At 68.7% G+C, this 47,267-nt stretch carries 52 protein-coding genes and 1 tRNA gene; 28 read left to right on the forward strand and 25 right to left on the reverse strand.

Translation table 11 applies throughout. The annotated features are described in order from the left end of the window. Positions 1-523: 523 nt before the first annotated feature. The 4 genes from VF106_RS16290 to VF106_RS16305 all read right to left on the reverse strand — a co-directional run bounded on the left by VF106_RS16290 (position 524) and on the right by VF106_RS16305 (position 2,767). Positions 524-1,000 carry a hypothetical protein gene (locus VF106_RS16290; protein WP_330840560.1) on the reverse strand — a complete coding sequence of 159 codons (477 nt, stop codon included), beginning with the start codon at positions 998-1,000 and terminating at the stop codon, positions 524-526. Further along, complete coding sequence (locus tag VF106_RS16295) at positions 997-1,764, reverse strand: 2-keto-4-pentenoate hydratase (RefSeq protein ID WP_330840561.1); 768 nt, start codon at positions 1,762-1,764, stop codon at positions 997-999. The genes VF106_RS16290 and VF106_RS16295 overlap by 4 nt, the downstream gene beginning before the upstream one ends. A 68-nt stretch (positions 1,765-1,832) precedes the next feature. Beyond that, positions 1,833-2,267, reverse strand: a complete 435-nt coding sequence (locus VF106_RS16300) for an RpiB/LacA/LacB family sugar-phosphate isomerase (protein ID WP_330840562.1) — start codon at positions 2,265-2,267, stop codon at positions 1,833-1,835. Positions 2,268-2,278: 11 nt separating this feature from the next. Next, a complete protein-coding gene (locus VF106_RS16305) occupies positions 2,279-2,767 on the reverse strand; it encodes a GNAT family N-acetyltransferase (RefSeq protein ID WP_330840563.1) in 489 nt (162 codons plus the stop codon). Positions 2,768-2,855: 88 nt separating this feature from the next. Here VF106_RS16305 and VF106_RS16310 point away from each other — a divergent pair, with 88 nt between their 5' ends. Next, positions 2,856-3,236: a subtilase-type protease inhibitor gene (locus VF106_RS16310; RefSeq protein ID WP_330840564.1), complete on the forward strand. Its 381-nt coding sequence runs from the start codon at positions 2,856-2,858 to the stop codon at positions 3,234-3,236. Between the two features lie 11 nt (positions 3,237-3,247). Here VF106_RS16310 and VF106_RS16315 read toward each other — a convergent pair whose 3' ends face one another. Next, positions 3,248-3,745, reverse strand: coding sequence for a metallophosphoesterase family protein (locus VF106_RS16315; protein WP_330840565.1), 498 nt, complete (start codon positions 3,743-3,745; stop codon positions 3,248-3,250). 8 nt (positions 3,746-3,753) lie between these two features. Beyond that, positions 3,754-5,028 (reverse strand): cytochrome P450, encoded by a 1,275-nt coding sequence (locus VF106_RS16320; protein ID WP_330840566.1) that lies wholly within the window; start codon positions 5,026-5,028, stop codon positions 3,754-3,756. A 237-nt stretch (positions 5,029-5,265) separates the two neighbouring features. Between VF106_RS16320 and VF106_RS16325 the strand changes: the two genes are divergently transcribed. Beyond that, a complete protein-coding gene (locus tag VF106_RS16325; protein WP_330840567.1) occupies positions 5,266-6,084 on the forward strand; it encodes a class I SAM-dependent methyltransferase in 819 nt (272 codons plus the stop codon). A 52-nt stretch (positions 6,085-6,136) separates the two neighbouring features. Here the strand turns inward: VF106_RS16325 and VF106_RS16330 are convergent, their stop codons facing one another. From VF106_RS16330 to VF106_RS16350, 5 genes are all read right to left on the reverse strand, one after another. Further along, positions 6,137-7,327: an RNA polymerase sigma factor gene (locus VF106_RS16330; RefSeq protein ID WP_330840568.1), complete on the reverse strand. Its 1,191-nt coding sequence runs from the start codon at positions 7,325-7,327 to the stop codon at positions 6,137-6,139. After that, the gene (locus VF106_RS16335; protein WP_330840569.1) at positions 7,324-7,692 is read right to left on the reverse strand and encodes a YciI family protein; all 369 of its coding nucleotides are present in this window, start codon (positions 7,690-7,692) and stop codon (positions 7,324-7,326) included. The genes VF106_RS16330 and VF106_RS16335 overlap by 4 nt, the downstream gene beginning before the upstream one ends. 158 nt (positions 7,693-7,850) lie before the next feature. Beyond that, the gene (locus tag VF106_RS16340; RefSeq protein WP_330840570.1) at positions 7,851-8,519 is read right to left on the reverse strand and encodes a peptidoglycan-binding protein; all 669 of its coding nucleotides are present in this window, start codon (positions 8,517-8,519) and stop codon (positions 7,851-7,853) included. Positions 8,520-8,669: 150 nt separating this feature from the next. Beyond that, positions 8,670-8,742: transfer RNA gene (locus tag VF106_RS16345), tRNA-Thr, on the reverse strand. Positions 8,743-8,777: 35 nt separating this feature from the next. Continuing rightward, a complete protein-coding gene (locus tag VF106_RS16350; RefSeq protein WP_330840608.1) occupies positions 8,778-10,115 on the reverse strand; it encodes a threonine/serine exporter family protein in 1,338 nt (445 codons plus the stop codon). An 85-nt stretch (positions 10,116-10,200) separates the two neighbouring features. Between VF106_RS16350 and VF106_RS16355 the strand changes: the two genes are divergently transcribed. The 6 genes from VF106_RS16355 to VF106_RS16380 all read left to right on the forward strand — a co-directional run bounded on the left by VF106_RS16355 (position 10,201) and on the right by VF106_RS16380 (position 16,972). Next, complete coding sequence (locus VF106_RS16355; RefSeq protein ID WP_330840571.1) at positions 10,201-10,614, forward strand: OsmC family protein; 414 nt, start codon at positions 10,201-10,203, stop codon at positions 10,612-10,614. Between the two features lie 56 nt (positions 10,615-10,670). Further along, positions 10,671-11,033, forward strand: coding sequence for a hypothetical protein (locus VF106_RS16360; RefSeq protein ID WP_330840572.1), 363 nt, complete (start codon positions 10,671-10,673; stop codon positions 11,031-11,033). Between the two features lie 96 nt (positions 11,034-11,129). Continuing rightward, a complete protein-coding gene (locus VF106_RS16365) occupies positions 11,130-12,578 on the forward strand; it encodes an alpha,alpha-trehalose-phosphate synthase (UDP-forming) (RefSeq protein ID WP_330840573.1) in 1,449 nt (482 codons plus the stop codon). A gap of 118 nt (positions 12,579-12,696) precedes the next feature. Next, positions 12,697-15,225 carry a trehalose-phosphatase gene (otsB, locus tag VF106_RS16370; RefSeq protein WP_330840574.1) on the forward strand — a complete coding sequence of 843 codons (2,529 nt, stop codon included), beginning with the start codon at positions 12,697-12,699 and terminating at the stop codon, positions 15,223-15,225. Positions 15,226-15,309: 84 nt separating this feature from the next. Beyond that, a complete protein-coding gene (locus VF106_RS16375; RefSeq protein WP_330840575.1) occupies positions 15,310-15,900 on the forward strand; it encodes an RNA polymerase sigma factor in 591 nt (196 codons plus the stop codon). Beyond that, entirely contained in the window at positions 15,893-16,972 is a 1,080-nt protein-coding gene (locus VF106_RS16380) for a CU044_5270 family protein (protein ID WP_330840576.1), read from the forward strand. Before VF106_RS16375 ends, VF106_RS16380 begins: the two co-directional genes overlap by 8 nt. On the opposite strand, the gene radA is transcribed toward VF106_RS16380, so the two are convergent. Continuing rightward, positions 16,956-18,338, reverse strand: a complete 1,383-nt coding sequence (gene radA, locus VF106_RS16385; protein ID WP_330840577.1) for a DNA repair protein RadA — start codon at positions 18,336-18,338, stop codon at positions 16,956-16,958. The two genes, VF106_RS16380 and radA, sit on opposite strands and share 17 nt — an antisense overlap. 55 nt (positions 18,339-18,393) lie before the next feature. Next, a complete protein-coding gene (locus VF106_RS16390) occupies positions 18,394-19,095 on the reverse strand; it encodes a copper chaperone PCu(A)C (protein ID WP_330840578.1) in 702 nt (233 codons plus the stop codon). A 286-nt stretch (positions 19,096-19,381) separates the two neighbouring features. On the opposite strand from VF106_RS16390, the gene VF106_RS16395 reads away from it, so the two are divergent. From VF106_RS16395 to VF106_RS16425, 7 genes are all read left to right on the forward strand, one after another. Then, entirely contained in the window at positions 19,382-19,873 is a 492-nt protein-coding gene (locus VF106_RS16395; protein ID WP_075129788.1) for a CarD family transcriptional regulator, read from the forward strand. Between the two features lie 103 nt (positions 19,874-19,976). Then, positions 19,977-20,549, forward strand: a complete 573-nt coding sequence (locus tag VF106_RS16400; RefSeq protein WP_414638984.1) for an IspD/TarI family cytidylyltransferase — start codon at positions 19,977-19,979, stop codon at positions 20,547-20,549. Further along, positions 20,546-21,022, forward strand: a complete 477-nt coding sequence (gene ispF, locus VF106_RS16405; RefSeq protein ID WP_330840580.1) for a 2-C-methyl-D-erythritol 2,4-cyclodiphosphate synthase — start codon at positions 20,546-20,548, stop codon at positions 21,020-21,022. Before VF106_RS16400 ends, ispF begins: the two co-directional genes overlap by 4 nt. Positions 21,023-21,061: 39 nt before the next feature. Then, complete coding sequence (gene cysS, locus VF106_RS16410) at positions 21,062-22,447, forward strand: cysteine--tRNA ligase (RefSeq protein WP_330840581.1); 1,386 nt, start codon at positions 21,062-21,064, stop codon at positions 22,445-22,447. 4 nt (positions 22,448-22,451) lie between these two features. After that, the gene (gene rlmB / locus VF106_RS16415; protein WP_330840582.1) at positions 22,452-23,414 is read left to right on the forward strand and encodes a 23S rRNA (guanosine(2251)-2'-O)-methyltransferase RlmB; all 963 of its coding nucleotides are present in this window, start codon (positions 22,452-22,454) and stop codon (positions 23,412-23,414) included. A gap of 30 nt (positions 23,415-23,444) precedes the next feature. Further along, positions 23,445-24,878, forward strand: coding sequence for an MBOAT family O-acyltransferase (locus VF106_RS16420; RefSeq protein WP_330840583.1), 1,434 nt, complete (start codon positions 23,445-23,447; stop codon positions 24,876-24,878). Positions 24,879-24,992: 114 nt separating this feature from the next. Continuing rightward, complete coding sequence (locus VF106_RS16425) at positions 24,993-26,372, forward strand: tetratricopeptide repeat protein (protein ID WP_330840584.1); 1,380 nt, start codon at positions 24,993-24,995, stop codon at positions 26,370-26,372. On the opposite strand, the gene VF106_RS16430 is transcribed toward VF106_RS16425, so the two are convergent. Continuing rightward, on the reverse strand, positions 26,350-26,829 hold the full coding sequence (locus tag VF106_RS16430) for a GNAT family N-acetyltransferase (protein ID WP_330840585.1): 480 nt from the start codon (positions 26,827-26,829) through the stop codon (positions 26,350-26,352). The genes VF106_RS16425 and VF106_RS16430 overlap by 23 nt on opposite strands. Positions 26,830-26,908: 79 nt before the next feature. Continuing rightward, complete coding sequence (locus VF106_RS16435) at positions 26,909-27,217, reverse strand: type II toxin-antitoxin system TacA family antitoxin (RefSeq protein ID WP_330840586.1); 309 nt, start codon at positions 27,215-27,217, stop codon at positions 26,909-26,911. A 234-nt stretch (positions 27,218-27,451) separates the two neighbouring features. On the opposite strand from VF106_RS16435, the gene VF106_RS16440 reads away from it, so the two are divergent. After that, entirely contained in the window at positions 27,452-28,027 is a 576-nt protein-coding gene (locus VF106_RS16440) for an AAA family ATPase (protein ID WP_330840587.1), read from the forward strand. A 1-nt stretch (position 28,028) separates the two neighbouring features. Here the strand turns inward: VF106_RS16440 and VF106_RS16445 are convergent, their stop codons facing one another. The 5 genes from VF106_RS16445 to VF106_RS16465 all read right to left on the reverse strand — a co-directional run bounded on the left by VF106_RS16445 (position 28,029) and on the right by VF106_RS16465 (position 32,030). Continuing rightward, positions 28,029-29,222: a DUF445 domain-containing protein gene (locus VF106_RS16445; RefSeq protein WP_330840588.1), complete on the reverse strand. Its 1,194-nt coding sequence runs from the start codon at positions 29,220-29,222 to the stop codon at positions 28,029-28,031. Further along, entirely contained in the window at positions 29,219-29,398 is a 180-nt protein-coding gene (locus VF106_RS50890; RefSeq protein ID WP_414638985.1) for a hypothetical protein, read from the reverse strand. The genes VF106_RS16445 and VF106_RS50890 overlap by 4 nt, the downstream gene beginning before the upstream one ends. A 65-nt stretch (positions 29,399-29,463) precedes the next feature. After that, entirely contained in the window at positions 29,464-30,348 is an 885-nt protein-coding gene (locus VF106_RS16455; protein ID WP_330840589.1) for a metal ABC transporter permease, read from the reverse strand. Continuing rightward, entirely contained in the window at positions 30,349-31,146 is a 798-nt protein-coding gene (locus tag VF106_RS16460; RefSeq protein ID WP_330840590.1) for a metal ABC transporter ATP-binding protein, read from the reverse strand. Between the two features lie 11 nt (positions 31,147-31,157). Beyond that, positions 31,158-32,030 (reverse strand): metal ABC transporter solute-binding protein, Zn/Mn family, encoded by an 873-nt coding sequence (locus VF106_RS16465; protein ID WP_330840591.1) that lies wholly within the window; start codon positions 32,028-32,030, stop codon positions 31,158-31,160. Positions 32,031-32,221: 191 nt separating this feature from the next. Here VF106_RS16465 and VF106_RS16470 point away from each other — a divergent pair, with 191 nt between their 5' ends. Continuing rightward, positions 32,222-33,322 carry a LacI family DNA-binding transcriptional regulator gene (locus VF106_RS16470; RefSeq protein WP_330840592.1) on the forward strand — a complete coding sequence of 367 codons (1,101 nt, stop codon included), beginning with the start codon at positions 32,222-32,224 and terminating at the stop codon, positions 33,320-33,322. 5 nt (positions 33,323-33,327) lie between these two features. Here VF106_RS16470 and VF106_RS16475 read toward each other — a convergent pair whose 3' ends face one another. Next, positions 33,328-34,020: a hypothetical protein gene (locus VF106_RS16475; protein WP_330840593.1), complete on the reverse strand. Its 693-nt coding sequence runs from the start codon at positions 34,018-34,020 to the stop codon at positions 33,328-33,330. A 185-nt stretch (positions 34,021-34,205) separates the two neighbouring features. Here VF106_RS16475 and VF106_RS16480 point away from each other — a divergent pair, with 185 nt between their 5' ends. Further along, entirely contained in the window at positions 34,206-34,703 is a 498-nt protein-coding gene (locus tag VF106_RS16480) for a beta-class carbonic anhydrase (RefSeq protein ID WP_330840594.1), read from the forward strand. Positions 34,704-34,747: 44 nt separating this feature from the next. Here the strand turns inward: VF106_RS16480 and VF106_RS16485 are convergent, their stop codons facing one another. Then, a complete protein-coding gene (locus VF106_RS16485; RefSeq protein WP_330840595.1) occupies positions 34,748-35,701 on the reverse strand; it encodes a helix-turn-helix domain-containing protein in 954 nt (317 codons plus the stop codon). A gap of 126 nt (positions 35,702-35,827) precedes the next feature. Here VF106_RS16485 and VF106_RS16490 point away from each other — a divergent pair, with 126 nt between their 5' ends. The 5 genes from VF106_RS16490 to VF106_RS16510 all read left to right on the forward strand — a co-directional run bounded on the left by VF106_RS16490 (position 35,828) and on the right by VF106_RS16510 (position 40,465). Continuing rightward, positions 35,828-36,766, forward strand: a complete 939-nt coding sequence (locus tag VF106_RS16490; RefSeq protein WP_330840596.1) for an alpha/beta hydrolase — start codon at positions 35,828-35,830, stop codon at positions 36,764-36,766. A 676-nt stretch (positions 36,767-37,442) separates the two neighbouring features. Continuing rightward, complete coding sequence (locus VF106_RS16495; protein WP_330840597.1) at positions 37,443-38,318, forward strand: HhH-GPD family protein; 876 nt, start codon at positions 37,443-37,445, stop codon at positions 38,316-38,318. A 111-nt stretch (positions 38,319-38,429) separates the two neighbouring features. Beyond that, complete coding sequence (locus VF106_RS16500) at positions 38,430-39,458, forward strand: peptidoglycan recognition protein family protein (protein WP_330840598.1); 1,029 nt, start codon at positions 38,430-38,432, stop codon at positions 39,456-39,458. Positions 39,459-39,477: 19 nt separating this feature from the next. Then, a complete protein-coding gene (locus tag VF106_RS16505; RefSeq protein WP_330840599.1) occupies positions 39,478-39,993 on the forward strand; it encodes a 2'-5' RNA ligase family protein in 516 nt (171 codons plus the stop codon). 115 nt (positions 39,994-40,108) lie between these two features. Then, positions 40,109-40,465 carry a hypothetical protein gene (locus VF106_RS16510; protein ID WP_330840600.1) on the forward strand — a complete coding sequence of 119 codons (357 nt, stop codon included), beginning with the start codon at positions 40,109-40,111 and terminating at the stop codon, positions 40,463-40,465. Here the strand turns inward: VF106_RS16510 and VF106_RS16515 are convergent. Continuing rightward, a complete protein-coding gene (locus VF106_RS16515) occupies positions 40,462-41,247 on the reverse strand; it encodes an alpha/beta fold hydrolase (RefSeq protein WP_330840601.1) in 786 nt (261 codons plus the stop codon). The two genes, VF106_RS16510 and VF106_RS16515, sit on opposite strands and share 4 nt — an antisense overlap. A gap of 15 nt (positions 41,248-41,262) precedes the next feature. Here VF106_RS16515 and VF106_RS16520 point away from each other — a divergent pair, with 15 nt between their 5' ends. The 3 genes from VF106_RS16520 to VF106_RS16530 are packed head-to-tail and all read left to right on the forward strand — an operon-like array spanning position 41,263 to position 45,268. Further along, the gene (locus tag VF106_RS16520; RefSeq protein ID WP_330840602.1) at positions 41,263-42,750 is read left to right on the forward strand and encodes a M1 family metallopeptidase; all 1,488 of its coding nucleotides are present in this window, start codon (positions 41,263-41,265) and stop codon (positions 42,748-42,750) included. Further along, positions 42,747-44,195 carry a P-loop NTPase fold protein gene (locus VF106_RS16525; protein WP_330840603.1) on the forward strand — a complete coding sequence of 483 codons (1,449 nt, stop codon included), beginning with the start codon at positions 42,747-42,749 and terminating at the stop codon, positions 44,193-44,195. Before VF106_RS16520 ends, VF106_RS16525 begins: the two co-directional genes overlap by 4 nt. Continuing rightward, positions 44,192-45,268, forward strand: a complete 1,077-nt coding sequence (locus VF106_RS16530; RefSeq protein WP_330840604.1) for a P-loop NTPase fold protein — start codon at positions 44,192-44,194, stop codon at positions 45,266-45,268. Before VF106_RS16525 ends, VF106_RS16530 begins: the two co-directional genes overlap by 4 nt. A gap of 3 nt (positions 45,269-45,271) precedes the next feature. On the opposite strand, the gene VF106_RS16535 is transcribed toward VF106_RS16530, so the two are convergent. Both VF106_RS16535 and VF106_RS16540 read right to left on the reverse strand, forming a co-directional pair. Continuing rightward, the gene (locus VF106_RS16535; RefSeq protein ID WP_330840605.1) at positions 45,272-46,297 is read right to left on the reverse strand and encodes an endonuclease/exonuclease/phosphatase family protein; all 1,026 of its coding nucleotides are present in this window, start codon (positions 46,295-46,297) and stop codon (positions 45,272-45,274) included. After that, entirely contained in the window at positions 46,290-46,499 is a 210-nt protein-coding gene (locus VF106_RS16540) for a hypothetical protein (protein WP_330840606.1), read from the reverse strand. Before VF106_RS16540 ends, VF106_RS16535 begins: the two co-directional genes overlap by 8 nt. Positions 46,500-46,570: 71 nt before the next feature. On the opposite strand from VF106_RS16540, the gene VF106_RS16545 reads away from it, so the two are divergent. Further along, positions 46,571-47,101: an isochorismatase family protein gene (locus VF106_RS16545; RefSeq protein ID WP_330840607.1), complete on the forward strand. Its 531-nt coding sequence runs from the start codon at positions 46,571-46,573 to the stop codon at positions 47,099-47,101. A 44-nt stretch (positions 47,102-47,145) separates the two neighbouring features. Then, positions 47,146-47,267 (forward strand): helix-turn-helix domain-containing protein (locus tag VF106_RS16550; RefSeq protein WP_330840609.1); only part of this gene is annotated, 122 nt, incomplete at its 3' end.

The raw sequence follows: 47,267 nt of genomic DNA on the forward strand, positions 1-47,267 counted from the left end.
CGTGGTGCAGGGCTTCGCCAAAGTCTTGTTTCTCCGGCGAGTGATCTTGGTTGCGCCGCCCGGCGGTGGCCGATGTATCGAGGGTGCCCTTGAGGACGTTGACCGTCCTGAGAGTGCCCTTCAGGACATCCGGGAACCGACCCTGGCCGAGACGGTGCGCAGAAGGGGCCTTGCTCACGCTGGGCGTTAGGAAGGACGTCATCCTCGTACTCGGCTCCGCCCGCCCTGACGCGCCGCGAGAACCGCCGAGCAACACCCCTGCGGTGCTCGTCCCGAAGGGCGGGTTCGGGACAGCCTCATATCCGAACAAGCCGTTCATGATCAACGCCAACACAGATGGTTGCGTAGGCATCCCCCACCCAATACCCGGGGGGGCCACTCCGAGGCCATCGTACCAAGCGACACAGACAAAAGCCCTGGTCGCGGGGGCCTGTGGACAACTTTCGGTGGCGAGTGCGAGCGAATGGGACACTCGTGCACCTGAGACCGAGGGCCTTCAGGGCAGCGAGGAAACCATCGGACCCTAGCCGGAGAGCGGGGCTCCTGCCGGTGCCGTTTCCACCGCGGCTTCCACCGTGCCGATGCGGGCCACGCTTGCCACGAGCACGTCGCCCGCGTTGGTTTCCGCGACCGAGGCCAGTGGGGCGGCCACCACGATCTCTCCTGGGCGGAGCGGGTCGCCGGACGCGGCCAGTTCGTGTGCCAGAGCAGCGATCGAGGCCGCCGGGTGGCCGAGGCTTGCCGCACCAGCCGCGGTTGCCGCCACCTCGCCGCCCCGTTCGAGGACGACGCCCACGAGGCGCAGGTCGGTGGCCGGCAGTGGGACCGGGCTGCCGATCACGTGCCGGTCACCGGCCACCAGGGCCGGGCACACCGCCGTGGTCGCGGCCAGCACGTCCCACACTGTCGGGCCGCGCACCTCCGCGCCCAGGACGAACGCGATGGTCGCGGCCGCCGGGCCGGCCGGCAGTGTGCCGATGTTCAGGCGTGCCGCGCTCATTCGACCACCCGCACAGTCACCGCTCCCAACTCGTCGAACTCCGCGCGGAACACGTCGCCGGGCGTCATGGGGACGGCCGCGTGCAGTGCGCCGGTCATGATCAGGTGGCCGGGTTCCAGTGTGACACCCAGCTCGCCCAACGTGTTCGCCAGCCACGCCACCACCAGCAACGGATCACCGAGGGCGGCCGCGCCGGCGCCGGTGTCCACGATGGAACCGTTGCGGGTCAGGACCATGCCGACCATCTTCGGATCCACATCGGACAGTGGGACCAGCCTGCCCGAGGTCGCGACCGAGCCGTTCGAGGCCAGGTCCGCGACCGTGTCGGCCAGGCCGATTCGCCAGTCCTCGATGCGGGAGTCCACGATCTCGACCGCCGCCGCCACGCCTGCGACAGCGCGGGCGGCGTCCAGCAGGCTCACGCCCGGGCCGCGTAGGGGCTCGCTCAGCACGAAGCCGATCTCCGCCTCGAGCTTCGGCTGGATGAAGCGGCTCGCCGGGACCGCCGCGCCGGACGGGTACACCGTGGACTCCAGCACCGGGCCGTAGTCCGGGGAGTCCATGCCGATCAGCCGCTGCATGGGCTTGGACGTGAGACCGACCTTGTAGCCCACGATCCGGTCGCCGTCGGCCAGCAGCAGCTTCACCAGCTCCTGCTGGATCGCGTAGCCCTCCTCGGCGCCGAGGCCTGCGCCGAACGGCGGGATCGGGACGCGCGTGCGGCGCGCCTCGTACAGGGCCCTGGCCGTGACCTGCGGATCCATCTCACCTTCCCGGGTCGGGCGAGCAGTGATCACCCCATCGTTGTCGGCGCGCTCGCCGGGGGCAATGCTCAGATCTCGTCGACGTGGGTGATGTTCGCCCTGTCCGCCGGGTCGTCGCTTGGTTCACCGGCGAACCAGCCGTCCAGGATCTCGGTCAGCAGCGGGGCGCTGGTCAGGCGAAGCGACAGGGCCAGCACGTTCGCGTCGTTCCAACGGCGGGCGCCGCGGGCCGTCTCGGCGTCGGCACACAACGCCGCCCGCACGCCCGGCACCTTGTTCGCCGCGATCGACGCGCCCGTGCCCGTCCAACAGCAGACAATGGCCTGGTCTGCCTGGCCGTCCGCCACCGCGCGGGCGGCCGCCTCGCTCGCCCACGCCCAGTCGGGGCGTTCCTCGGGGTTGAGCGCACCGTGCAGCACCGGCTCGTGGCCGCGCGTGCGCAGCTCGTCCACGACGGCCTCTGCGACCCCCACCAACTCGTCAGCGGCGACAGCGATCCTCATACCGAATGAGGCTAGAGGGGGCGGAACATGATGTGCAGGCCCACGTAGCCCTTCGTCGCGTGGTTGAACCCCTCCGGCAGCGTGGCCACGATCTCGAAGCCCAGTGACTGCCAGAGCTTCACCGCCTGCGTGTTCGTCTCGACGACGGCGTTGAACTGCATGGCGCGGAAGCCGTCCGCCCGGGCCTGGTCGAGCACGTACTCGCCGAGTGCCCTGCCCACACCCTTGCCGCTGTGTTGCGGCGCGACCATGAAGCTCGCGTTGGCGATGTGCGCGGCGGGGCCGCGGTGGTTCGGGCCCATCTTCGCCGTGCCGAGAACCGTGTCGCCGTCGACCGCGACGAGTGTGCGGTTCGGTAGGGCCTCGGCCATCCAGATGGCGCGGGCCGACTCCTCCGTCTCGTCCCTCGCCCAGGTGTAGGTCTCCCCCGCACGCACGATGTCCCGCAGGAACGGCCAGATCTGTGGCCAGTCACTGGGGACGGCGTCCCTGATCTCCATGACTCGCAGGGTAGTCGGGGGTGACACGATCGGGCGTTACCGACGAGTTGGCTTCACTGCCACGGTTGAGCGGGTCCACTGTGGAGACATGATGTTCACCCGGCTCAGCGGGGTGCTGCTGGCCGTCGCGCTCCCATTCGCGGTAACCGGTGTGGCCAGCGCGCGCCCAGACACCGCGCTGACGCTCACGGTCGTCTCGTCCGAAGGGTGGGCGGCAGCCGTCCAGCTCTTCTGCGACCCACCCCGCGGCCCCCATCCGAACGCACGGCGTGCCTGCGCGGAAATCCATCTGGCACAAGGGGATTTCGATTCGCTGCCCGGTTCGCGGCCGATGATCTGCACCATGCAGTACGTCCCCGTGGTCGCGACCGCGGAGGGCACCTGGCGGGGCGTGCCCGTCGACTGGGAACGCGAGTTCGGCAACCCCTGCACGATGCGTAACGAGACCGGCAGGGTCTTCGCCTTCTGACCTCCCGACGGTCAGGTGACGGGGATGATCCGTGCGTCCAGGAGCTGACCGTCCTCGATGTCCAGTTCGCCGATCGTGCCGTGTGGCTGGCGGCGACGGTCCGTCGGAGAGCCGGGGTTGAAGATCCGGAGACCGGCGCCCGTGACGTCCATGGGGATGTGCGAGTGGCCGAACACGACCAGATCGACATCCGGGAAGCGCCTGCGCATGCGCGCCGGCCGGCCGTCGGCCTGACCGCTGTCGTGGATCATGCCGATCTTGAGCCCGGCCAGGTCCAGTTCGAGCATCTCCGGAGCACCCCACGCCACGACGTCCGGCCCGTCGTTGTTGCCCGCGACGACGTGGACCGGGGCGAACTCCGCCAGCTCGTCCAGCACACTCGGCACACAGACGTCACCGGCGTGCAGGATCACGTCGGCGTCCCTGAGGTGCTCCGCCACCGCCGGAGGACACGCCTTCCACCTGCGGGGCGCATGCGTGTCGGACAGCACGACGACTCTCAGTTTCACGAGACGCTCTAGTCCAGGAGGACCGGCAGGTCTTCCAGGCCGTAGACGATGGAGACCTTTCGGTAGGTGAGTTCCTCGGCCGGGGTTGCCAGTCGCATCTTCGGGAAGCGGCGGAGCAGGGCCGGGTAGGCCGCTCGGAGTTCCATGCGAGCCAGTTCGGCGCCGATACAGCGGTGTACGCCGTAGCCGAAGGCCAGATGGGACGTCGGGGTTCGGTGCGGGTCCACCTTTTCCAGGCCGGGACCGAGGACCGGGTCGCGGTCGGCGCCGGACAAGGAGACGATCACCACGTCGCCCTTGTTGATCCGCACGCCGCCGACCTCGGTGTCCTCGCGGGCGAACCGCGGGAAGGCGACCTGTACGACCGTGAGGTAGCGCAGGACCTCCTCCACGAAGCCGTGGACTGCGGAGTCGTCGTCGTGGATCAGCTTGAAGGTGTCCTCGTCCTGCAGCAGCACCAGCGCGCCGAGTGCCAGCATGCTGGCTGTCGTCTCGAAACCGCCGGTCAGGACTCCGTCTGCCAGGCCGGCCAGTTCCTGGTCGCTGACGTCGTCGCCGTGTTCCTTGATGATCATGCCGAGCAGGCCGTCGCCCGGTTCGGCACGTTGCTGCTTGACCACCTGGGTCAGGTAGGCCAGGGACTCCGAGATGGCGCCGAACGATGCCGTAGCGCCGCTGAACAGGTCGAAGCGGGCCATCGCCAGGCGCTGGAAGTCGTCGCGGTCGTCGTACGGGACGCCGAGCAGCTCGCAGATCACCAGGCTCGGGATCGGCAGACCGAAGTGTTTGACCAGGTCGACGGGGCCGTCGACCGCGGCCATCTCGTCGAGTTGCTGTTCGATGATCGCCTTGATGCCGGGCGTCAGTCGGGACAGCCTGCGCATCGTGAACTCGGGTGTCAGCAGCTTGCGCAGCTTGGTGTGCTCCGGCGGGTCCGCGAAACCGAGACCGCCGGGGCTGTGGCTGGCGGACGCACCGTGCTCGCCGACCAGGTTCGCGAAGTCGTTGCTGTAGCCCTTGACGTCACCGAGGACGGTCTTGGCTTCCTCGTACCCCGTGACGAGCCACACGTTCACCGCGAACGGGATGGGGAGCTTGCTGACCGGCGCCTGTTCGCGCAGCTCGCCGAGCTCCGGGATCGGGTCGAGACCGTCCCTCTTGAGCGGCATCAGTGCCTTGTCCGGCAGCAACGCCATCCTCGAAAGGTCGAACCCCTTCTTCGACGCACGGTTCAGGTACCAGCGTGCTGCCCAGGTCATGATCCTCGAACGCATGCTCACCATGACCGAACCCCCTTACTTGATTCGCGTCGCGAGAGTAGCCGCCCGCATCGCGGTGTGACCGGTACGGCCCCCACTGGTAAAGAGACCGTCACCTTGGGTTTTGGGTTGCTTGCCCACCGGTTTGACGCCATCGGCGACCGGTGTGAGAGGCAGCCCACTGTGAGCACGAGGAGTTGCGACGTCGTCACGTGTACTCTTTTCACAAGATTATGAAATTTGTGACGAACGGAGATGGTGATGGCCGGGGTCCGCTTCACCGAGGACCAGTCCACGAACCTCGCCACCCTTTACGGGCGTGCGATCGACGCCAGGGCCGAGCATCCCGTGCTCGGTGACCCGACCGCGGAGGACGCGGTCGCGCGAATCGACTACGACTTCACCAAGTTCAAGGTCAGAAAGGCGCACGCGTTCGGGATCGCCGCCCGGGGCAAGGTGTTCGACGCCGTGGTTCGGGACTTCATCGCGGCACACGAGGAGTGCACGGTCGTGCATCTCGGGGCCGGGATGGACGGTCGGGTGTTCCGAGTCGACCCACCCGCGACCGTTCGGTGGTTCGACATCGACTTTCCCGAGGTCATCGACCTGCGTCGGCAGGTATATCCCGAGCGGGCCAACACGACCATGATCGGTGCGTCCGTGACGGATCCCAGCTGGCTCGAGGACGTGCCCCGCGGCCGACCGGCGATCGTCGTCGCGGAAGGCCTCACCATGTACCTCGATCCCACCGACGGTCGCGAGCTCTTTCGCCGTGTCGTCGCGCACTTCTCGTCCGGAGAGGTGTTCTTCGACGCGTACAGCAAGCTCGGCGTCCGGTCACAGAAGACGAACGCGATCGTCCGGCGGGCGAAGGCCACCCTGCGCTGGGGGATCGACGACCCGACCGAGCTGGCGGAGGTCGGCTTGACGCCCGTGTCATGCCAGACCGCCGAGGCCTTCGTGCCGAAGGAGGACTGGCCGCGACTACCCGCGTTCCAGCGGACGGTCTACCGCGCGATGCTGCGGGTGCCGGTCCTGCGGAACATGGGGAAGTTGCTGCGGTACAGGTTCGGGTCATGAACACGACGGTATGCCCACGAAGCTGACGGCGGTATGCGGGAAACCTCAGGTTTTACCCTGAGGTTTTCCGCAGTAGGTACTCCCGCTCCGGCAGGCTGAACGTCCGCTTCGCCGCCCTTCGGTAGTGCTCCCTGGCCTGCTCGTGCTCGCCGGCCAGGTCCAGGAGGTGCGCGCGAACCGCGTCCAGCCGGTAGTGCCCCGCGATCCGCTTGTCCCCGTTCAGCGACCCCAGCAGTTCGAGGCCCGCCTTCGGCCCGTGGACCATGGCGGTGGCGATCGCGCGGTTCAGGGTCACCATCGGGTTCGGGGCCATGCGGTCCAGCAGCTTGTACAGGACCAGGATCTGCGGCCAGTCCGTCTGCTCCGTGCTCGGCGCCTCGTCGTGGATGGCGGCGATCGCGGCCTGCAGCTGGTACGGCCCCGGAGGGGACACCGCGAGAGCGTGGCTGACCAGCGCCACGCCTTCCTCGATCCGGCCACGGTCCCAACGCGAGCGGTCCTGTTCGGCGAGCGGCACCAGCGCACCGTCCGATGTGGTGCGGGTGGCCCGGCGGGCATCGGTGAGCAGCATCAACGCGAGCAGGCCGGTGACCTCGCCGTCGTCAGGACGCAGTGCGTGGACCTCGCGGGTCAGGCGGATCGCCTCCGCGGTCAGCTCGACCCGCTGCAGGTCGGGGCCCGAGGTGGTGTTGTAGCCCTCGTTGAAGATCAGGTACAGCACGTGCAGCACGGCCGGCAGCCGCTCCGGGCCGTCGGGGAAGCCGAGCCCCTTGATCTTCTGCTTCCCTCGGCTGATCCGTTGGGCCATCGTGGACTCCGGCACCAGGAACGCGTTCGCGATCTCCGCCGTGGTCAGGCCGCCGACGGCCCGCAGCGTCAGCGCGACCTGTGACGGTTCGGACAGCTCCGGGTGGCAGCACAGGAACAGCAGCTTCAGCGTGTCGTCGACGTGCCTGCTCAGGTCCTCGTCTGGCGACGGCTCGGTCGCCACCGTCAGCTCGCGCTGGCGGCGGGCCGCCTCGCTGCGCCACTGGTCGGTCAGCCGGCGGCCCGCGACGGTGACCAGCCAGCCCGCGGGTTCGTTCGGCACGCCCTGTTCCGGCCACTGGACCGACGCCGCGAGGAGCGCCTCCTGGACGGCGTCCTCGCAGGCGTCGAACTGCCCGTGCCGGCGGACGAGCGTGCCGAGGACCCGCGGCGCCAGCCGGCGCAGCAGGTCCTCGATCTCGCTAGCTCCGCTCACAGATCGGCGCCCGCCGAGAACATCACTGGACGGATCTCGATGGACAGGCCCTTGATCTTGGCGTCCGGGATGAGCTTGGCGAGCTCGACCGCCCGCTCCTGGCTCTCGCAGTCGATCAGGTAGAAGCCGCCCATGAACTCCTTGGCCTCGAGGAACGGGCCATCGGTCACGGCCGGGGCACCGCCGGTGCCGCGGACGACCTTCGTGTTGGCCGGGTCGGCGAGTGCCTGTGTGAGGATGAACTCGCCGGAGTCCTGAATGGACTTCATGAAGTCCCCGTGCCCGTTCCCGACCTCGTTGCGCTCCTCCTCGGTGAGCGCGTCGAGAACGGCGGGGTTGACCTGCATGATCAGGAGGTACTTCATGGTGTTGCTCCTCGTGTCGAGCACCCGTCCGGGCGCGGTTCGACAGGGAGTCGGAGCCGCCGGACGGGTTCTCGACATCTGCCGGCAAGAAATCTAGGCGAACATGCGACGGGTCTGGGAGGGCGCGTGCTCTCCCAGACCCGTTCGTGGTGTGTCGCTCAGCAGCCCCAGTTGCCGGAGACCGCGATGACCGTGTCCATCGCACGGACCGTCTTCGGGCCGACAATTCCGCTGGCCTTGATTCCGGCACGCTTCTGGAAATCGCGCACGATCTTCTGCAGTTCCGGGCCATAGACGTCGCCGGAATTCGTTGGCATCTCGGTCAGGTACGGGTGAATTCGGAAGAGCATGTGGGTGAGCATGGAAACCTTCATCTCGTTTCGCTCACCAGGCCGCAGGGAGAAGACCTCGATCGAGCCAGGGGCCCCGCCCGTGCTCGACGGTGGCTTCGTTGCGACGAGCGCGTGCCAGGTCTTCGGGCCGACGATGCCGCTGTCCTTGATGTGGTTCTTGCGCTGGAAGTCCTTGACCGCACGCAGCGTCTCGCTCGCGTAGGTGCCGGTCCCCCGCAGGTAGGTGTAGCCCTCCGTGCGCAGCGCGAGCTGGAGCGCGAGCACGTGCTTGCCCTTGTCGCCGTGTCTGACCTGCGGCAGGCTGGCGGCGAGCGCGGCGGAGGGGGTCTGTGCGTCGTACGCGCACGCGACGGCGGTCTCCGGTGCCGCGAAGTTGACGGCGACGGTCATTCCGCCGGTGAAAATCGCGAGCACGGCAGCAGAAAGCAAAAGCTTCTTCATGGTTTTTCTATCTCCCCAGTTTAAGATCCGCACCGGATCCTTTCGACAGAAGAGACGGGCACCGATGGACCAGGTTGGTCACGAGCCAGTAACGAAAATCGGGGGAATGGGGAGCGGTTCGCCAAAGATTGGCGCGAACACGAGAGGCGAGCGCTCTCCGCGAGCACTCGCCTCCGATGCGTGAGCCGGCAAGGGGACTCGAACCCCAAACCTGCTGTTTACAAGACAGCTGCTCTGCCAATTGAGCTATGCCGGCATGCCCCGCAGGGCCGACCTCATCCTAGAGCACGGTCACTCGAGGCGACGCCGAGTCGGTCGCAGGGGGCCGGCCAGGCGTGGGCCGGACAGGCGGCGCTCCAGGCGGCCGAGGCCGTGGCGGACCGGTTGTGCCAGGTACTCGCCCAGCACCACGCCTGCGGCGAGGGCCAGCGCGACTGACGTGGCCACCATCAGTGTCGACAGTCCCGTGTACCTGCGTTCCACGGCCAGTTCGAACAGCGCGCGGTAAATGGTCAGGCCCGGCAGCAGCGGCACCATCCCGCACACCGCGATGACCAGGGGCGGGATGGCGAGCCTGCGGGAGATCACCCCGCCGGCGAAGCCGATCACGGTCGCCGCCACCGCCGAGGCCGTTGTCTGTCCGATGCCGGCCAGTACGAGCGCGCTGAACCCGGCCGCGCCGACGCCGCCCGCGATGCCGGCCACCACCACGGACCGGGGTGTCGCGTAGCTCGCCAGTGCGAAGCACGCCGCCGCAGCCGCGCCAGCAGCCGTTTGCAGCGGTAATCGCAGCAGTGACGAGGACAGTTGGACGGCCGGCACCGACGGCAGGCCGAGCTTGACCCCGATGTTCAGTGCCAGGACCACGCCCGCGATGAGGCCCGCGGTCATCAGCGACACCTCGACGATGCGGCCCGCCGCCGTGACGTTGTAGCCGGTGATGGCGTCCTGGACGAGCGACACGAACGACAGGCCGGACAGCAGCACGGTGATCGCGGCCGCCACCATGGTCGTCGGTGTGATCGACGATGGCAGGACGCCCGATCCGACGATCGCCACCGCGCAGCCCGTGGCCAGCGCGCCGCCGACAGCCTGTTGGAAGAAGAACGGCAGTGCTCTGCGGTTGAGCAGCCGGCCGACCCGGTCGATGAGTGCGGTGATCAACGCCGCGGACACCGCGACCAGTGCGTCGCCCCCGATGAGGACGGCGACCGCCGCGGCCATGCCGGCGTAGGCGAGGGTGGCGAACCAGCGCGGGTACGGGTGCGGCGCGTTCGTGATCCGGTCCAGTTCGGCGTGCGCGTCGTGTGCGGTGACCCGGTTCCGGGTGATGGTCCGGACCAGACGCTCCACCAGCGCAAGGCGGGTGTAGTCGAGACCGCGCGAGCGGACCACCCGCACGGCGGTCACGGGCGGCAGGTCGACACCGCGCTGGCAGGTGACCGTGATCGAGGTGAAGATCACATCCACCTCGCAGTGCGGCATGCCGTAGGCGCCGGCGACCGCGATGATCGTGGCGGTCACGTCGGAGGCGCCGGCGCCGGAGGCCATCTGGACCTCGCCGATCCGCAACGCGAGGTCGAGGACGAAGTGGACGGTCGACTCCGCCGGCAGCGCCGGCCCCTGCATTCCTTGCGTCGGCGGGTCGAGACGCTCCCACCGTTCCCGTTTGCGCCACACGGACCCGAAGCTAACCCGGGGCTACCGTGGCGGCATGACGGACTCCTCGAGGTCGGTGAAGATCGACCGCGTGTCGGCTGGCAGGTACGTGGTGAGCAACGAGCGGGGTGGCACGCTGCCGGTCGGCGGTGACGACTTCACCCCGGTCGAACTGCTCCTCGCCGCGATCGGCACCTGCACGGCCATCGACACGGACACGGTGACCAGCAGGCGCGCCGAGCCGACCGGGTTCACGATCACGGTGAGCGGCGACAAGGTGTCGGACAAGGAAAACGGAAACCGGATGACGAACCTGTCGGTGACCTTCGACGTGACGTTCCCCGAGGGCCCGGCCGGCGACGAGGCACGGACGCTGCTGCCGAGGACCGTGAAGCTCTCCCATGACCGGCTGTGCACGGTGAGTCGCACAGTGGAGCTGGGAACGCCGGTAAATACAACTATCGCGTGAAACTGCGTGTGAAACTTCGTTCCGGCGGGTGACGCGCGTGCTTAGCGTTAGCGCTTATGACCGGCACGAAGGTGCTCAAACCACTGGCGGCCTCGTTCGCCCTCACGAAGTCGGCGGGCGGGCTGACCGTGTACTGGAGCGGCGAGTGGCGCGACAGGCACGGGCTGTCTCCGGTCTTCGTGAACCTGCTCGCGCCACGGCTCGCCTCGCGCGCCGTGGCGCGGTTCGAGTTCAAGCACCGCAACGAGAACGGCTACGAGACCACCCGCTCCGAGGTGATCGCCAGCACGGCCGGGTACGAGCCGGCCACGCACGTGGAAATCGAGACCGCCCGCCCGCTGTGGGCGGTCCGGGTGATCTTCCGCCGGGACGACGCACCCGGCTGGTGCACCAAGTGGATCTACAATCCGTACTTCTGACGTAATGCGTGTGTTACCACGCACTTCTCGTCACCCATGCCCGCAAGTTGTTGACTAGTCTCAGAAGCCGACTCGTATCGAGGAGGCACGCTCGGCGTGAGCACCGAGATCAGCAACAGCGGCGGGGCAGACTTCATCGTGGTGGCCAACCGGCTACCGGTCGATCTGGAGCGGCTGCCCGACGGCACGGAGCGCTGGAAGCACAGCCCCGGCGGGCTCGTCAGCGCGCTCGCACCGTTCCTCCAACGCAACAGCGGCGCGTGGGTCGGCTGGCCCGGCGTCGCCGACGTCGAGGTGGACAAGTTCGCCGAGGACGGCATCTGGTTACACCCGGTCAGCCTGACCGCCGACGAGGTCCGGCTCTACTACGAGGGTTTCTCCAACGGCACGCTCTGGCCGCTCTACCACGACGTCGTCGCGCCGCCGGTGTTCGACCGCGCATGGTGGAACTCGTACGTCAAGGTCAACAAGCGGTTCGCCGACGCGGTCGCCACGATCGCGGCCGACGGTGCGGTCGTGTGGGTGCAGGACTACCAGCTGCAACTAGTGCCGGCGATGCTCCGGGAGCAGCGCCCCGACCTGCGCATCGGTTTCTTCCTCCACATCCCGTTCCCGCCGACCGAGCTGTTCATGCAGCTGCCGTGGCGCGCGGAGATCATCCGCGGGCTGCTCGGCGCGGACCTCGTCGGCTTCCACCGGCCCGGCGGCGCGCAGAACTACCTGTGGCTGGCGCGCCGGCTGATCGGTCTCGAGCCGAGCCGCGGCGCGGTCGGCGTCCGGACCAGGCCGGGTGTGGTGCAGGTCGGCGACCGCAGTGTCCGGGTCGGCGCGTTCCCCATCTCGATCGAAGCCAGTGGTCTGGACAGCATGGCCCGCAGCCGGGAGGTCACCCAGCGGGCCAGGCAGATCCGTGCCGACCTCGGCAACCCACGCAAGATCATCCTGGGCGTCGACCGGCTGGACTACACCAAGGGCATCGACGTCCGCCTGTACGCGCTGCAGGAGCTGCTGACGGAGGGCCGGATCGACCCGACCGAGGTCGTGATGGTGCAGCTCGCCACGCCGAGCCGCGAACGGGTCGAGCACTACCAGCGGATGCGGGCCGACATCGAGCAGGTCGTGAGCCGCATCAACGGCGAGTTCGGCCGGGTCGGCCACCCCGTCGTCCATTATCTGCACCAGTCGGTCGACCGGAAGGAACTCTCCGCGTTCTTCTCGGCCGCGGACGTCATGCTCGTCACACCGGTCCGGGACGGCATGAACCTCGTCTGCAAGGAGTACGTGGCATGCCGGCACGATCTCGGTGGCGCACTGGTCCTGTCCGAGTTCGCGGGCGCGGCCGCGGAGCTGACCAGCGCGTTCCTGGTCAACCCGCACGACCTCGACGGCGTCAAGAACGCCATGCAGGCCGCTCTGGAGGTGGATCCCGCCGAGGGCAGGCGACGGATGCGTGCGCTTCGCCGCCAGGTGCTCACACACGATGTCGATCGTTGGGCCAGGTCCTTCCTGGACGCCCTGCAGCCCCAAGCGGAGCAAGTGACCTGAGAAGGCCACGCGGACTCCAGCTCCTTCACGGACGCTACAGTTCGGCTCTGCCACGGTGTGCCAGCCTTGGAAAGCCGCACACAACCCCGCTGCCAGAGAGTCGAAGACGACCGTGACCATGACCGCTGAGGCGCTGCCCGCTGAGCTGCGCAGGGCCATCGTCCAGATCGCGCGCACCCCGCGTCTCCTGGTTGCCTGCGACTACGACGGCACGCTCGCGCCGATCGTAGAGAACCCGGACCAGGCTCGCCCGATGACCGAGTCGGTCGGGGCGCTGCGTTCACTTGCCGCACTGCACGAGACCACCACCGCCGTGATCTCCGGGCGCGCCCTGCGCGACCTGGCGACCCTGTCCCGGTTGCCCGCCGAGGTGCACCTGGTCGGGAGCCACGGCTCGGAGTTCGACATCGGCTTCGTGCACGCCCTGGACGCGCAGGCCCGAGATCTGCACCGCCGTCTGGAGTCGGCGCTGGAGGAGATCACCTCGGACACCGTCGGTGTCCAGCTGGAGATCAAACCGGCCAGCATCGCCGTCCACACCCGCCGAGCCGAACCCGACGTCGCGGAACGCGTCAACGACGCCGTCCGCTCGGGGCCCTGCACCTGGGATGGGGTGCAGGTCACCGAGGGCAAGGCGGTCATCGAGCTGGCCGTGGTGCAGACCGACAAGGGGCACGCGCTCGACACGCTGCGCCACAACGTCGGCGCGACCGCCGCGGTGTTCATCGGCGACGACGTCACCGACGAGAAGGCCTTCGCCCGCCTGTCCGGCCCGGACCTGGGGGTCAAGGTCGGCGACGGCGAGACCCTCGCGGGCTTCCGCGTCGCCGAACCCGTCCAGGTCGGCATGGTGCTGGCGTTCCTGCTGGAGGAGCGCCGCAACTGGCTGTACGGCGAGCAGGCCCCGCCGATCGAGCGGTTAACCATGCTGGCGAGCGAACGGTCGGTCGCGCTGCTGACCCCGGACGCCCGCCTGACCTGGCTCTGCCACCCCGAGCCGGACTCGGCCGCCGTCTTCGCCGACCTGCTCGGCGGCCCGTCCGCCGGGAACTTCTCGATCACGCCGGAACGCGGTGGTCTGCCGCTCGGGCAGCGCTACCTGCCGGGCACCATGACCGTCGAGACGCGCTGGTCGGGCCTGCTGGTCACCGACTACCTCGACCACTACAGCACCCAGCACCGCACCGACCTGGTCCGGGTGATCTCGGGCACCGCGCCCGCCGTGGTCGAGTTCGCGCCGCGCCCGGAGTTCGCGCAGGTCCAGGTCCGCCTGGTGGCGTCGGCGGAAGGGCTGCGGGTGCACGGCACCTCCGACCCGGTGACGTTGCGTGCCCCCGGCGTCGAGTGGGAGATCACCTCCGACGGCATGCACGACACGGCACGCGCGGTCATCTGCCCGACGCCGGACGCGCCGATCGTGCTGGAGCTGCGGTGCGGCACCAACTCGCTCGACGCCCACGAGCTGTCGGAACCGGAGCGCGCCGCGCGCGCGGCCCGGTACTGGACCGAGTGGCTCGACGGCCTCATGCTGCCGGCAGTCGAGAAGGAGCTGGTCGCGCGGTCCGCGCTGACGCTGCGCGGCCTGTGCCACAGTGAGACCGGCGCGATCATGGCCGCGGCCACGACGTCGCTGCCGGAGGAGATCGGCGGCATCCGCAACTGGGACTACCGCTACTGCTGGCTGCGGGACGGCGCGATGACCGCGAAGTCGCTGGTCTCCGTCGGCTCGATCGTCGAGGCGGAGAAGTTCCTCGGCTGGCTGCACGGCGTGCTGACCACGCTGCCCGGCCCCGAGCTGCTGCACCCGCTGTACACGATCCACGGCACCACGCTGCCCGCCGAGGCCGTGATCGACACCCTGCCCGGGTACGCCGGCTCGCGTCCGGTGCGTGTCGGCAACCTGGCGAACCAGCAGGTCCAGCTGGACGTGTTCGGGCCGGTCGTCGACCTCGTCGCCGCCCTGTCCGAGGCACGCGGCAAGCTCACCGACGACGACTGGCGGATGGTGTGCGCGATGGCCGAGGCCGTGGCGCGCCGCTGGCACGAGCCGGACCACGGCATCTGGGAGGAGCGGCACCGGCCACGCCACCACGTGTACTCGAAGGTCATGTGCTGGCTCACGATCGACCGCGCGATCAAGCTCGCCGAGCAGTACGGCCGGGAGATCGAGTCGTCGTGGCCCGAGCTGCGGGACACCATCGCGGCGGACGTGCTGACCAAGGGCTGGAACGACGAGGTCCAGTCGTACACCACCGCCTACGACGGCACCGACCTGGACGCGGCCACCCTGCTGATCGGCATGGTCGGCCTGCTCGACCCCAGCGACGAGCGGTTCCAGAAGACGGTGACCGCGACCGAGGCGGAGCTGCGCAGCGGGTCGACCGTGTACCGCTACCACCGCGACGACGGCCTGCCCGGCGACGAGGGCGGCTTCCACCTGTGCGCGGCCTGGATGATCGAGGCGTACCTGCTGACCGGCCGGCGCACCGAGGCGGAGGACCTGTTCGCGCAGATCGTCGACGCCGCGGGCCCGACCGGGTTGCTGCCGGAGGAGTACGACCCGATCGCCGAACGGTCGCTGGGCAACCACCCTCAGGCGTACTCACACCTCGGCCTGATCAGGTGCGCTCAGCTGCTTTCCAGGTGAAACGCTTGAATGCCTCCCCAGCCATGAATGAGGCATTCCGGACATGAACGCGGAACAGGTCATCGGACAACACGAGTTGTGTGGATGACCCATCGAGAGCCGGCCGTCGAGCCGCTGCCCGCCGACAAGGACCGCCCGTATCTGGGCGGTCCCGAGCCGGCAGTGGAGTTCGGCCGGCTTTTCGACGTCTACGCCCAACCGCTCCACCGCTACCTCGCTCGCCGGGTGGGCACGGAGACCGCGGACGACCTGGTCAGCGAGACATTCCTCGTCGCGCTGAACCAGCGGCACACCTACGACCCGCACCGCGGCGCGGTGCGGTCGTGGCTGTACGGCATCGCCACCAACCTGCTGCGCCGCCAGTACCGCCAGGAGCTGCGGGCACTGCAGGCGACAGCCCGGTCGGCCGGGCACGCCCCCGGTGAGGAGGCCAGCCACGAGGCGCGGGTCGCGGACCGGCTCGACGCCGCGGCGATGGCGGCCCAGCTGGCCGGCGCGCTCGCCGAGCTGTCCGAAGGCGATCGGGACGTGTTACTACTCACGTCGTGGGCCGGCTTCGACTCGAACGAGGTGGCCGACGCGCTGAACATTCCCGTGGGCACCGTGCGGTCGCGGCTGCACCGGGTACGCAAGTGGCTGCGTGCCCACGCCCCGAGGGGGTACGGCAATGTCTAGCCACGAGGACAACGTCCGGGCCGTGTGGTCGGACGACGAGTTGGACCGGGCGCTGGCCGCGCTCCAGCCGGTGCCGGAGCCGAACAAGCACGCCCTCGACCGGATACGGGCTGATCTGCTGGTCGCGGCGGGTGCGCGGATGCCGGTCGGGGAACCGACCAGGTCGTGGCGGCGGTGGAGCTGGTGGCTCGCGGCGGTCGGCACCGTGGTCGCGGTCATGGCGAGCGTGCTGATCGTGCAGACGGTGCAGTTCGGCGACGAGACAACCGACGCGGCGGCCGGGCAGCTGTACCGGGCGGCGGACCGGATCACCGCCGTCGACGTGCCGCTGGGGCCAGGGCAGTACCGCTACGTCGCCACCCACGCGTGGTGGATGAACACCTTCGACGAGGACTACGCGTACCTGGCGGAGAACGTCGAGGAGGTCTGGATTCCGGCCGACCAGACGCAGGAGTGGCTGTGGCGGCGGGACGTGACCGGCGCCCGCAAGTGGCTGGTCGGCTCCGAGACGAAAGCCAAGGCCGAGGGCATCCCGCTCGACGAGCCGGACTGGCCGGAAGGCGAGTGGCGCGCGCCGTGCGGTGACTGGTACGCCACCGAGGCAGGCCGCAAGCCCTGCACGGCCGAGGGCAACTGGCAGAGCCCGGACACCGCGTTCCTCTCGACCCTGCCCCGTGACCCCGCCGAGCTGTACGACCGGCTCCGGACCGACACCGCAGGCCAGGGCAACGACGCCGACCTGGAGATGGTCGTGTACGTGGCGGACGTGCTGCGGACCGGGCGCGTGCCGGCCGACCTGCGTGCCTCGCTGTACCGGGTGCTCGCCAAGGTGCCCGGCCTCGAGATCACCGACCGGGTCGCGAACGTGGACGGCCACAAGGGCACCGCGTTCGGCATCAGCGCGGCGGGCTTCCGCCACGACGTGATCATCGACCCGGTGACGGGCCAGTTCATCGGCGAACGCGAGATCACCGAGGACGACCTCGATGGCATCCCCGCCGGCACCGTGACCGAGTACACGTCGGTGGCCACGACCGTGGTCGCCGGCATGGGGGTCAGGCCGTCTGGCTGATCCGCTCCATCATGTCCAGCGCGGTGCCCAGGTCGGGGCACACGCGGGCCCGCACGCCCTCCGGCACCTCGCAGTCCGGCGGGATCAGGGCCCGCACGAACCCCAGCCGGGCCGCCTCGGCCAGCCGGGACTTCACGCCGTGCACGCGCCGGACCTCCCCGGCCAGCCCCACCTCGCCGAGAACCACGACGTCGGCGGGTAAGGCGGTTCCTCGCGCCGCCGAGGCCACCGCGAGCGTCAGCGCCAGGTCCGCCGCCGGTTCGTGGATGCGCATGCCGCCGACCGTGGCCGCGAACACGTCCTGGTCGGACAGCCGGACACCGCCGCGCCGCTCCAGCACGGCCAGCGCCATCGCCACCCTGGAGGAGTCCAGGCCGGACACCGCCCGCCGCGGCGAGGGGAGCGGTGACTTCGACACGAGTGCCTGGACCTCCCCCACCAGCGGCCGCTTACCTTCCACCATCACCGTGACGGCCGTCCCGGGCACGCCGGTGTCCCGCCGGTTCAGGAACAGGCCGGACGGGTCCGCGACGCCTCGGATGCCGTCGTCGACCAGCTCGAAGCACCCCACCTCGTCGGCCGGGCCGAAGCGGTTCTTCACACCCCGCACCAGGCGCAGCGTGGAGTGCCGGTCGCCTTCGAAGTGCAGCACCACGTCCACCAGGTGTTCCAGGACCCGTGGACCGGCAATGGAACCGTCCTTGGTCACGTGACCGACCAGCACGACAGGGAGCCCGCGTTCCTTGGCAAGTGCCACCAACGCGGCCGTCACCGCCCGGACCTGCGTCACGCCGCCCGCGGTGCCGTCCACGGCCGTCGTGGACAGGGTCTGCACCGAGTCGACCACCAGCAGCCCTGGGTCGACCTGGTCGACGTGCCCGAGGATGGCCGAGATGTCGCTCTCGGCCGCGAGGTACATGGCGTCGTGCACGTTGCCGGTGCGCTCGGCCCGCAGCCGCACCTGCCCGGCCGACTCCTCCCCCGTGACGTACAACGCGGGCGACGAGTCCCCGTCCCGCGCGGCCCAGCGGTACGTGACCTCCAGCAGCAACGTCGACTTGCCAACGCCCGGCTCACCGGCCAGCAGCACCACCGCGCCCGGCACCAGGCCGCCGCCCAACACCCGGTCCAGCTCGGGCACACCCGTCTGCCGTGCCCTGGCCGACTCGACGTCCACGTCGCCGATGCGTCGTGCCGGCGCGCTCGGCGCACCGGCCACGATCTTGGCCAGCGCCGCGTTGGGGACACCTACCTCTTCTAAGGTTCCCCACGCCTGGCACTCGGGACAGCGGCCGTACCACTTGGCCGACTCGTTGCCGCACTCGGCGCAGCGGTACCCGGGTCTCGTTCGCGCGTTCTTCGCCACGCGGTCAACCTAGAGGTCACCACCGACAAAAGCGTCGACGGCACTCTCCGCTCGACTAATGGCCTTCGGCCTCGCCTGCGTCGCGGTCCTCGGCCCGTGCCGTGGACGGTGCGGCGACGGGCAGGTTGACCGTGATCTCGCCGGCGTCGGCGAACTCGAATGTCACCGGCACCTGCTTGCCGAACGGGAGGTCCCCGGTCAGACCGGTGATGACCAGACTGATCTTGCCGATCGCGTCCGGCGGCAGCTCGGTGAGCGTGGCCGAGACCGACGGCGCCGAGGACGTGGTACCCGGGGCACTGGTGCCCGTCGTGGTCGACGGCGAGCTGGTCGCCGACCCCGTGGTCGTGGTGGTGGTCGTGGTCTCCTCGGAGGAGGTCGCCGACGGGTTGTCGTCGGGCAGGACGACGTGGAGCGAGGTGCGGGCGGGGATCCGCGCGTCGCCGATGATCTCCACCTGGCCTGCCGGGCTGGTCACGCCGACGAGCTCGTCGTCGGCGCCGCCGACGTTGACGATCGTGAACACCAGCGGCGCGTCCTCGCCGGCGAGGTACGCCTCGCCGTTCTCCGGGAACGCGACCTGCACGTTCCGCAGCATGATGTCGCCGACCTGGCCCATGCTGCCGTTGACCGCTGGCTCCATCTCGGCCGTCTGCGCGACCTGGCCGGCGCCGCAGCCGACGATCCCGAGCAGTGCGGACAGACCGATCGCCGCCGCGGGCACGAGCTTGCGCAGCGGTCGGGTCGTCTGGCTCACCATCGCGGTCCTTCCTCGGGCATGCCTTGGCTCACGCGAAGAGTAGCGGGACGCCCGCCGAGCACGTGCGAGTGGTCAACCCCGCTACCCAACCGTCCAATTCGGACAAGGAAATTGATGTTGAACTGTTGTCCGGCAAATGTCGACATGCACGCGGATAACCACTTTGTCAACCCCGCGACCGAACTCGCGCGTGGCCGCTGACCTGCGGCAACTGACCCCGGGTCCATTACGGCACCAGCGCGCCTCGTGTTAGGATGGACCCAGCGAAAGGGGCAGAGGACACATGGTTTTCAAGGTCGGAGAGACCGTCGTCTACCCGCACCACGGTGCCGCACTCATCGAAGCCATCGAGACCCGTGTGATCAAGGGCGAGGAGAAGAAGTACCTCGTCCTTAAGGTCGCGCAGGGTGACCTTACGGTACGCGTTCCCGCCGACAACGCTGAGATCGTCGGAGTTCGGGACGTCGTGGGCCAGGAGGGTCTCAACCGAGTCTTCGATGTTCTGCGTGCTCCTCACACCGAGGAGCCGACCAACTGGTCGAGAAGGTACAAGGCCAACCTCGAGAAGCTCGCCTCGGGCGACGTGAACAAGGTGGCCGAAGTGGTGCGCGACCTCTGGCGGCGCGAGAAGGATCGCGGTTTGTCCGCCGGCGAGAAGCGGATGCTCGCCAAGGCGCGGCAGATCCTGGTCAGTGAGCTTGCACTGGCAGAAGGCACCGACGAGGGCAAGGCCGAGGTCATCCTCGACGAGGTCCTCGCCACGGCGTCGGTCTGAGCGCCCGAGCAGAGAACAACGAGATAACTGGTCCGCTGTGACGGTCGCGGTCGTCCCCGCTGCGGGGCGGGGTGAGCGCCTCGGTGCAGGCGGGCCTAAAGCCATGGTGTCGCTACATGGCTTGCCTTTGATCACACATGCCGTGCGTGGCCTGCTGGATGCGGGCTGCGTGCGGCATGTTGTCGTTGCGGCCCCTCCCGACCACGTGCGGCAGGTGTCGGCGGCCCTCGCCTCCTTCTCCTCGGTGACGGTGGTCACGGGCGGGGACGATCGTGCCGCGTCCATCGGGTTGGCGCTCGACGCCGCGCTCGCGCGGGTCCCCGACGCCAGAATCGTGCTCGTGCACGACGTCGACAGAGCGCTCACCCCATCCAGCCTCGTCCGTTCGGTCGCCGACGCGGTGGCTGCCGGCAATTCCGCCGTCGTTCCGGTGTTGCCGGTCACGGACACGGTCAAACGTGTCGACGCGACCGGGACGGTGCTCGACACCCCCGACCGGACCGGACTGCGCACCATCCAGTCCCCCCAGGGCTTCGACGTGGAGGTACTGCGCCGCTCCGGCGCGGAGTTGGGGAAGGTCGACGTGCCCGTGCACACCGTGCCGGGCGACGTCGCCGCTATGAAGATCACCACACCGTTCGACCTGACAGTTGCCGAGGCGGTGCTGGCACGGTGACGGCACCGAGGGTTGGCATCGGCACCGACGTGCACCCCATCGAGCCCGGCAGGGAGTGCTGGATCGCGGGTCTGCTGTGGGACGGCGTCGACGGCTGCGCCGGTCATTCCGACGGGGACGTCGCCGCGCACGCCCTGTGCGACGCCCTGCTGTCCGCTGCCGGCCTCGGTGACCTCGGTGAGGTCTTCGGCACCGGCGACCCGCGTTGGTCCGGCGCGCACGGGGTGGAGTTGCTCGCCGAGGTCCGCGGGCGCGTCGAGGCGGCCGGCTACCGGCTCGGCAACGCGGTCGTGCAGGTCATCGGCAACGCACCCAAGATCAGCAAGCGGCGCGACGAAGCACAGAAGGTGCTGTCATCGGCCGCCGGCGGCGACGTTTCGGTGTCCGGCACTACGACGGACGGACTCGGGTTGACTGGGCGAGGAGAGGGCATCGCGGCGGTTGCCACCGCGTGCCTACTGCCACGCGGCTAGTCTTCTACCACTGGGTCCTCTCCTGAAAGTAGCGAAGCCGTGAGCCTCCACCTGTTCGACACCGCGAGCCGGAGTGTGCGGGAGTTCCATCCCGTACGCAGCGGAACGGCGTCGATCTACGTGTGTGGGCCCACGCCGCAGGGACCGCCACACATAGGGCACATGCGAAGCGCCCTGAACTACGACGTGCTGCGTCGCTGGCTCACCCACCACGGCCTGGCGGTCACGCTTGTGCGCAACGTCACGGACGTGGACGACAAGATCCTGCGCAAGGCCGACGAGCACGACCAGCCGTGGTGGGCGTGGTCGGCGCGGTACGAGCGCGAGTTCGAGGCCGCCTACGAGACGCTCGGCTGCCTGCCGGCGTCGATCGCGCCCCGCGCGACCGGGCACGTCACGCAGATGGTCGAGCTGATGCAGCGGCTCATCGACGGCGGCCACGCGTACGCCGCGGCAGGGGACGTGTACTTCGACGTCCGGTCGTGGCCGAAGTACGGCGAGCTGTCCGGGCAGCGCCTCGACGAGGTGCAGCAGGGCGAGTCGGCGGCCGAGGGCAAGAAGGACCCGCGTGACTTCACGCTGTGGAAGGGCGCGCGGCCGGGTGAGCCGTCGTGGCCAACGCCATGGGGTCCCGGCCGGCCGGGCTGGCACCTGGAGTGCTCGGCGATGGCGCTGACCTACCTCGGCGACGAGTTCGACATCCACGGCGGCGGGCACGACCTGGTGTTCCCGCACCACGAGAACGAGCTGGCGCAGTCACGGGCGGCCGGCGACCCGTTCGCGCGGTTCTGGATGCACAACGGGCTCGTCGGGATAGCCGGCGAGAAGATGGCGAAGTCGCTCGGCAACGTCGTGTCGATCCCGTCGTTGACCGAGAAGTACCGGCCGCAGGAGCTGCGCTACCACCTGGTGGCGCCGCACTACCGGTCGACGATCGAGTTCTCCTCCTCGGCGCTGGACGAGTCCGTGCGGGCCTACGAGCGGATCGAGTCGTTCGTGCAGCGGGTCGGCGCGCGGGTGGCCGCGGTGCCGCTCGGTTCGTCCGTTGGCGCGGAGTTCACCGCCGCGCTCGACGACGACCTTGGCACCCCGGCGGCACTCGCCGCGGTGCACAACACCGTGCGGCAGGGCTTCACGGCGCTCGACGGCGGCGACGACCATGGCGCGCTGGCCGCGGCGAGCACGGTGCGCGCGCAGCTGGACGTGCTCGGCCTGGACCCACTGGCCTGGCCGAACTCCACAGAGGACTCGGCGGCCAGAACCGCACTGGGCGCGCTGGTGTCCGAACTGCTGGAGCAACGGCAGCAGGCCCGCGCCGCCCGTGACTTCGCGACCGCCGATGCGGTACGCAACCGCCTGCTGGCAGCGGGCATCGCCGTCGAGGACACCCCCGACGGTCCACATTGGACGTTGACGGACGGATAGGCAGTTGGCAGGCAACTCCAGGCGCAAGGGCGCCATACGCAAGCCTGGGTCGAAGAAGGGCGCGGTCGTCGGTTCCGGCGGCCAGAAGTCCAAGGGTTTGGAAGGCAAGGGCCCGACCCCGCGCGCGAGCATTCGTCCGGGGCACCCGGCGCAGCGCCGGGCAGCGGCCGCGAACAAGGCTCAGCAGCAGCGCCGCGCGGCGAAGGACAAGCCGACGGCGGAGCTGGTCGCAGGCCGCAACCCGGTGGTGGAGTGCCTGCGCGCGACGGTGCCGACGACCGCGCTGTACGTGCAGCTGGGCGTGGACGCGGACGATCGGGTGACCGAGGCGGTCCGACTGGCGGCCGACCGGGGCATCTCGGTGCTGGAGGTCAGCAAGCCGGAGCTCGACCGCCTGACGGGCGGGGCGCTGCACCAGGGGCTGGCGCTGCAGATGCCGCCGTTCGAGTACGCACACCCGGACGAGCTGTTGGAGGTGGCACGGGACTCGACGGAACCGCCGCTGCTGGTGGCGCTGGACGGCGTGACGGACCCGAGGAACCTGGGGGCCGTGATCCGCTCCGCTGTCGCGTTCGGCGCCAACGGGGTGCTGCTGCCGCAACGTCGGTCGGCGGGCGTGACCGCGGTGGCGTGGCGGACGTCGGCGGGCACCGCGGCGAAGATCCCGGTGGCGGTGGCGACAAACCTGACACGCGTGCTGCGCCAGTACGCGGCTGAGGGTCTGATGATCGTTGGTCTGGACGCCGACGGTTCCATCACGGTCGACGACCTGTCACTGGCCACGTCCCCGCTGGTCGTGGTGGTCGGCTCGGAGGGCCGGGGGCTTTCCCGCCTGGTCCGCGAGTCGTGTGACGAGACGGTGTCCATTCCGATGGCGGCGGGCGTGGAGTCGTTGAACGCTTCGGTCGCCGCGGGCGTGGTATTGGCGGAGGTGTCGCGACGTCGACGGGTGGCCGGCCGAACGTAGTAGCTCGGTCGCTGGTCGGGGGAGGTCAGTGTGTCGTTCGCCAGCCCGTTGTTCCTGTGGTATTTCCTGCCGCTGGTGCTGGGCGCGGTGCTGTTGGCGCCCAGGCACTGGCGAAACACCATCATCGCGGTCTCGTCCCTGATCTTCTACGCGGCGGGCGCCGGCGCCACCACGCTGTTGCTGCTGGCCACCATGGCGGTCAACTACATCGCCGGCCAGTCACTGGAACCGGACGAGTGGGCACTGGCCCGGCGCCGCAAGCGGGCCGTGCTGATCTCGGTGATCTGCGTCAACGTGGGTTCGCTGGTGGTGTGGAAGTACTTCGGCTTCCTCACCATGCAACTGAACGGCTTCGCCCAGCTTTTCGGCGGCGATTTCCCGATCACGCACCTGGTACTGCCGATCGGCATCTCGTTCTACACGTTCCACAACATTTCGTATGTAGTGGACATTTATCGTGGCGAGCGTCCCGCGCTGCGTAACCCGGTGTCGTTCGTGACCTACATTTCGATGTTCCCGCAACTGGTGGCCGGCCCGATCGTCCGTTACCGCGAAATCGCGGACCAGCTACCGCAGGAACGCACCCACCGCCTGGACGACATCGCGGCCGGTTTCCCCCGTTTCGCGCTGGGCCTGTGCAAGAAGGTCATCATCGCGGACTCGCTGAGCCCGCTGGTCGACGCGTGCTTCGCCACCCCCGGTGACGAGATGACGTTCGCCATCGCGTGGCTGGGCGCGTTGACGTACACGCTGCAGCTGTATTTCGACTTCTCGGGCTATTCCGACATGGCCATCGGCCTCGGTCGGATGCTGGGTTTCCGCCTACCGGAAAACTTCGCCCGCCCGTACTCGTCGGTGACGGTGACGGAGTTCTGGCGCCGCTGGCACATGTCGTTGTCCCGCTGGTTCCGGGACTACGTGTACATCCCACTCGGCGGCAACCGCCACGGCGCGGCGAAAACCCACCGAAACCTCATCATCGTGTTCGTGCTGACCGGTTTCTGGCACGGCGCGAACTGGACCTACCTGGTGTGGGGCCTGTACCACGGCGCATTGCTCATCATCGAACGCGGCTTCCACCTGGACGAGTCACCGCAGGCGGCGGGTCGCCGCACAGCCCGCCGAGCCCTGACGCTGGGCCTGGTCATCGTGGGCTGGGTGTTCTTCCGCTCCGCCGACCTGCCGCAGGCCCTCACGATGATCGGGCACATGCTGCTCCCCGACTTCACGGGTCTGACCGATGTCGTGGACCTGGCTTTCACCAACCAGCGCTTGATAATCCTGCTGTGCGCGCTGGTCATCGTGTTCCTCCCCGCCCACCCGGTGACCGGACCGCTGCTGGAGTCCTCGCGCAGCAAACCCGCCACCGTCCTGCGGGTCACGGTAATGACAGCAGGCCTGCTGTACGCGGCAATCCTGGTGGCGACGGGCACCTTCAGCCCGTTCCTGTACTACCAATTCTGATACATCGATGATCACGTCGTGAATACAATGTAACGCCCCGTGTCAGCCGAATGATACATACCGTGATGATGTACTGTCCGAATCCGCTGGGTGGGCCGCTCCTGGGGAGGAACGTTGGACGAGGAACTGGCCGCTGTCGCCGCGGGTTACTTCGCTGATGCTTGCGAACGCAGCGGGCATTCGTTGTCGCCCACCCCGAGCTCACGTTGTCGCTGTCGCACACTCGCCGACCGCCTTGAAAACGAGTGGCACGCTCGCCTGGAGGCGGAAACTTTCGATATTCCGATGATTCACGCGAGGTTCGCACCGGGCGCGGATGTCCTGCCAAGCGCGGAGTGGCATCCCGCGGCACTCTTTCGCGATTTTTCCAACGAGATCTTGTCGCCTCCGTGGCTTGGCACGAACACCCGAAAGAGAGAGGTAAGACTGACTCTTTCCCTTGCTCGACTCGGGGAACTCGGCATACCTCCCGATGCGATGGTCAGGGTTGGATTCGAACGTCGACTGAGGTCGGCCATCAAGCATCATGTGATGAGCGCGATCAGCACCGGGGACCTCCAGCCAGTCGCACTTCGGCCCTGGCTGAACCTTGTCGCGGAAACCGTTGATGCGCCGGCGGTCGACACCGATGACGGCGCGAAGCACTTTGCCATGTTCCATGCCTTTGAGGGCGGTGCGCTCGCGGAGCGGATACGGAGCTGGACGAGCACCGCTCCGATCGAATGCCTTCTTTCCTGGTCGTACACCGAAGAGAAGGACGCTGATCTTCGCGAGGAAGACGTCAACATCCGGGGTGGCCATGAAGCCATTCACTGGCTGGTGGACCGATTTACCCACACCGACTACGACGACTGGTATCGGGCATCGTTGTACTGGGAACTGAGGTTCGCGGCCAACCCGGAAGCGACCGCCAGTGAGGCAGGGCTTCCACTTTCCCTGCTCAACCAGCGACCATTACACACTGGTCTGCTGATTGAGTCCATCGTTTCCAGAGCCTCTTATGCGCTGGATCATGAGCTGCTCATTGGAAACGTGTCGGGCGAAGAACTGTCGTCCTACGTGGTGACGCTGCTGCGCAACGGCGCCGTGGACCAGGCCGTGGTGGTTCTGCGGTCCGTGCTGGACAAGGCCCCAGGGCTGTGGTCGGAGCGATCCATGCTCGGGTTCTGCCTCATTCCGAAGGATCCCGAGGGCGCACTGGAGCAAATCAACAGGTGTGCTCAGGAGGTCGGCGGAGGTACCGCTTTACTCCTCGCCAACCGGGCGTCCGCTTTCATGCGGCTGAAGCAGACGGACCGGGCCCAGAATGTCCTACGAAACGTGCGCAAACTCGGCGACACACAAACGTACATCCTGTGGAACCCCGCGGACCTGGTCCATGAAGGAGACCATGCGTCCGTCAGGATTGATTGGTACCCGCTTCGCGAGTGGGTGGAGGAGGCAACCAGTCACATGGTTGGCCACGCTGGACCTACGCGCTCACGTCCGTCGTAGCCGCCTCCTCCAGAGCCTGACGTATGGCTGCCCGAATCCAGTGAATGGGAGCCATGAGATGCAACTCGTCAGTTGGCGAGGGCTGGAGCTCCGCATTCTTCATGTAGAAGTCGCGGGCACGATCATCGCGCGCGTGGATCAAGAACGCCCGTACGCCGACACTCTCGGAGAGCATCACCGCTCGTTGCAAGGCATCCGCGAAGAGCGCGGACCCGACACCCCGGTCCTGGTACTGCCAGTCAACGGCAAGACGTGCCAGGAGTATGCACGGGACGTCCGTCGGAGGGGAATCGCCGGCGACACCGCCCGGCACCTTCAGCTTGCTGACACCGGCGACCGCGATGGCGTAGTAGCCGACCACCTGCCTGTCCGGTGTCGCGGTCACGTACGTCACCGCGTTGTTCGCCTTCTGGTTGACCCAGGCGTACTTGGCTATCCAGTCGTCGAGTTCGTCCACTCCACTACTGAATCCACGGACCCGATCAGTTCTCTCGAGTTTCCGCGGCCGACAAAGAGTTTCACTCTCGACGCCAGCGTCACCGGTCATCATCGTGATCCGCGAAAGGGCTCGGCTTGGAGAACAACCGCGCCATCTTCGGCATCGCGGGCACCGGCTCGTCCAGGAGTCGCTGGAACTCCTTCCACCGTTCGTCGTCGAGTATGAACCATCGACGGTCAGCGAGAACGCGCTCCGCTTGGGTAACGGCGGAGTCGAGTATGAAGTCGGTGACCGAACGGTCAGTCGCGGCCGCCGCCTGGCGGAGCAGCTGTTCCTGTCTCGTGGTTGCCCTCAGGTTGATCCTCCCTTCTCGTAGCGCTCGCTGCGTGCCCTCCTTGGCAGCCATGCCCGTCTCCTTAGATTCGTACGTACATGGTACATACGTTTGCGGCCTTCGTATGTTGCCACGAACGAGCGTCAGCACGACCTTCGTTACTGAACCGTTACTAACATCGGTGTAGTTTCAATCGCTCGTTTCCGCAGGTAAAGGCCCTGAGCCGAGTCAGGGCGGCGCGAGTTTCACTCGGTCGGGCGACCCTCGGCGCACTCCACGCCGGCCTCTACGGGAGGACGTTCTGGCATGCAGACTCGCCGGCATGAAATCAGGACGGCTCGGCTGATCCTGCTCAACGGGCCGCCCGGGTGTGGTAAGTCCACTGTGGCCCGTCGGTATGTCGACGAGCATCCCTTGGCGCTCAACCTCGACATCGACCATGTGCGTGGCCTGATCGGCCGCTGGCGCGACGATCCGCACACCGCGGGGTTGCTCGCACGGGAGATCGCGCTCGCCGCCGCGCGTGTTCATCTGGTGGCCGGTCATGACGTGGTGGTCCCGCAGTTCCTCGGCCGGCTGACGTTCATCGAACAGCTGGAGCGGCTCGCCGGCGACGTGGTGGCCGCGTTCCACGAGGTCGTGTTGTTGGACAGCAAGGAGAACACGCTGCGGCGATTCACCGAACGCAGTCGACTGGCGGTCGAGCCGGGGCACGTCGACGCGCAGGAGTTGCTTGATCGCAGCGGTGGGCTCGCGGAGTTGTCAGCGATGTACGACCGGTTGGTCTCGATCGTCGGGACGCGGCCGGGAGCGCGGGTTGTCCCTGTCGTGGAAGGCGATGTGGACCTGACCTACGCCGAGGTCGTGCGTGCGCTCGGGTAGGTCAGTGCAGGAAGAGCAGCACCTGCAGTTCGCCGATCAGTGCGCCGATCGCCGCGCCTACCGCGATCAGTTTCCACTCGTCCTGGCGGAAGGCCGGGCGAAGCAGGCCCTCGTACTCGGTTCGGGTCAGGCGGCGCATCTTGGTGGTGATCGTGTCGCGGATGTCCAGTGCCTCGGTGGCGTAGCGTTCCGCGGTCAGCATTGTCGTTGGGAGATAACGGATTGCTCGGTCGGCCGCGGTCTTCTTCAGTGCGGTGAAGCGGGGTGCGCCGACCAGGGAGCGGGCCAGGCCTGCCTGGTCCTCGATCTCCTGCTCCACCGTTTCGCGGATCAGACTGTGGACCCGGTCCGCTCGTGGTCCGTTCAGTACCCCCGCCACCAGGTTCGGGACCGTCATCACCTCCCGCGCCACCACTTCCGCGTACTGCTTGGCCACCTCATCCCTTCGGCGTTGGAAGACGCCCTGCAGCGGGAACAACCCGAGGATCTTGCGGCGTTCGCGGGGGAAGAACACGAGCTTGATCGCCAGCCAGTCGGTGAACCAGCCGATCGCGGCACCGAACACCGGCATCACCCAGGTGGCCTTCGTCAGTGCCCACACCACTGTCTGCACCAGACCGAGAACCAGTCCGAAGTAGACACCGCACCGCGCGATGAACGCCATCTCCGGGCGGGAGATGTCACGGATCAGCTTCAGCAGCAGGCGCTTGTCGCGGTGTAGCGCGCTGACCGCCACCTCCTTGACGTCCAGTACATCGTGGACGTTGCCGGCCAGCTCGGCCATGATTCGGGCCACCAGGTCGGGGATGCCCGCCTGCACCCGCTTGATCACCATCTCCTGGCCCAGCGGCGGCAGCGCGTCCCACAGGCCGTGGCGGGACATGACGTCGCGGGTCAGTTCGTCCGCCGCCAGCAGCAGCGGTAGCTCCAGTTCCTTCGCCAGGCGTGCGGGGTCCAGGCGCTGGAAGATCTCACGTGGATCGACGAGCTTGGCGGTCAGCAGGTCCGCCGCCACCGCGATCATGCGTGCCGAGTTGCGCGGAACGACGCCCTGCCAACCCAGGTACGGCGGTATCCCCACGAAGGTCAGCGGGCGGAACATCATCTCGATGGCGGCCCGCTTCGTCAGGTAGCCGATGACCGCGGCGATCAGCGGCATCGACAGGTACACCAGCACCTGGTGGAGAACCGTCATGGCAGCAGGGCGTTCAGCCGCTCGGCGTTCCGGCTACCCGGCGCGGCGTGGAACACCAGGTTTTCCCAGTCGCGGCGCAGGCCACGCACGCGCCGGAACCCGCCGGCCTTGATACCGACGTCCTTGGGGCTCACCTGCTCCCGTCGTGCGCGCAGGAACTCGCCGAGTGCGTTCACGGGACATCACGGTAGCCCTGCCACTCCCAGGAACAGTCCGAGACATGGCGGCCGAGGACCTCGTTCTAGGCGACGCCGCCGCGGAGCTGAACGGCATCGGGTAGCGAGGTCGTCGACGCGGACCGGCCCCGCACCAGGCTGATCGTCCAGCACACCAGGTAGATCAGGAACGAGATGGCCGTGACGAACGCGCTCACCGGCGCGCCTGGTGCGAGCGACAGGATGAACCCGCCGAGTGCCGCTGTCTCCGCGAACACCACCGCGAGCACCGTGGCGCGCAGCGGGCTCGCCGTCACGCGGGCCGCCGCGGCGGCCGGGGTGATCATCAACGCCAGCACCAGCAGCGCGCCGACCGTCTGCACACCCAGCGCCGTCGCGATCCCGACCAGCACCGCGAACACCACGGACAGGCCGCCGACCGGGACGCCGCGGGCCTTCGCCACGTCCGGGTCGACCGACGCGAACAGCAGCGGCCGATAGATCACCAGCAGTACCAGCAGAACCGCGATCCCCGAGCCCGCCAACAACGCGATCGACGCGAAGTCGACACCGACGATCTGTCCGACCAGCAGGCCGAACTTGTTCGACGCGCGGCCCGGGTAGAACCACAGCAGCAGCACGCCGACGCCGAGCCCGAACGACAGCACCGCGCCGATCACCGAGTCGTGCTCGGAGCTGCGCCGGGACAGCAGGCCCAGCACGAGCGCCGCGACGATCGCACCCGCGAGCGCGCCGTGGCCCACGTCCATGCCCAGCAGCAGGGCCGCCGCGCCACCGGTGAACGACAGCTCGCTGGTGCCGTGCACCGCGAACGCCATGTTGCGGCTCACGATCAACGGCCCGAGCACGCCGGCCAGCAACCCGAGAATCGCCGCCGCGATCAGCGCGGCCTGGACGTAGGGCAGCGAGAACAGCCGGCCGTACAGGTCCCAGTCGAAGAGCTTGTCCATCTAGGCAGGCTCCTCGTGCAGGTGGTGGTGGGTCTGGTCCTCGCAGAGGCCGCTCTGCGCGCCGACCACGTGGATCTGGCCACGCACCCGCACCACGTCGATCTTGGCCCGGTACAGCTCGGACAGCGTCTCGGAGTTCATCACCTCGTCCGGCCTGCCGATCCGGAAGCGGCCGTCCACCAGGTACAGCACCCGGTCGACGAGCGGCAGCACCGGGTTGATCTCGTGCGTCACGAACAACACCGCGGTGTCCGCGGCCCTGCGACGCTCGTCGATCAGCGTGCTCACCACCTGCTGGTTCGCGAGGTCCAGCGACAGCAGCGGCTCGTCGCACAGCAACACCTCGGGGTCGCTGACCAGGGCCTGCGCCACCCGCAGCCGCTGCTGCTCCCCGCCGGAGAGCTGGGAAACGGGCGCCTTCGCGAACGCCGACGCGCCGACGGCGGCCAGTGCCTGGTCCACCCGCTGCCGACGCTCGCGGATCCGCGACAGGCCGGTCCCCCACCGGTGCCCGTCGAGCCCCAGGCCGACGAGGTCGCGGCCCCGCAGCGGCGCGTCGATCGCGCGCTGTTGCGGGATGTAGCCGATGCGCTGGTTGCCGCGGCCCGGCGTTTCGCCGACGATCCGGGCAGTGCCCGACGACAGCGAGGTCAGGCCGAGCAGGATCCGCAGCAGGCTCGTCTTGCCCGATCCGTTCGGGCCCAGCACGGCGATGAACTCGCCGCTTTCGATGTCCAGGTTGAGACCGGACCACAGGACTCGGTCGCCGTAACCGAGTGTCGCGTCCCGAAGGGACACCGCCGGAACAGTCACGACACCGCGCCCGCCAAGCCGTCGATCTCGTCGGTCATCCACTCAACGTAGTCGGTCACACCCTGTGGCAGCGTCTCACTCACGTTCACCACCGGCACGTCGGCCTTCCCCGCGGCGTCGGTCAGCTGCTTGGTCACCGACGTCTCCGTCTGGTCGTTGTTGACCAGCGCGACGACCTGCTTGTTCATGATCAGGTCGCTGGTGTCCGCGAGGGCGGCGACGGGCGGGTCGGTCTCCTCCTCGATCGCCTCGGAGAACGCAGGCGGGGTCACGTCGGTGAGGCCCGCCGTGTCGAGCAGGTAGTGGGCGACCGGCTCGGTCGCGACAACCTTGCCGTCCGGGATCGCCTCGGCCTTCGTGGCGAGCTCGTCGATCCTGCCGTCGAACGCCTTCGCGTTGGCCTCGTAGGTGTCCTTGTTGCCCGGGTCGATGGCGCCCAGCTCGTCGGCGACCTTGCCGGCGACCTTCTTGACGGTCGCGAAGTCGTACCAGACGTGCTCGTTCTCACCGTCGGCGTAGCCGGACACGGCGAAGGCGTCGATCTGCTTGGCGCTCGAGCCGGACGCCTCGGCGAGCTTGGTGAAGAAGTCGTCGTAGCCGCCGCCGTTGTAGACGACGAGCTTGGCGTCCGCGAGCAGCGTCGCGTCCTCGGGCTTGTCCTCATAGGAGTGCGGGTCCGCGGACGGGTCGTCGATCAGCGAACGGACGCTCACCGAGGAGCCGCCGACCGCGGCGACGACGCTCCCCCACACGTTCGTCGACGCGACGACCGTGACCTTGCCGTCCGCCGCCGCCTCGTCGGCCCCGCCACCGCAACCCGCCGCCACGAGGGCAATCGCGGTCATGGCGAGGGGTAACGCGATCTTCATCAGATCCTCCGAACACATATGCGTGTCACGCTATAGGTAATGGAAACCGTTTTCGATTACGCTTCGTCCACTATACGACGAGAAATCCGCAGGTCTTCACCCGGTCGGGTATGAACTCCCGGCAAATTTGGGTGAACGTGACGTGTGTCGCCAGGCTTCTACTTGTGCTTCTGAACCGTTACGGTCAGCACATGGCGCGGTCAATGCATGTTCGTCGGCCAGCGACACTGGCGTCGCTTGCCGCGGAGCTCGGCGTTTCGCGGACCACCGTGTCCAATGCGTACAACCGTCCTGACCAGCTCTCGCCCGAGCTGCGCAGACGGGTGCTGGAAACCGCGCGGCGGTTGGGCTATCCCGGCCCGGATCCGGTCGCGCGCTCGTTGCGAACGCGCAAGGCGGGCGCGGTCGGCCTACTGCTGACCGAGAACCTGTCGTACGCGTTCCGTGACCCAGCGGCGCTGGGTTTCCTCGAAGGGCTCGCACTCGCCTGCGAAGGCGCCGGCCAGGGACTGCACCTGGTGCCGGTGAACCCGGAACGCGACGACGTCACGGCCGTGCACAGCGCAGGCGTCGACGGCTTCGTCGTCTACTCGGTGCCCGACGACGACCCACACCTGGCGGCCGTGCTGTCCCGCCCGGTGCCGACGGTGGTGTGCGACCAGCCACGGGTCGAGGGCGTCGACCTGGTGGGCATCGACGACCACGCGGCCATCTCCCGGCTGGCCGGCCGGCTGATCGAGATCGGGCACCGCCACATCGGCGTCCTGTGCATGCGGCTGGCTCGCGACCGCAACGACGGCTTCGCGTTGATCGCCAGGCAACGCACCGCGCACTTCCACGTGCAGCGCGCCCGGTTGACCGCACTGGCCGAGTCGTTCGAGACCGTGGGTGTGGACTGGGCGCGGGTGCCGGTGGTGGAACGATTCGACCACTCCATCGCGAACGGCGAGTCGGCGGCCGCGCAGTTGCTGGACGCCAACCCCGAGGTGACCGCACTGATCTGCACCTCGGACATCCTCGCGCTGGGCGCACTGAACGAGGCCAAGCGACGCGGACTGCGCGTGCCACACGACCTGACCGTGACCGGCTTCGACGGGATCGTCGAAGCCGAGCGAGTCGGGCTGACCACCATCCGCCAACCGGTACTGGAAAAAGGCCGTGCGGCGGGCAAACTGCTTCTTGGCTCGGTGGAACACAGCCGGCCACGCCACATCACACTCGACACCGAGCTGGTGATCGGCCAGACCTCAGCCCCACCACGCACCACGGAAGAACGCTGGTTCGGTCCGTAGCCCGGTCAGGTGAGTGTCAGCGGTGCTGGTGGGCTGATCAGTGCGCCTAGGCGGCCCAATACCTGGTAGCTGCCCGCTGGTACGGGACTGCGATTTGCCGGGCAGCCGGGTGCGGAGGTTCGGCCTGCCCAGTTCACCGAGAACACCGCAGGCTCGTTGACCGGCAGCAGTCGCACGTCTTCCTTCGGCTGTCCGTAGCAGTCGTTGCTCGACCACAGGCGTGTGCCGTCCTGCGCGAGTACGACCACCTCACGCAGCTGGCGGCTCAGGTCGCGCACGCACGGGACCGGGCCAGCGTTCGTGATCTCCAGCCGTAGCAGGGGGCGGGCGCCGACCGGGTACGACGGCGCGGCCGGGGTGGCGGCCACGCGCATCGCCGCGTCCGGGCACGGGCCTGGCGGGCCCGGCTGTGGTGGCGGGGTGGGAGAGGGTGCCGGCGGGCTGACCGTTCCGGATGTCGTCGGACTCGGGCTGGTCGTCACCGACACGCTGGGGCTCGACGGCGGTGTCGACACGCGCGTCGAGGTCGCGGGCGGCAGCAGCCCGGCCGTGCCCTGTACCGGTTGCTGGTCGTCCGCTTCGACAAGACCGCCGATCAGCCACACCAGCAGCACCACGGCGAGCACCGAGACACCGGCCGCGAGTGCGCGGCGGCGCCAGTACACGTACTGGGGCAACGGACCGTTCGGTTCGATCATGGCCTGACGGTAAACCCGCCTCAGCGCGTCCGGTTGGATCTTCCATGTCCTCGATCGGGGGATATTTGCGCTGGTCGCGGGCACACACCGTGGTGTCCCACAACACGTTGCCCACTCCCCGGGACGCTTGTTCCAATTGATGATCGAGCGGGTATCCAGTCGTCGACCGCAAAGTGGAGCTCATCATGACCGCCATCGACGAACTGCTGCACCGGAACGCCATCGGGATCGACCACGGCGCCCCCGAGGTCCCCACACCGGTGCCTTCACTTCACCTCGCGGTTGTCACGTGCATGGACGCCCGCATCAAGGTGTTCGACGTGTTCGGCCTGCGTCACGGCGAGGCGCACATCATGCGCAACGCGGGCGGCGTCGTCACCGACGACATCATCCGGTCGCTCGCCATCAGCCAGCGGAAGCTGGAGACCCGCGAGATCATCGTCATGCAGCACACCTCGTGCGGCCTTTCGATGATCACCGAGGACGAGTTCAAGGACGAGCTGGAACGCGACACCAAGCTCCGCCCGCCGTGGGCGATCGAGGCGTTCCGCGAAGTCAAGGACAGCGTGCGGCAGTCGCTGGAGCGGGTGCGGCGCAGCCCGTTCATCCCGCACCGCGACATCGTCCGCGGCTTCGTCTACGACGTGCGGACCGCCGAGCTGACCGAGGTCCTAGGCGTGTAGCGGAGGAGCGGAGGCCCCAACCGGCGAGGGAGCGGAACGCCCATTCAACGCTGTGCGGTTTCCCTCAGGTGGCGGAGCACCAGCGCGAGGTCCAGCCGGCGGCGGCCCTCGGTGGTGCTGAGCGAGAACCCCAGCCGGGCCTCCGCGGCTACGAGCCGCGCGGCGACTGTGCTGTGGTGCCGGTACACCAGCGCGGCCGCCTTGCGTACCGAGTCGGTCACGCAGAACGCCTTGAGCACCTCGATCGTGTCCTGGTCCTCGGCGAGCCGGTCGAGCGCGGCGACGTCCTCCACCTCGGCGATGTCCGCCAGGCGCAACGAGGCGAGCACGGCCAGCGCGCCGAGGTCGGCCCAGCGGACCACGCGCGGCCCGTACCCGGCGAAACGCACGGCGGTGCGGGCCTGTCGCCACGCCTCCGGCGCGTCGATGCCGGTCCCGGTGGCGACGCCGACCCGCATGTCCGCCTCGAGGTCGAGGTCCGGTACCGCGCCAGGCAGGAGCACGGCGTGCAGCGCGCCGAGCTCGGCGGTGTGTCCGCCGACCTCCAGCGGACGCACGGAAGCCAGCACGGCCAGCTTCGCCTGTGGCCGCAGGCCGAGCAGGTGCAGTGCTCGTGAACGTTCCGCCTCGCCGGCCGCGGTGGACAGGGCCAGCTCCACCAGCGCGGCGTCACCGAGCCCGGTAGGCGGGGCGGACGTGTGATCGAGCAGGATCGCGGCGGCGATGGCCAGCCGTTCCAGCAGGATCTCGTCCAGCGCGAGCCCTGGCGCGGACCGGCCGAGCCACACCGGGGTGCCGTCCGGCAGGTAGCGCACAGCCGCCGTCGCCGGCACCGGCTCACCGATCCCGGTCGGGCATTCCGCGAGCTGTGAGGCCGCGCGGACCAACGTGTCGACGTCGACGCGGCCGGCCACCAGCTCGTCGAAAAAGCTGATCACGCGGACGGCGTTCTCCGCGTTGGCGTCCAGTGCCGAGAGCCGGAGCAGCAGGCCCTTCATGGACCAAGCGTATGACATCCGACACATGGATGACCGCGCCGCGAAGTGCCCGACACGTGTCGGTGTCCCAGCCGAAGTGGACTGCCCACACTGGAGTGCACTCCAGCCGCACCCCAAGGAGGCACCGTGGCCTACGCGTTCGACCCAGAGCTGGCACCGTGGATCGCCATGCTCCCGAACCTCGAGTTCACCGACATCGCCGAACTGCGTGGCGCCGACGAGATGATGTCGGAGCACATGCCGCGCTACGACCCGCCGGTACCGGTCTCGATCCGGGACGTGGTGGTGCCCGGCTCGCCGGACGTGCCGGTCCGCGTCTACGCCCCGGAGGAGCAGGACGGCCCACTGCCCGGCATGGTCTTCATCCACGGCGGCGGGTTCATCCTCGGCAGCGCCGCGATGTTCGACAGTGACGCCACGCGAATCGCGGCCGAGGTCGGTGCGGTCGTGGTGTCCGTGGACTACCGGCTGGCACCGGAGAACCCGTTCCCGGCGGGTCTCGACGACTGCTACGCGGCACTGGTCTGGACCGCGAAGTCCGCGACCGAACTGGGCATCGACCCCGACCGGCTGGCGGTCGGAGGGGACAGCGCGGGTGGCGGACTGGCCGCCGCCGTCGCGCTGCTGGCCCGCGACCGCGGTGGTCCGGAGCTGTGCTTCCAATACCTGGGCATCCCGGAGCTGGACGACCGCCTGAACACACCGTCCATGCAGGCCTACCACGACACGCCGCTGTGGCACCGGCCCGCGGCCGAGTTCAGTTGGGACTGCTACCTCGGCGGGCCGGGCATCCGCGGCACCGAGGACGTGTCGCCGTACGCCGCGCCCGCCCGCGCCGAGGACCTGTCCGGCCTGCCGCCGGCGTTCGTCAACGTCTGCCAGTTCGACCCACTGCGCGACGAGGGCATCGCCTACGCACAACGCCTGGCGCAGGCCAACGTGCCGACCGAGCTGGTCCTGTACCCGGGCACGTTCCACGGCGCCGGCATGATCGCCGCGGCGCAGATCACGAAGCGGATCACCACGGACCAGCTGGCCGCCCTGCGCCGCGCCTTCGCTGCCTGAGCCGCGCGGGCCGATGTCCTGAGGGTGCCCAGGGTGCCCTCAGGACAAGGGCAGAGCGGAGCCGTTCATGATCAACGCCAACACAGATGGTCACCCAGGCATCCCCCACCCATACCCGCAGGGGTTCGTCAAAGTCGGTTTGTGCTGGTGCGGCGGCGCTAAGCCCCGGACACGGCATGAGCGGCGGCATCAACACGCGTCGTAACGTGGCCTCCCCCGACGCGACAAACCGATTCCGGTGCGGCCTCCACTGCGCACCCAGTACCCGCAGCGCCCACTGCGGCAGGTCGTTGACCCATTCCCAGATCGCCAGGATCGACCGCGCTCCCGACGCGACCCCCGCGATGGTCAACATCGAGGCCAGCGAATGCCGAGTACCCCCGCCAAGCGGTCACCCGCCCCAGATACACCCGCAGGCCCAGCTCTCTCACATGATCGTGCGTCTTAGACGCTCACATGATCAACGCCAACACAGATGGTTGCGTAGGCATCCCCCACCCATACCCGGGGGGCCACCCCGAGGCCATCGTACCAAGCCGCACCGACAAAACACCTGGTCAGCAAGGCCTGTGGACAACTTTCGGGGGTCAGTCCGAGCGAATGGTCCACTCGTGCGCCTTGGGACGAGGGCCTTCGGGGCATTGGGGTTCGGGCGCATCGCTAGCATCGGCGGACGATGAGCCTCGATGCCCGTGTGCTGACCGACTGGTTCGCCGAGCGGGCCCGGCCCCTGCCGTGGCGGGCGCCGGGCACGTCGGCGTGGGCCGTGCTGGTCAGCGAGATCATGTTGCAGCAGACCCCCGTTTCCCGGGTCGAGCCGTCCTGGGTCGACTGGATGGCGCGTTGGCCGTTGCCCTCCGCGCTCGCCGCCGCCACGCCGGCCGACGTGTTGCGGGCGTGGGGCAAGCTCGGCTATCCGCGTCGGGCGTTGCGGTTGCGTGAGGCCGCGGCCGTCATCGCCAGCGAGCACGGCGACGTCGTGCCGTCCGATGTGGACACCCTGCTCTCGCTGCCCGGCATCGGCGCCTACACCGCGCGGGCCGTGGCCGCGTTCGCCTATCGCAAGCGGTGTCCGGTCGTCGACACGAACGTGCGCAGGGTGATCGCTCGCGCGGTGCACGGCGCCGGGGATGCCGGGCCCGCGTCGACGACCCGCGATCTGGCCGACGCGGACGCGTTGCTGCCGCCCGACGACGAGCTCGCGGCGCAGATGTCGGCGGCGTTGATGGAGCTGGGGCAGACCGTGTGCACCGTGCGGAACCCGCGGTGCGCCGACTGCCCGGTCTTCGACGCGTGCGCGTGGCAGCACGCTGGACGCCCGGCCTACGACGGGCCGGCCAAGCCGGTGCAGCGGTTCGCGGGCACGGACCGGCAGGTACGCGGGCTGCTGCTCGACGTCCTGCGGGACACCTCGACCCCGGTCCCCAAGTCGCGGCTCGATCTCGCGTGGTCCGACGCCGGCCAGCGGGACCGGTGCCTCGACTCGCTGCTGGTGGACGGGCTGGTGGAGCAGAACGCCGACGGGCTGTTCGCGCTACCCGGCGATCACTAACCAGATCTCGTGATAGTTGGGCAACTCTTGTCTTGAGGTACGCGCGGCGCTACCGTCGAGATCGCCAGGCAGCGATCTGGGTCGCACGACCCCATGTCGAGGGAGATCGAGATGGCCGTATCCCGCCGCGCCCTACTGAAGGGCGGCTTCACCGTGACGGCGATGACCGCGCTCGGCGCGACCGCTGCCCCGATCGCCGTCGGCGAGGTCAAAGCGGCTGCCCGGCCGCGGATCTACACCTGCGCCGAGTGGGACGCCCGCCCGGCGAGCGGCACCGTCACCGTGCTCAACCGCAAGCCGACGTACATCGTCGTGCACCACACCGCTGGCGGTAACTCGAGCGATCTCTCGCTGGCGCACGCCTTCGAGATCTCCCGGTCCATCCAGGACTTCCACATGGACGGTCGCGGTTGGCTCGACTCGGGACAGCAGCTGACCAACAGCAGGGGCGGGCACGTCACCGAGGGCCGGCACCGCAGCGTCGAGGTCCTCGACCGGGGCACGCGGCACGTGCAGGGCGCGCACGTCGCCGACCACAACAGCGAGGCGATCGGCATCGAGAACGAGGGCCTGTACTCGTCGGTGGACGTGACGCCGCAGCTGTGGGACTCGCTCGTGCGACTGGTCGCCTACATCGCGCAGCAGTACGGCATCTCGCCGAGCAATATCCGCGGCCACCGCGACTTCAACGCGACGGAGTGCCCCGGCACTGTCCTCTATGGACGACTGGGCGAGCTGCGGGACGAGGTGGCGGCGATCCTCGGCGTGGCACCGGTCGCGGCGCAGCGGTCGTGGCCGCTGCTCAAGCCTGGCGACGAGAGCACGAAAGTCCTTGCCGCTCAACACCTTCTGCGCGACCGTGACCTCGATGTCAAGGCGGACGGGGTGTTCGGCGCTTCGACGTTCGCCGCGGTCCGTGCGCTGGCCGGCGCAAACAAGGTGGCGTACGAACCCTGCTACGCGAGCCACACAGCCGACGAGAGCGGGTTCGTCGGCGTCACCACGTGGCCGCTGCTGGTCCGTGACGTGCGGGCGGGTGACACCGGCGAGGCCGCGAAAGCCGCGCAGGTGCTGATGTCCGCGCGCGGACTGCGGTACGCGACGGTCGACACCCGGACCTGGCAGGACCTGCTCGCCTGACGCCTGGCAGTCTGCGTGCATGGCGCAGGCGCTGGAGTTCTTCTTCGACGGCGAGGCCGACGCCGCCGTGCGTGGTTTGTGGCGGCGACTCGACGACGCCGGCGTACCGAGCGCGCACGGCAGGCGCCGCCCGCGCGTGACGTTCGCGGCGGCCGGCGTCATCCCGGCCGCGACCCGGAACGCGCTGCGGGAGGACCTGCGGCTGCTGTCGATCCCGTCGCTGTGGCTGTCGACGCTCGCCGCGATCGACGGCACGCTGGCGCTGACCGCCGTCGTGGACACCGAACTGCTGGCCGTGCATTCGGCCGTGCACGACGTGCTGGCCAAACGTGTCAAGCAGCCGGTCGCGCAGTACCTGCCCGGCTCGTGGATGCCGCACTGCGTGCTCGCGCGTGACCTGGAGCCGGCGCACGTCATCGCCGGTTTCTCCGCGCTGTACCCGGTAGGGTCGGTCAAGGCAAGGATCACGGAGATCGCTGTCGTGGACACCCATTCGGGCGAAACGGATGTCGTGCGCGATCTGGAGGCGTCATGAGCGGAGCTTGCGGAGCGAATCATCGAGGTTCAGGACGCCACCGACCCCGCGGAGGGCGCCGGAGGAGCGGAGCCTGCGGAGCGTTCCGGTGCCGCGTAGCGGGTGAGGGGGCGTCATGAGCATTGAGGAACTGCGGCAGGTGCGGGACACCCTCATCGAGGCGTTGCGTCGTTCGGACACGCTGACGTTGGAGGGCAGGGCCCTGTTCCGCCGCTACGCGGCGATGACGGAGGCGCTGACCGGGACCGCGCCGGTCGAGGGTCCCGCGCAACCCGGCCCGGCCGCCGCGCCGGCGCCACCGGCTGTGCCGGCCACGGCCGCACGCCGGTCCCGGCCGACGGAAGAGGACGAGGAGTTCGGCGGCTCGTTCATGGTGCGCTCGAACCCGGCGCAGCAAGCTCCCTACCGGGAGGCGCAGCCTCAGCAACCGCAGGCCGACCTGCCGCGCTCGCTGCGTGCGCGCCGCCGCTAACGGCCGAGCACCTCCGACAGGAACGCCTCCACCGCCCCCCGGTAGACCGCCGGCTGGTCGTGGTGCACGACGTGCCCGGCGTCCGCCACCACCACGTGGTGCACCTTCCCGCCGGCCCGCTTCGGCAGTTCGGCCATCTGGCCGGGCGGCATCGCGCTGTGCTCGGCCTCGATGGCGAGCATGGGGCAACGGATCCGCTCGACGAACGGCCAGTAGTCGCGGCGCCCCCACTCGTTCGCGATCTCGTAGAGGTCCTCGAGGTCGGACATCAGGCGGTAGCCGTCGGGTCCCTCGACCATGCACTCGGTGAAGTAGTCGCCGAGCGGGCCGAAGAACTCGCGGACATGCGCCAGCGACCGGAACGGCACCGGCCACGAGCCGAAGTACGACCGCCACGGGTCGACGGTCTTGCCGCGCTGGTCGGGGGCGATGTCCTCGGCGACCACGGCGGTGACCAGGTCGGGATGCGTGGCGGCGAGGCACCAGGCGTGCAGTCCGCCCATGGAGTGGCCGATCACGACCGACCGGCCGATCTCCTGGAGTACCTCGGCCGCGTCGGCGACGAAGTCCTCGGTGCGCCAGTCGCCGCCCCGGTGCGGGCTGCGGCCGTGCCCTCGGGCGTCCAACCCGACGACACGGCCGTATCTGACCAACCACTTGGCCGCCGGCCACCATGTCGTCGCGCGCCCCATGAGCCCGTGCAACAGCAGGATGCCGGGCCCCTCCCCACCGAACTCGACCACGTCCACACGGCATGTAATACACGGATTCAACCCGCTCATCACACCTGGTCGGCCATGATGTCCAGGTCAGTCGACCAACGGGAGCTGTTGATCATGCGTAACCGCACGGCCGTGCGTGCCGTTTGCCTCACGCTGGCCGCGGCGAGCCTCGCCGCCTGCTCCGTCTCGCGTTCGCGTAGCGCCGAGCCGGACGTCACCAGCGACGCGCCGGCGGCGTCCGGTGAGCCGTCGGAGGAAGGCGCGGGTGACCCGTACTACCCGGAGGACGGCAACGGGGGCTACGACGTCACCGCGTACCACGTGCAGATCAGCTACGACCCGTCGGCGAAGAAGCTGACCGGCGACACGCTGGTCACCGCGAAGGCCGCCGAGGAGCTGACGACGTTCAACCTGGACCTGCAGGGTCTGGAGGTCTCGTCGGTCACCGTGGACTCCGCGAAGGCCGCGTTCGACCGGTCCGGCAACCACGAGTTGGTGGTCACGCCGGCCACCCCGGTGGCGTCGGGCGCGACGTTCGAGGCCCGCGTGCAGTACGAGGGTGTGCCGGAGTCCGGTGAAAGCTCACTCGGCGAGGACGGGTGGCAGCAGTCGTCGTCCGGTGGCGCGTTCGCGGCGGGCGAGCCGCACTCGGCGACGAGCTGGTACCCGGCGAACGACACCCCGAAGGACAAGGCGACGTTCAAGCTGGACGCCAGGGTCCCGGACGGCTGGAGCGTGGTGTCGAACGGGCTCGAGTCGGCGCCGACCCCGGGCGGCGACGGCTGGACCACCTTCCACTGGAACGAGCCGAACCGGATCGCGACCTACCTGACCACGGTCGGGATCGACAAGTGGACGTTCGACCGGTCGACGCTGGCCAACGGGACCCCGGTGGTCAGCGCGTACGCGCCGGGCGCCGAGTCCAAGCGGGCGGTGGAGTCTCGCCTGCCGGAGATCCTCGACTTCCTGTCGTCCAAGTTCGGCCCGTATCCCCAGTCCGCGGCCGGCGGCATCTACATCAACGAGAACATCGGCTTCTCGCTGGAGATCCAGGGCCGCCCCATCTACGCCGCGTGGGCGAAAGAGGACGTGGTCGTGCACGAGAACGCGCACCAGTGGTACGGGAACTCGGTGTCGGTCGACGAATGGCGGGACATCTGCCTGAACGAATGCTTCGCGAGCTACGCGCAGTGGCTGTGGGACGAGGCCAAGAAAGGCGTGAAACTGGACGACCGGTACCGCACCCAGGTCGCGCGCAGCACCGACAAACTGTGGTCGGGGAAGCTCTACGACATGGGCCCGGGCAACGAGTTCTCTGCCGTGTACGAGAAGGGCCCGCTCGCCCTGCACGCCCTACGCCGCCTCATCGGCGACGACGCCTTCAACCGGGTCCTGAAGGAATGGCCCGCGAAGCACAAGGACGGGAACGCGTCGTGGCTTGAGTTCGAGGACTTCACCACGGAGATCGCGGGCAAGGACCTGTCGAAGTTCTTCCAGACCTGGTTCCACGACGACACCCAACCAGCGGACGAGTACCTGTACCCCGGCCCACTGCACAAGTGACCACGCCCGACGGGGTCGAGAATCCCTTCTCGGCCGTGGCCGTCGGCGGCCTTCGGAACACCGGTGCGGCGACGGTCATGACACCGGCCATCCGGGAGATCAACAAGCGGCTGGACGGCTATCTCAGCGCTTCTGGGCCGGCATCGGGTGAAGTCATCGCCGTCATCGGTGGGTTCGGCACCGGCAAGACACACCTGGCGGTCGAAGCCCGTTACCAGGCACCCCTTCTCGTCGAGCCCACTCCGGTCGTGTGTTACCTGGAGGGGTCGTTGCCCCTCATCAACGGCTATCGCCGGCTCGTCGACATCCTCGGTGAGTCACACGTGCGTGCACTTGCGGAACAGGTGGATTTGTCCGGGACCGGCGTCAGCACCGAGTTCGCCATAGCGCTGACACTCCTCGCGCAGCCCGATCACGCCGAGTCCGCGTGGCACTGGCTGACCGGCGGGGAACCGGATGCGGCGTTACGGGACCGCGGTGTGACGACGGCGATCGACGGGGATATCGCGGCTGTCGAGGGAATGATCACCCTGGCTTTCCTCCACAGCGCGCGAGGGATCAAGTTCGTGATGTTGATGGACGACATGGACGCCTGGCCAACTGGGCCTGAGCGTCTGTTCGGCGGATTCGCCGCGTCCGGGTCCTTGCTGGTACTGCTGGCCCTGCCGTCGTTCCTCGAAGGGTTGAGCGCCGCCGCCCGTGAACGCATCGACCACATCGTGCGCATGCCGTCGCTGGTTGCCGAGGACGTCGTTGACCTGATTCAACGCACACAGTTCTCGCACCTCGGTGAGTCGCGGCTCGAACCCTTCACCGTGGAGAGTGTGCATGAGGTGGTCGCCGTCTCCGGAGGTGTTGCCCGGGCGGTCATACGGCTCTGCCACTGGCTATACCGACAGGCGACGTTCCAGGGAGTACCGGTCGATCCCGCGATGGTCCGGCAAGCGGCCGTCGAGCTGAGAATCAGCAAACCGGCCGAGCCGGAGGTGCTGCCGCCCGTCGAGAAGACGGACGTCAAGTGGTTCCACGACGCGCCGGCTTCCGAGGACATGCTCAAGCGAGACGCGCTGGCGACCGTGCTCGCATCGCACATTGCCCGGTCCAAGGCCGAGCATCCGCACGTCTCGCTCATGGTGCATGTGGACGGTGCGTGGGGCACCGGCAAGAGCACACTCCTTCGGCTGCTGGAGAAACGCCTGTCCAGCGAGGGTTTCCTCGTCGTCGAGTTCGACGCGTGGCAGCAGTCCCGGTTGTCGCCGCCCTGGTGGGCGTTGCTCACCGCGGTGCGCAACGCGGTGGTCGACGAGCGCACCGGCTGGGCGCGGTTCTGGCTCGCGGTCAAGGAAAGAGCGGCGCGGGCACGCCGGTCGGGTGCGGCTTTCCTGCTGTCACTGACGTTGCTGGTCGTGTTCGCCGGGGGACGGGGCTGCTGGTCCGGGCGGTGATCGGTGCTGAGCAGCCGGGATCGGAGCTGCTGAAGCTGATCGCGTCCGTGGTCACCGCCGTGGGGGTGTTGTGGACGGGCGCGAGGGTGGCGGCCCGTGTGCTCCTGTGGGACTCCGCGAGCGGCGCACGGCTGTTCGAGCAGTCGGGCACCAATCCGATGGGGCGGGTCGCCGAGCACTTCGACTGGGTGTTGCGGCAGTCGCGGCGGCCGGTGGTGCTCTTCGTCGACGATCTCGACCGCTGCAAGCACGACTACGTCGTCGAGTTGCTTGACGCGGTGCAGACTCTGCTTCGTGACGCGCCTGGTGGGCATCGGGGTCGCGGCTCGGACTCGCCGGCCGCCTACATCGTGGTGAGCGCGGACGGGTACTGGCTGCGGAAGAGCTACACCGTCGCCTACCGCGAGTTCGACGACGACACCCGTCCTGGTCCGCTGGGCTACCAGTTCATGGACAAGCTCTTCCAGCTCACCGTGCCGATGCCCGCGTTGAGCGAGACGGCGCAACGTGAGTTCCTCGGTGGTCTTCTCGGTGTGGGCGGCGTCCCGGAGGTCGCCGAGGCGGTCGCCGAGGCCAGGGACAAGGTCGAGGCCGCGGTTGGCGACGAGGGCCGCGTGCTCGCGGCGCTGGACTCGATCGCCGATCCGGACGTGCGCAGTGAGGTGGCCGTCGACGCGGTTCGTGCGCTCGCGGCTCCGGAGACACAGCAGCGCACCGAGCACGCGCTACGGAAGTTCGCTCCCCTGCTGGGCACGAACCCTCGGGAAACCAAGCTCTTCCTCAACACCTACAGCATGCTCAGGGCCGTCCGGACACTCGAGGGCAACACCCCGGAGGCCGGCCACCTGGCGTTGTGGTCGGTCTTGCGGGTGCGGTGGCCCGCGGTGGCCGACCACCTGCTGCACGACCCGACGGCGGTTCGCGGAATTCACGAGCCGCTGTGGTGTGCCGACCATTTCCCGGAACCGCTGCGGGCCGCCGCGCGAAGCGAGGAACTTCGCCGGGTGGTCCGCGACCCGGTCGGTGGCCCGCTCACCGAGGACGCGATCCGGCGCTGCTGTGGTTCGAGTTAGGTGTCACGGCAGGATCACCTCGGCGACGATCGCGTTGTGGTCGCTTCCCGGGAGGTCGTGGACAGCGTAGCTGCCGATCGCGCAGCGGGAGTCCGTGACGATGTGGTCGATCGTCAGTGGTGGGCCCGTCGGCAGGGACGACCAGGTCGAGTCCAGTCCCTCGCCGGATTCCTCGCCCGCGTCGGCATAACCGCGGTCCACCAGGTCGCGGAACGCGGCGTGGTCGAGGGTGGCGTTGAAGTCGCCGGCGAGGATGCGTAGCCGTTCGCCCGGTTCGGCCTTCGGCAGGTCGGCGAGTTCGGTGCGCCAGGTGCGTGTGTCCTGATCGGACAGTGGAGGTAGCACGTGCACGGCGGTCAGTTCGAGGTCGTCGCGGCCCGGCAGGTCGACCACCGCGGACGGTTGGGACAGTGCGCTGTCCGGCATGAGTATGACCTTGCGCAGCGGGAGCTTCGCGGCGATGCCACCGCCGTCACCGCCCGGGCGGTCTTCGTACACGCGGTAGGGCAACAGGTCCGCCAGTCCCGCATCGTCCAAAGCGGACACCTCGGTCGGGGTCAGCTCCGGCATCGCCAGGATGTCGATCTGTTGCTGCCGAACAAGGTTGACGATCGCGCGGGCGTCGGCCCGGCCGAGGTAGAGGTTGGCTGCCATGATCCGCAGGCGTTCACCGTCGGCCTGGGGCTGTTCCTCGGAGAGGTAACGCGGCCCGAGCAGGGCGCTGAGCGCGAGCGCGCTGATGAGTGCGACGAGTGCGAGCAACCGTCGCCTGGACAGGAACATGATGACCGTGAGCAGGAAGCCCAAAGCCGCGACATAGGGCGTGAGTGCCATCGTGCCGACGACGAAAGCGTTGTCCACCAACGTTTCGAGGCTGAGGACCCGGACGACGGCGTAGGCGAGGAACACAAGTGTCGGCAGGAAGAGCAGGAAGGTGACGAAGCGACTGCGTCGCCTTGGCTCGGGCGCGAAGTCGGGCTCGGCGAGGTCCTGGACCGGTTCCTCGACAGCCTCGGTCCATCTAGCCATGTCGCTCGTTGCCGCGTTTGTAGTTGCCGGTGGCGCGAGCGAGGAGCTGTTGTGCCTCGTCGTCGGCCGCACGCTCGAGGCGGCCGAGCAGCTTGGCCGCGGCAGACCCGCGCACGGTGGTGACGACCCGCCCGCCCCTGGAGACGAGCAGTTGCCCGTCCTTGGTGACCCGCCAGTCGAACGGATCGTCATCAAGCCCCATGGGTACAGCATGCCCGAGCCCGGGCCCACCCCGCCGCCACTTGGCGGTCCGTGTCGCGGCAGTGTGGGTCGATGAACACGCACGCCTGGCGGATCGAGGAACGGGAATACGCCCGTCACCTGGAGCGACGCGGTCGAATTCACGCGTACGAGCAGCTCAAGCCGGAGCGCACCGCGCTCGTCGTGATCGACATGGTGCCGTTCTTCGTGGCCGAGTCACCCTACGCGCTGGGGATCGTCGCGAACATCGCTCGCCTGGCCGACACCCTGCGGGCGGCCGGCGGCACGGTGGCATGGGTCCTACCAGCGGGAACGCCCGCACGCGCGGACTTCTACGGACCCGCCTCCCGCGTGTTCCGCCGCAGCGCGGGCGACGGGCCGCTGCGGGAGCGGTTGTGGCGCGAATTCCAGGTCCATGACCAGGACATTCTCGTGGAGAAGACCGCGGCCAGCGCGTTCTTCCCTGGGCGGTGTCCGTTGCCCGGCCTCCTCGACGAGCGGGACATCGACACCGTCCTGATCACCGGCACGGTCACGAACGTGTGCTGTGAATCGTCCGCGCGCGACGCGGCCACACTGGTGTCGGCGACGCGTGAAAACTGACCCCCTGCGGACGGGTGAAAACGGCCCCCCGTTGACAGTAGGGAGTGCTCAACGTGGAGGACTGGGCGGAGATCCGCCGTCTTCACCGGGCTGAGGGGATGCCGATCAAGGCGATCGTCCGTCAGCTCGGGATCAGCCGGAACACGGTGCGGCGGGCGCTGGCCGC

It is taken from the genome of Actinophytocola sp., from assembly GCF_036378875.1.
Taxonomy (GTDB): domain Bacteria; phylum Actinomycetota; class Actinomycetes; order Mycobacteriales; family Pseudonocardiaceae; genus Actinophytocola.

Excerpts from the sequence above, each read along its gene's own strand:
- VF106_RS16290 (WP_330840560.1), bottom strand. The coding sequence starts at position 1,000 with ATGAGCGCGGCACGCCTGAACATCGGCACACTGCCGGCCGGCCCGGCG.
- VF106_RS16325 (WP_330840567.1), top strand. The coding sequence starts at position 5,266 with ATGGCCGGGGTCCGCTTCACCGAGGACCAGTCCACGAACCTCGCCACC.
- VF106_RS16310 (WP_330840564.1), top strand. The coding sequence starts at position 2,856 with ATGATGTTCACCCGGCTCAGCGGGGTGCTGCTGGCCGTCGCGCTCCCA.
- VF106_RS16295 (WP_330840561.1), bottom strand. The coding sequence starts at position 1,764 with ATGGATCCGCAGGTCACGGCCAGGGCCCTGTACGAGGCGCGCCGCACG.
- VF106_RS16360 (WP_330840572.1), top strand. The coding sequence starts at position 10,671 with ATGACCGGCACGAAGGTGCTCAAACCACTGGCGGCCTCGTTCGCCCTC.
- otsB (WP_330840574.1), top strand. The coding sequence starts at position 12,697 with ATGACCGCTGAGGCGCTGCCCGCTGAGCTGCGCAGGGCCATCGTCCAG.
- VF106_RS16480 (WP_330840594.1), top strand. The coding sequence starts at position 34,206 with ATGACCGCCATCGACGAACTGCTGCACCGGAACGCCATCGGGATCGAC.
- VF106_RS16505 (WP_330840599.1), top strand. The coding sequence starts at position 39,478 with ATGGCGCAGGCGCTGGAGTTCTTCTTCGACGGCGAGGCCGACGCCGCC.
- VF106_RS16350 (WP_330840608.1), bottom strand. The coding sequence starts at position 10,115 with ATGCAGGGGCCGGCGCTGCCGGCGGAGTCGACCGTCCACTTCGTCCTC.
- VF106_RS16515 (WP_330840601.1), bottom strand. The coding sequence starts at position 41,247 with ATGAGCGGGTTGAATCCGTGTATTACATGCCGTGTGGACGTGGTCGAG.
- VF106_RS16465 (WP_330840591.1), bottom strand. The coding sequence starts at position 32,030 with ATGAAGATCGCGTTACCCCTCGCCATGACCGCGATTGCCCTCGTGGCG.
- VF106_RS16395 (WP_075129788.1), top strand. The coding sequence starts at position 19,382 with ATGGTTTTCAAGGTCGGAGAGACCGTCGTCTACCCGCACCACGGTGCC.
- VF106_RS16335 (WP_330840569.1), bottom strand. The coding sequence starts at position 7,692 with ATGAAGTACCTCCTGATCATGCAGGTCAACCCCGCCGTTCTCGACGCG.
- VF106_RS16435 (WP_330840586.1), bottom strand. The coding sequence starts at position 27,217 with ATGGCTGCCAAGGAGGGCACGCAGCGAGCGCTACGAGAAGGGAGGATC.
- VF106_RS16510 (WP_330840600.1), top strand. The coding sequence starts at position 40,109 with ATGAGCATTGAGGAACTGCGGCAGGTGCGGGACACCCTCATCGAGGCG.
- VF106_RS16400 (WP_414638984.1), top strand. The coding sequence starts at position 19,977 with ATGGTGTCGCTACATGGCTTGCCTTTGATCACACATGCCGTGCGTGGC.
- VF106_RS16320 (WP_330840566.1), bottom strand. The coding sequence starts at position 5,028 with ATGGTGAGCATGCGTTCGAGGATCATGACCTGGGCAGCACGCTGGTAC.
- VF106_RS16300 (WP_330840562.1), bottom strand. The coding sequence starts at position 2,267 with ATGAGGATCGCTGTCGCCGCTGACGAGTTGGTGGGGGTCGCAGAGGCC.
- VF106_RS16470 (WP_330840592.1), top strand. The coding sequence starts at position 32,222 with ATGGCGCGGTCAATGCATGTTCGTCGGCCAGCGACACTGGCGTCGCTT.
- VF106_RS16535 (WP_330840605.1), bottom strand. The coding sequence starts at position 46,297 with ATGGCTAGATGGACCGAGGCTGTCGAGGAACCGGTCCAGGACCTCGCC.
- VF106_RS16375 (WP_330840575.1), top strand. The coding sequence starts at position 15,310 with ATGACCCATCGAGAGCCGGCCGTCGAGCCGCTGCCCGCCGACAAGGAC.
- VF106_RS16380 (WP_330840576.1), top strand. The coding sequence starts at position 15,893 with ATGTCTAGCCACGAGGACAACGTCCGGGCCGTGTGGTCGGACGACGAG.
- VF106_RS16500 (WP_330840598.1), top strand. The coding sequence starts at position 38,430 with ATGGCCGTATCCCGCCGCGCCCTACTGAAGGGCGGCTTCACCGTGACG.
- VF106_RS16305 (WP_330840563.1), bottom strand. The coding sequence starts at position 2,767 with ATGGAGATCAGGGACGCCGTCCCCAGTGACTGGCCACAGATCTGGCCG.
- VF106_RS16545 (WP_330840607.1), top strand. The coding sequence starts at position 46,571 with ATGAACACGCACGCCTGGCGGATCGAGGAACGGGAATACGCCCGTCAC.
- VF106_RS16445 (WP_330840588.1), bottom strand. The coding sequence starts at position 29,222 with ATGACGGTTCTCCACCAGGTGCTGGTGTACCTGTCGATGCCGCTGATC.
- VF106_RS16540 (WP_330840606.1), bottom strand. The coding sequence starts at position 46,499 with ATGGGGCTTGATGACGATCCGTTCGACTGGCGGGTCACCAAGGACGGG.
- VF106_RS16475 (WP_330840593.1), bottom strand. The coding sequence starts at position 34,020 with ATGATCGAACCGAACGGTCCGTTGCCCCAGTACGTGTACTGGCGCCGC.
- VF106_RS16520 (WP_330840602.1), top strand. The coding sequence starts at position 41,263 with ATGATGTCCAGGTCAGTCGACCAACGGGAGCTGTTGATCATGCGTAAC.
- VF106_RS16485 (WP_330840595.1), bottom strand. The coding sequence starts at position 35,701 with ATGAAGGGCCTGCTGCTCCGGCTCTCGGCACTGGACGCCAACGCGGAG.
- VF106_RS16440 (WP_330840587.1), top strand. The coding sequence starts at position 27,452 with ATGCAGACTCGCCGGCATGAAATCAGGACGGCTCGGCTGATCCTGCTC.
- VF106_RS16455 (WP_330840589.1), bottom strand. The coding sequence starts at position 30,348 with ATGGACAAGCTCTTCGACTGGGACCTGTACGGCCGGCTGTTCTCGCTG.
- VF106_RS16355 (WP_330840571.1), top strand. The coding sequence starts at position 10,201 with ATGACGGACTCCTCGAGGTCGGTGAAGATCGACCGCGTGTCGGCTGGC.
- VF106_RS16495 (WP_330840597.1), top strand. The coding sequence starts at position 37,443 with ATGAGCCTCGATGCCCGTGTGCTGACCGACTGGTTCGCCGAGCGGGCC.